This window comes from Arthrobacter terrae, from assembly GCF_015708085.1.
Classification (GTDB): Bacteria; Actinomycetota; Actinomycetes; order Actinomycetales; family Micrococcaceae; genus Arthrobacter_M; species Arthrobacter_M terrae.
Genome location: NZ_JADNYM010000028.1, coordinates 1 through 57671, shown reverse-complemented (window position 1 = coordinate 57671; position 57671 = coordinate 1). Strand labels below are relative to the sequence as shown.

The 57671-nt window shown below is 60.9% G+C and carries 49 protein-coding genes and 1 tRNA gene (1 of these 50 running past the window's edge); 27 read left to right on the top strand and 23 right to left on the bottom strand.

What is annotated here, in order from left to right; translation table 11 throughout:
* Both IV500_RS18390 and IV500_RS18385 read right to left on the bottom strand, forming a co-directional pair.
* Positions 1–867 carry the 5' portion of an ABC transporter ATP-binding protein gene (locus tag IV500_RS18390; RefSeq protein ID WP_196398283.1) on the bottom strand. It extends 807 nt beyond the left edge of the window, so 867 of the gene's 1674 nt are visible here — the first part of the coding sequence; the start codon lies at positions 865–867; its stop codon lies off the left edge, out of view.
* 235 nt (positions 868–1102) lie between these two features.
* Positions 1103–2818: an ABC transporter transmembrane domain-containing protein gene (locus tag IV500_RS18385; RefSeq protein ID WP_196398273.1), complete on the bottom strand. Its 1716-nt coding sequence runs from the start codon at positions 2816–2818 to the stop codon at positions 1103–1105.
* A gap of 352 nt (positions 2819–3170) precedes the next feature.
* Here IV500_RS18385 and IV500_RS18380 point away from each other — a divergent pair, with 352 nt between their 5' ends.
* The 4 genes from IV500_RS18380 (at position 3171) to IV500_RS18365 (ending at position 10954) form a co-directional block, all read left to right on the top strand.
* A complete protein-coding gene (locus IV500_RS18380; RefSeq protein ID WP_196398272.1) occupies positions 3171–4073 on the top strand; it encodes an SURF1 family protein in 903 nt (300 codons plus the stop codon).
* On the top strand, positions 4070–4546 hold the full coding sequence (locus IV500_RS18375) for a DUF3817 domain-containing protein (protein WP_196398271.1): 477 nt from the start codon (positions 4070–4072) through the stop codon (positions 4544–4546). The genes IV500_RS18380 and IV500_RS18375 overlap by 4 nt, the downstream gene beginning before the upstream one ends.
* 138 nt (positions 4547–4684) lie before the next feature.
* Positions 4685–6274 carry a glutamine-hydrolyzing GMP synthase gene (gene guaA, locus IV500_RS18370; protein WP_196398270.1) on the top strand — a complete coding sequence of 530 codons (1590 nt, stop codon included), beginning with the start codon at positions 4685–4687 and terminating at the stop codon, positions 6272–6274.
* A 213-nt stretch (positions 6275–6487) separates the two neighbouring features.
* Positions 6488–10954, top strand: coding sequence for an AAA family ATPase (locus tag IV500_RS18365; protein WP_196398269.1), 4467 nt, complete (start codon positions 6488–6490; stop codon positions 10952–10954).
* Here IV500_RS18365 and IV500_RS18360 read toward each other — a convergent pair.
* The 5 genes from IV500_RS18360 to IV500_RS18340 all read right to left on the bottom strand — a co-directional run bounded on the left by IV500_RS18360 (position 10923) and on the right by IV500_RS18340 (position 14173).
* Positions 10923–11588, bottom strand: coding sequence for an SAF domain-containing protein (locus IV500_RS18360; protein WP_230855157.1), 666 nt, complete (start codon positions 11586–11588; stop codon positions 10923–10925). The two genes, IV500_RS18365 and IV500_RS18360, sit on opposite strands and share 32 nt — an antisense overlap.
* A 345-nt stretch (positions 11589–11933) precedes the next feature.
* Positions 11934–12302 carry a serine protease inhibitor gene (locus tag IV500_RS18355; RefSeq protein ID WP_196398268.1) on the bottom strand — a complete coding sequence of 123 codons (369 nt, stop codon included), beginning with the start codon at positions 12300–12302 and terminating at the stop codon, positions 11934–11936.
* On the bottom strand, positions 12299–12877 hold the full coding sequence (locus tag IV500_RS18350) for a serine protease inhibitor (RefSeq protein ID WP_196398267.1): 579 nt from the start codon (positions 12875–12877) through the stop codon (positions 12299–12301). The genes IV500_RS18355 and IV500_RS18350 overlap by 4 nt, the downstream gene beginning before the upstream one ends.
* 179 nt (positions 12878–13056) lie before the next feature.
* Positions 13057–13434, bottom strand: a complete 378-nt coding sequence (locus tag IV500_RS18345) for an FmdB family zinc ribbon protein (protein ID WP_196398266.1) — start codon at positions 13432–13434, stop codon at positions 13057–13059.
* A gap of 91 nt (positions 13435–13525) precedes the next feature.
* A complete protein-coding gene (locus IV500_RS18340) occupies positions 13526–14173 on the bottom strand; it encodes a 5-formyltetrahydrofolate cyclo-ligase (RefSeq protein WP_196398265.1) in 648 nt (215 codons plus the stop codon).
* A gap of 70 nt (positions 14174–14243) precedes the next feature.
* Here IV500_RS18340 and galU point away from each other — a divergent pair, with 70 nt between their 5' ends.
* The 5 genes from galU (at position 14244) to IV500_RS18315 (ending at position 18219) form a co-directional block, all read left to right on the top strand.
* Positions 14244–15146: a UTP--glucose-1-phosphate uridylyltransferase GalU gene (galU, locus tag IV500_RS18335; RefSeq protein ID WP_196398264.1), complete on the top strand. Its 903-nt coding sequence runs from the start codon at positions 14244–14246 to the stop codon at positions 15144–15146.
* A gap of 4 nt (positions 15147–15150) precedes the next feature.
* Positions 15151–15774, top strand: a complete 624-nt coding sequence (locus IV500_RS18330; protein ID WP_196398263.1) for a GNAT family N-acetyltransferase — start codon at positions 15151–15153, stop codon at positions 15772–15774.
* A 146-nt stretch (positions 15775–15920) separates the two neighbouring features.
* A complete protein-coding gene (locus tag IV500_RS18325; protein ID WP_196398262.1) occupies positions 15921–17012 on the top strand; it encodes a hypothetical protein in 1092 nt (363 codons plus the stop codon).
* Positions 17013–17156: 144 nt separating this feature from the next.
* Positions 17157–17957 carry an SDR family oxidoreductase gene (locus IV500_RS18320; protein ID WP_196398261.1) on the top strand — a complete coding sequence of 267 codons (801 nt, stop codon included), beginning with the start codon at positions 17157–17159 and terminating at the stop codon, positions 17955–17957.
* A gap of 189 nt (positions 17958–18146) precedes the next feature.
* Positions 18147–18219, top strand: a tRNA-Ala gene (locus tag IV500_RS18315).
* 243 nt (positions 18220–18462) lie between these two features.
* On the opposite strand, the gene IV500_RS18310 is transcribed toward IV500_RS18315, so the two are convergent.
* From IV500_RS18310 to IV500_RS18295, 4 genes are all read right to left on the bottom strand, one after another.
* Positions 18463–19410 carry a tyrosine-type recombinase/integrase gene (locus IV500_RS18310; protein ID WP_196398260.1) on the bottom strand — a complete coding sequence of 316 codons (948 nt, stop codon included), beginning with the start codon at positions 19408–19410 and terminating at the stop codon, positions 18463–18465.
* A 218-nt stretch (positions 19411–19628) separates the two neighbouring features.
* Positions 19629–19856 (bottom strand): helix-turn-helix domain-containing protein, encoded by a 228-nt coding sequence (locus tag IV500_RS22330; RefSeq protein ID WP_196398259.1) that lies wholly within the window; start codon positions 19854–19856, stop codon positions 19629–19631.
* The gene (locus tag IV500_RS18300; RefSeq protein WP_196398258.1) at positions 19853–20095 is read right to left on the bottom strand and encodes a helix-turn-helix domain-containing protein; all 243 of its coding nucleotides are present in this window, start codon (positions 20093–20095) and stop codon (positions 19853–19855) included. Before IV500_RS18300 ends, IV500_RS22330 begins: the two co-directional genes overlap by 4 nt.
* Positions 20096–20219: 124 nt before the next feature.
* The gene (locus tag IV500_RS18295) at positions 20220–20489 is read right to left on the bottom strand and encodes a winged helix-turn-helix domain-containing protein (RefSeq protein WP_196398257.1); all 270 of its coding nucleotides are present in this window, start codon (positions 20487–20489) and stop codon (positions 20220–20222) included.
* A gap of 119 nt (positions 20490–20608) precedes the next feature.
* Here IV500_RS18295 and IV500_RS18290 point away from each other — a divergent pair, with 119 nt between their 5' ends.
* Complete coding sequence (locus IV500_RS18290) at positions 20609–21019, top strand: hypothetical protein (protein ID WP_196398256.1); 411 nt, start codon at positions 20609–20611, stop codon at positions 21017–21019.
* A 61-nt stretch (positions 21020–21080) separates the two neighbouring features.
* Entirely contained in the window at positions 21081–21530 is a 450-nt protein-coding gene (locus tag IV500_RS18285) for a hypothetical protein (RefSeq protein ID WP_196398255.1), read from the top strand.
* Here the strand turns inward: IV500_RS18285 and IV500_RS18280 are convergent.
* A complete protein-coding gene (locus IV500_RS18280) occupies positions 21478–21807 on the bottom strand; it encodes an ArsR/SmtB family transcription factor (protein WP_196398254.1) in 330 nt (109 codons plus the stop codon). The two genes, IV500_RS18285 and IV500_RS18280, sit on opposite strands and share 53 nt — an antisense overlap.
* A gap of 111 nt (positions 21808–21918) precedes the next feature.
* Here IV500_RS18280 and IV500_RS18275 point away from each other — a divergent pair, with 111 nt between their 5' ends.
* Entirely contained in the window at positions 21919–22980 is a 1062-nt protein-coding gene (locus IV500_RS18275) for a sigma factor (RefSeq protein WP_196398253.1), read from the top strand.
* Positions 22981–23779: 799 nt separating this feature from the next.
* The gene (locus IV500_RS21680; RefSeq protein ID WP_312875984.1) at positions 23780–24844 is read left to right on the top strand and encodes a C40 family peptidase; all 1065 of its coding nucleotides are present in this window, start codon (positions 23780–23782) and stop codon (positions 24842–24844) included.
* 321 nt (positions 24845–25165) lie between these two features.
* Here the strand turns inward: IV500_RS21680 and IV500_RS18265 are convergent, their stop codons facing one another.
* Complete coding sequence (locus IV500_RS18265; RefSeq protein WP_196398252.1) at positions 25166–26800, bottom strand: DUF262 domain-containing protein; 1635 nt, start codon at positions 26798–26800, stop codon at positions 25166–25168.
* 391 nt (positions 26801–27191) lie between these two features.
* On the opposite strand from IV500_RS18265, the gene IV500_RS18260 reads away from it, so the two are divergent.
* From IV500_RS18260 to IV500_RS18205, 12 genes are all read left to right on the top strand, one after another.
* Complete coding sequence (locus IV500_RS18260; protein ID WP_196398251.1) at positions 27192–27539, top strand: hypothetical protein; 348 nt, start codon at positions 27192–27194, stop codon at positions 27537–27539.
* A 9-nt stretch (positions 27540–27548) separates the two neighbouring features.
* Positions 27549–29102, top strand: coding sequence for a type IV secretion system protein (locus IV500_RS18255; protein ID WP_196398250.1), 1554 nt, complete (start codon positions 27549–27551; stop codon positions 29100–29102).
* Positions 29095–30561, top strand: coding sequence for an SCO6880 family protein (locus tag IV500_RS18250; RefSeq protein WP_196398249.1), 1467 nt, complete (start codon positions 29095–29097; stop codon positions 30559–30561). The genes IV500_RS18255 and IV500_RS18250 overlap by 8 nt, the downstream gene beginning before the upstream one ends.
* Complete coding sequence (locus IV500_RS18245; protein ID WP_196398248.1) at positions 30558–32018, top strand: putative type IV secretion/conjugal transfer ATPase; 1461 nt, start codon at positions 30558–30560, stop codon at positions 32016–32018. The genes IV500_RS18250 and IV500_RS18245 overlap by 4 nt, the downstream gene beginning before the upstream one ends.
* Positions 32018–33838 (top strand): type IV secretory system conjugative DNA transfer family protein, encoded by a 1821-nt coding sequence (locus IV500_RS18240; protein ID WP_196398247.1) that lies wholly within the window; start codon positions 32018–32020, stop codon positions 33836–33838. Before IV500_RS18245 ends, IV500_RS18240 begins: the two co-directional genes overlap by 1 nt.
* A 2-nt stretch (positions 33839–33840) precedes the next feature.
* The gene (locus IV500_RS18235) at positions 33841–34404 is read left to right on the top strand and encodes a hypothetical protein (protein WP_196398246.1); all 564 of its coding nucleotides are present in this window, start codon (positions 33841–33843) and stop codon (positions 34402–34404) included.
* A 15-nt stretch (positions 34405–34419) separates the two neighbouring features.
* Positions 34420–35598, top strand: a complete 1179-nt coding sequence (locus tag IV500_RS18230; protein WP_196398245.1) for an ArdC-like ssDNA-binding domain-containing protein — start codon at positions 34420–34422, stop codon at positions 35596–35598.
* 311 nt (positions 35599–35909) lie between these two features.
* On the top strand, positions 35910–36110 hold the full coding sequence (locus IV500_RS18225) for a helix-turn-helix domain-containing protein (protein WP_196398244.1): 201 nt from the start codon (positions 35910–35912) through the stop codon (positions 36108–36110).
* A gap of 4 nt (positions 36111–36114) precedes the next feature.
* On the top strand, positions 36115–39408 hold the full coding sequence (locus IV500_RS18220) for a helicase-related protein (RefSeq protein WP_196398243.1): 3294 nt from the start codon (positions 36115–36117) through the stop codon (positions 39406–39408).
* Positions 39401–40066, top strand: coding sequence for a DUF4391 domain-containing protein (locus IV500_RS18215; protein WP_196398242.1), 666 nt, complete (start codon positions 39401–39403; stop codon positions 40064–40066). The genes IV500_RS18220 and IV500_RS18215 overlap by 8 nt, the downstream gene beginning before the upstream one ends.
* 18 nt (positions 40067–40084) lie before the next feature.
* Positions 40085–41977 (top strand): site-specific DNA-methyltransferase, encoded by a 1893-nt coding sequence (locus IV500_RS18210; RefSeq protein WP_230855155.1) that lies wholly within the window; start codon positions 40085–40087, stop codon positions 41975–41977.
* A gap of 5 nt (positions 41978–41982) precedes the next feature.
* Positions 41983–45063 carry a type III restriction-modification system endonuclease gene (locus IV500_RS18205; RefSeq protein WP_196398240.1) on the top strand — a complete coding sequence of 1027 codons (3081 nt, stop codon included), beginning with the start codon at positions 41983–41985 and terminating at the stop codon, positions 45061–45063.
* 96 nt (positions 45064–45159) lie between these two features.
* Here IV500_RS18205 and IV500_RS18200 read toward each other — a convergent pair whose 3' ends face one another.
* The 5 genes from IV500_RS18200 to IV500_RS22325 form a co-directional block, all read right to left on the bottom strand.
* Positions 45160–45702 carry a hypothetical protein gene (locus IV500_RS18200; protein WP_196398239.1) on the bottom strand — a complete coding sequence of 181 codons (543 nt, stop codon included), beginning with the start codon at positions 45700–45702 and terminating at the stop codon, positions 45160–45162.
* Position 45703: 1 nt separating this feature from the next.
* On the bottom strand, positions 45704–49255 hold the full coding sequence (mobF, locus tag IV500_RS18195; protein ID WP_196398238.1) for a MobF family relaxase: 3552 nt from the start codon (positions 49253–49255) through the stop codon (positions 45704–45706).
* Positions 49252–49620 carry a hypothetical protein gene (locus tag IV500_RS18190; protein ID WP_196398237.1) on the bottom strand — a complete coding sequence of 123 codons (369 nt, stop codon included), beginning with the start codon at positions 49618–49620 and terminating at the stop codon, positions 49252–49254. The genes mobF and IV500_RS18190 overlap by 4 nt, the downstream gene beginning before the upstream one ends.
* Positions 49621–50094: 474 nt before the next feature.
* On the bottom strand, positions 50095–50331 hold the full coding sequence (locus tag IV500_RS18185) for a glutaredoxin domain-containing protein (protein ID WP_196398236.1): 237 nt from the start codon (positions 50329–50331) through the stop codon (positions 50095–50097).
* A gap of 62 nt (positions 50332–50393) precedes the next feature.
* Entirely contained in the window at positions 50394–50627 is a 234-nt protein-coding gene (locus IV500_RS22325) for a DUF4192 family protein (protein WP_376770227.1), read from the bottom strand.
* A gap of 538 nt (positions 50628–51165) precedes the next feature.
* On the opposite strand from IV500_RS22325, the gene IV500_RS21675 reads away from it, so the two are divergent.
* Both IV500_RS21675 and IV500_RS18170 read left to right on the top strand, forming a co-directional pair.
* Entirely contained in the window at positions 51166–51342 is a 177-nt protein-coding gene (locus IV500_RS21675; RefSeq protein ID WP_230855154.1) for a hypothetical protein, read from the top strand.
* 1088 nt (positions 51343–52430) lie between these two features.
* A complete protein-coding gene (locus IV500_RS18170; protein ID WP_196398234.1) occupies positions 52431–52574 on the top strand; it encodes a hypothetical protein in 144 nt (47 codons plus the stop codon).
* 181 nt (positions 52575–52755) lie between these two features.
* Here the strand turns inward: IV500_RS18170 and IV500_RS18165 are convergent, their stop codons facing one another.
* From IV500_RS18165 to IV500_RS18140, 5 genes are all read right to left on the bottom strand, one after another.
* Complete coding sequence (locus tag IV500_RS18165) at positions 52756–53730, bottom strand: RelA/SpoT-related domain-containing protein (protein WP_196398233.1); 975 nt, start codon at positions 53728–53730, stop codon at positions 52756–52758.
* Entirely contained in the window at positions 53727–54758 is a 1032-nt protein-coding gene (locus IV500_RS18160) for a nucleoid-associated protein (RefSeq protein ID WP_196398232.1), read from the bottom strand. The genes IV500_RS18165 and IV500_RS18160 overlap by 4 nt, the downstream gene beginning before the upstream one ends.
* Before the next feature lie 697 nt (positions 54759–55455).
* The gene (locus IV500_RS18150) at positions 55456–55899 is read right to left on the bottom strand and encodes a hypothetical protein (protein WP_196398230.1); all 444 of its coding nucleotides are present in this window, start codon (positions 55897–55899) and stop codon (positions 55456–55458) included.
* 33 nt (positions 55900–55932) lie between these two features.
* A complete protein-coding gene (locus IV500_RS18145; RefSeq protein WP_196398229.1) occupies positions 55933–56361 on the bottom strand; it encodes a hypothetical protein in 429 nt (142 codons plus the stop codon).
* Between the two features lie 10 nt (positions 56362–56371).
* A complete protein-coding gene (locus IV500_RS18140; RefSeq protein ID WP_196398228.1) occupies positions 56372–56917 on the bottom strand; it encodes a hypothetical protein in 546 nt (181 codons plus the stop codon).
* Positions 56918–57671 lie beyond the last annotated feature (754 nt).

Sequence of the window (57671 nt, the reverse complement as noted above, 5' to 3'; positions counted from 1 at the left end):
GACCTGGAGTTCGTCGAGCCACATGATCAGGGTGTTGACGGGGTCGATGAGCTGGAGAGCGTACAGGGCGACGGCGGCAACGACGCCCGGGGTCACGTTCCCTTGAGCAGCCAGCCAGCCGCCCCACAGCAGGACCACCGCCACGGGCAGGTAGAAGGCGAATTCGGTGGCCGGAAACAAGACACTGCGCAGCGAGAGTGTATAGCGCTCCGCCCGGAAACTGCCCAGCAGCGCATTATCAATGGACCGCCGGCGCAGGGGACCCAGGCTCAGTGCATCCACCGTACGGGCGCCCTCAATGGTTTCCGTAATAGCGCCATTGACCACGGAATAGCTTTCCCGCTCCGTCAGATACCCGGCGGCCGATCGTTTCAGGTACCAGCGCGTTACCGGAATCATCAGCGGAGCGCCGGCCAGCAGCGCGATCGCCGTGACAGGGGAGACTACGGCGGCGGCTGCCACAGTGAGGAGCACGGTGATGGCGGAAACCAGGATCTGCGGAACCGCAAAGCGGACCGCGAAGGAGACCGCCTCCACGTCATTAGTGGTGCGCGAGACCAAGTCGCCGGTGCCGGCCTTTTCCACCGTGGACAGCGGCAGGGCCGTGACCTGGTCCATGAACTCCTCGCGCAGCTGCGCAAAGACCTTTTCGCCGGCGATCATGGACGCTGCCATCGCCAGGCGCTGCAGGACCGCCTGCAGCACCACAAAGCCGGCCATCACCAGGGCGAGCATGCTGACGTAGCCAACTGTGGTCCCCGCGGCTACGCCGTCGACAATCAGTTTCAGCAAAACCGGGCCCGCCAGGCCAGCGATGGCAGCCAGCACGAACAGGGCCACCACCTTGATCAGCGCGGTGCGGTGCATTGAAAGCAGGCGCCGTGTTTCGGCCCGGACCTGGGGGGAATCGGAAACCGGGAGCTGACCGTTCTGCAGCGCCTCAGTGCCCGCTCCGGTCCGGGATCCAGTTCGGGCTCCGGTGCCCGCTCCGGAGCGGCCGCGGGAGCGCGCGCGGGTCTTCCGACCGGATTTGGTGCTGATTTCGGCCGTTGCGCCGGGAGAGTCCGGGGAGGTGGAGATATTAAGTTGTTCGGCCTCGGTGTCACTCACCGCGGATCACCACGTCCCTGTAGTCGGAGTTTTCCAGCAGTTCGCGGTGCGTGCCGGCGGCCGCCATTGTTTGGTCCCGCAGGAACACCACATGGTCCATGGCGCCGAGCATCAGCGGGCTGGCCGTCACCACGACGGTGGTGCGTCCCTGGCCACGCGCTGCTGCCAGCCGGACTGCGATCCGCGCCTCGGTATGGGCGTCCACAGCGCTGGTGGGCTCCACCAGCAGCAACGTCTGAGCCTCGGTCAAAAGGGCACGGGCCAGCGCCAGACGCTGGCGCTGGCCCCCGGAAAAGGACCGACCTCGTTCGGTGACCTGGTGGTCCAGCCCTTCCTCCACACCTTCCAGGATGTCCAGCGCACTGGCGGCATCCAGCGCGGCCAGCACATCGGCGTCGTCGTGCTTGTGCTGCGGATCCAACCCCTCGCGTAAGGTGCCGGTAAATAATTGCGGATCCGCCTCGCTGAAGACGATCCGCCGGCGCACCTGTTCCAACGGAACGCGGTGCAGCGCGCTCTGGCCCCACAGCACCGGCGTCGTGCTGAGAGTGTCATCATCGAAGCGGCCCAACCGCTCGGCCAGGGCCGCCGAATCGGCAGGATTCCCGGAGACGACGGCGGTCAGCAGGCCAGGAGCAATCTCCACCGATGACGCGGTGTCGTATAAGGAAGCGGCCGCTTGCGGGGCGGGCTCCGGATCCGTCGGCGTCCGCACCGCGGAGTCGGTGCCCAGGACATTGATGATCTTCCGTGCGCCCACCACGGCGCGGATGGCGGAGGAGACGGCCTGGGCCACGGAGCGGACCGGCGTCACCAGGAAAACGGCGAAACCATAAAGTGAGACCAGCTGCCCGGGCGAGATCTGGCCCGTGACTGCCAGCGAGGCACCCAACCACGTGAAGAGCACCGCAAAACCACCGGTGACCAGCAGCTGGGTGGCTTCCAGCGTGGCGAGTGAGCGGGCTACATCGTTGCCGGTCTGCCGGGTTGCCTGCGACCGTTTCTTGTAGCGGCCCACGAAGATGTGCTCCCCGCCGATCCCGCGCAGCACGCGCAGTCCGGCCACGGTGTCCGCGCCCACGGCGGTCATCTTGCCGGATTCCTCACGCTGCGCCCTCTGCCGGCTCTGCAGCGGGCGGATGATGAACAGCAGCATGGCGCAGCATGCCGGCACGCCCACCAGAACGGTGATCCCCAGGGTCAAGGAAATCTGCGCCACGAGGACTGTGACAACAATGTAGGACAAAACCGAACCGGTGAGCCTGGCGAAGGTGTCATAAATCTGCCCGATCCGGGTGGCGTCCGAGGCGGCCGTGGATACTACCTCTCCGGTGGAGAATTTCCGCGGCAGGGCATCCCCGCTGTAGGTGATCTTGTGGCCGACCAGCTGGATGGACCGAAACGCCGCCTGCAGCCAATTACTGACGGAGATACGGTGCCGAAGCACGGCGAAGACGGACTGGATCACGGCCAGCAGCAGCAGCACTCCCGTCCAGGCCAGCAGCGCAGCGAAATCCCCACCGAGAATTCCCTGGTCCAGGGCCTTGCCTAAAACCAGGGGAACCAGCGCCTGGCTGAGCATCCAGACCGAGCCGAAGACCATTCCGGCCGTCAGCGAGGCCCATTGCTGGCGGGCCAGCCACCACAGATAACGAAGTGGAGAGCGCACATCCGGGCCGGTCGCCACGGGGTAAGGGAATGTACGCACAAAGATTCAGCCTAAGCCGGGTTGTACGCCGCGCCGCGGAACAATGAAATTCGTAATCAAATCGTGATCTTGCGCACTTTTTGCCGACAGTCCGCGGTACACATCCGACCGGTGTCCGGTTCGTGTCCTCATGGTGGCGCCTTTGGGCCGGTATCCTCCGTCCGGTGCCGCGGACCGGTCAAACCTGCGCAGCGTCGGGAGCCGTCAGTGCGCATGGGCACCCCTGCGCGGACTTATCTGCCAACGCTGCGCAGATGTGACCGGTTTCAGGCCGCGCCGGTTCCTTGGCGACCCGGTGCGCACGAGGGCCGGGCATTGGGACTTCTACAGGCGGAAGAAGTACCTTTAAGGGGTGTTGAAAACCGCCCTGAAACCCCGCTGGATCGCCGCGCTCATCCTGGCGCTCGCCGTATCCGGGGTTTTTGTTCTGCTTAGCCAGTGGCAGTTTTCCCGCTCCACCGAGCGGACGGACGCTCCGCCGGTCGTGCTCGAAAGCACCAAACCTCTGCTCTCCGTGCTGGACCCGGGCGTGCCGATGCACGCCGATGCCGCAGATCAGCTGGTTACCGCGCAAGGTCACTTTGATGCGTCGCGGCAGGTGCTGGTGCAAAACCGGCTGCAGAGTGGGGCCAACGGTTACTGGGTTGTGACCGCCTTTATCGTCGACGGCGCCCCGGTCCTCAAGGGTGCCGGTGCGACGGCGGAAACCATCATTCCGGTGGCCCGAGGCTGGCTGAGCGATACCGCAGAAGCCAAGGCGCCGCCGTCGGGCCCGATCACTTTGGCCGGCCGGCTCATCCCTTCCGAGGCGCCCAACCCCAAGGCCAACGTTCCCGCCGGGCAGGTGGCTGCCCTGTCCACGGCGCAGCTGATCAACCTCTGGCAGGTCAGCAGCTACCCGGGCTTCATCATTTCCAACAGCGAGCTTGCCGCCGGTCAGGACGTCGGGGCACATGCGGTGGCCGGTGATCTCAAGGCCATCACGGTGACTGCCCAGCCGGATGTCTCGCCGATCAATTGGCTCAATATTTTCTACGCGGTCGAGTGGGTGGTTTTTGCCGGTTTTGCGGTGTTCCTGTGGTGGCGGCTGGTCTCGGATGCCTACCGTCGGACTATGGATCCCGAGGACGATGACGATTACGACGACGGCGGCGACGATTACGGCGGCGACGGCGGAGACCATACCGGCGACGACGACGGGACCCGAAACGAGGGCGGAACTTCCGTCCAACAATCCAGTGAGGTACATCAATGAGCGCTCCATCCAAGGCACCCAAACGACGGTTCGGCGGGACCGCCGCGCAGATCCGGTCCGCCCTCGGGCTGTATAAGACGCTGGCCTACCTGACGGGTTCGATGCTGCTCCTGCTGACCATCGAACTCGTGGTGCGCTACGGCTTCCACTCCGTGCTCATGGCCGGCGGAACGGATGCGGCGACAGGAGCCAGCCATGGCCTCGGCTTCGCCGCGGTGCAGGAAAACGGATTCAGCGTGATCGGCGGCTTTAATATCTCTACTGCCGTGCTGATTGTGCATGGCTGGATGTACGTGGTCTACCTCATTGCGGACTTCCGGCTCTGGTCCCTGATGCGCTGGCCGTTCCGCAAGTTCATCCTGATCGCCTTGGGCGGTGTCATCCCGTTCCTGTCCTTCTTCCTGGAGATCCGGATCCATAAACAGGTCGAGGCCGAACTGGCCGCCTTCCCCACCGCTTCCAAACGGTACTGACCGAACCGGCGCTTGGGCCGCTGCGGGCTTCCTGGGGTCGATGGCGCGCGTGGTCCTGACGGGGACCGCGGTGGGCCGGAAATTGTCCCGGCGCTCAGGCACGGGCGGGGTTGGGCTGCCTTGGGTTAAGATTGATGGGTGACTACCCCCGCTATCGCCCAGACTTCGCAGCAGCCCGTCCTCGTCGTCGACTACGGCGCCCAGTATGCCCAGCTGATTGCCCGCCGCGTCCGCGAGGCCAACGTCTATTCGGAAGTGGTGCCGCATACCCTGAGCACCGAGCAGCTGCTCGCGAAGAATCCGGTGGCCATCATCCTTTCCGGCGGTCCGTCCAGCGTCTATGCCGACGGCGCTCCCTCCGTTGGTGCGGATCTCTTCGAAACAGGCGTTCCGGTGTTGGGGATCTGCTACGGGTTCCAGGCTATGGCAGCTGCGCTGGGCGGGACCGTGGCACAGACCGGACTGCGGGAATACGGCGCAACGGATATTACGACGGTGGGGGACGGACGGTCCATTTTAGCCGGAACTCCGAACCACCAGAACGCCTGGATGAGCCATGGCGACAGCGTCCAGCAGGCCCCAGAAGGCTTCGAGGTCCTGGCCAGCACGGCCAGTGCGCCCGTGGCGGCCTTCGCAAACGAAGCAAAATCACTCTTCGGCGTGCAATGGCACCCGGAAGTCAAGCATTCGGACTTCGGTCAGCAGGTGCTGGAAAATTTCCTGTTCGACGGCGCCAAGCTGCAGCCCAACTGGACCACCGGGAACATTGTCGAGGAGCAGGTCCAGCGGATCCGCGACCAGATCGGCGGAGCCAGAGTGATTTGCGGCTTGTCCGGTGGGGTGGATTCGGCCGTCGCAGCAGCGCTGGTCCACCGCGCCGTCGGAGACCAGCTGAGGTGCGTCTTCGTTGATCACGGTCTGCTGCGCGAGGGTGAAGCCGAGCAGGTAGAGCGCGATTTTGTCGCTGCAACCGGCGTCAAACTCTATGTTGCGAAAGAAACCGACCGTTTCCTGGATGCGCTGGCCGGCGTATCCGACCCGGAAACCAAGCGCAAGATCATTGGCCGCGAATTCATCCGCGCGTTTGAAGAAGCCGAACGGGCACTGATCAGCGAGGCGGGCTCCGACGGCGAAGCGATCAAGTTCCTGGTGCAGGGAACCCTTTATCCGGACGTCGTCGAATCCGGGGGAGGCGAGGGAGCAGCCAACATTAAGAGTCATCACAACGTCGGTGGTCTCCCCGAGGACCTGCAGTTTGAGCTCGTGGAACCGTTGCGTGCGCTGTTCAAGGATGAGGTCCGCGCCGTGGGCGCCCAGCTGGGCCTGCCCGGCGAGATCGTGGGACGCCAGCCCTTCCCGGGCCCCGGTCTGGGAATCCGCATTGTCGGCGAGGTGACCCGCGAGCGGCTGGCTCTGTTGCGTAAGGCCGATGCCATCGCGCGCGCCGAGCTGACTTCGGCAGGTCTGGACAACGAAGTGTGGCAGATGCCCGTGGTACTGCTGGCGGACGTCCGCAGCGTCGGGGTCCAGGGCGACGGCCGAACCTACGGGCATCCCATTGTCCTCCGACCCGTCTCCAGTGAAGATGCGATGACGGCAGACTGGTCCAGACTCCCGTACGACCTGCTGGCCCGGATCTCCAACCGGATCACCAACGAGGTCGACGGCGTCAACAGGGTCGTGCTCGACGTCACCAGCAAGCCGCCGGGAACCATCGAGTGGGAATAGCGCCGGATCAGTGTGCCGTTGCCGTAATTTCCGCACAACAAGGGATAGCCTCAAAAGATGCCCGTATGGTCCAGATCGTCACGCTCTAACGCCGATAGATCGAACACCGATAGATCGAACACCGAAAGATCAAGCACCGATGGATCCAGCCCCGCGAGATCCAATCCTGTGAGATCCAGCCCCGTGAGATCCAATAGAGAGAAGAAGACACTAGTGTCCGAAAAAGTCAGCCATGGCGAGAGCTCCACTGAGCTCCGGACTTGGCTTGCCGGGCTGGGGTCCTACTCCGGCCCCGACACACTGCTGGGCTTTACCAAGGCTCCCGAGGGCTGCATTGATCTGACGCATGCCCACCCTTCCGGTCTGGCGCAGCTGCTGGCGGGGCGACGCACCAGGCTTTCCACCCTGATCCGTGACGCCAGTCAGTACGCCGTGGCCGTCCGCATAGCCGGTACGCTGCGGGCGAAAATCTTTGAGCTCGGCTCAGACCGGGGCATCGACGTGGGATATCTGGCGGCGGGAACGGCAAGCTGGACCAACGCCACACGCATCGATGGCGCCGGGAGTAACACCAGTGCAGCGGAACCGCACCACGTCTGCGCCCCCGTCCTGCTGACCGCCATTGTCCTGACCGCACGGCCGGGCCAGGACGACTATGAACTGCAGCTCACGGAACAAGCCCGGCTGAACCCTGCTCTGGTGCGCAGCCTGCGCCAGGTCCACGGCATTGAGTTGGAGCCGCTGTCCTTAGCCAGACTGGCCTACAGCACGGCACGGTTCAATCCGGCTCCCGTCTTGGAACGCCTGCGTGCGCTGGTGCAGCCGATTAAGGGCGCCGTCGTCGAGCATCACCTGCTGGTCTCCACCTTCGCCGACCTCGCCGAGAACCTGCACGACGCCGCGCTGCTATCGGGGAACCCGTTTATCGAAGCGCTGAGCTCCGCCGGCCACGATGACGGCGCTGGGGCGGTCCGCTCAGCCCTCCATGAGGCGGAAGGCCCGGGCGAATCGGATCGATTCCCGCCTCTGGACGCACGCGAACCGCACGAGGAACTGCTGGTGCTCGACGCGGATACCGGCCAGCAACAGGTGCTCGACATGATCCGCGCGGGGGACTCGCTGGTCGTCTCAGCCCCGCCGGGGACCGGCCAGACGCAGACCGCCATCAACGCCATAGCTGCTCTGGCTTTCGATGGCAAGACCGTGCTGGTGATCGGTGAGCGCCGTACTACGCTGAACGAACTGGCGCAGCGTTTCTCAGATCTGGGCCTGGCTGAACTGTTGCTGCAGCTCAGCGCTCAGACCGGTCCGCAACAACTCAAATCTGCGCTGGTCCGTGCGATTGTGCGCAATGAAAAAGCCGCGGAGCCGAAGCTGACTAATCTGCACCGGACGCTTACCGAGCACCGGCACCAGCTGATGGACCACGTAGCCTCGCTGCACGACGTCCGTCAACGCTGGGGTTGTTCCCCGTATCAGGCGATGCAGTCTCTGGCCGAGCTGACGTCGATCCATCCAGCGCCGTCCACCACTGTCCGGCTCAAGCGCAGCGTCCTGGACAGCATCGCAGACCGTGACGAACTGGCCGGCCGGCTGCGCCGCGCAGCCGAACTGGGCAGCTTCAGCAAATCGGCCACCAGCAGTGCCTGGCACGGCGCGCGGCTGGTGACCCGCAAGGAAACCGAAGAGGCCCATGCCCTGGCCAGCGGCCTGCTGGCTCAGCTGCCCGAATTTGCCCGCAAGATCAGTGAGATGACCGAGTTCTCCCAGATCCGCCAGGGCCACACCTTTATTGAGTGGGGCGAACAGCTGGAGTTGCTGGTGGCCGTGCGGGAGAGTCTGGATAAATTCACCCCGGATATCTTTGACCGCCCCGTCACTGACCTCATCTCCGCTACCGCCAGTTCCGGTTGGCGCCGCGAGCGGAATGTGGAAATGGCAGCGATGCAGCGTTCGCGTCTCCGGCGGGTGGCAAAGGAATATATCCGCCCCGGTGTGCACATCTCGGATCTGCATACCTCGCTGGTACTGGTGCAGGAACAACGGGCCGTGTGGGGGAATTACGCCACCACGGAGCGCCATCCCGCCGTCCCTTCCGGGCTTGCAGATCTTCGCGCCGCGCACACCGAGCTTGGCGGTGCTCTGCAACAGCTGGGCCTGGCCGTGGAGCGGACAGCCGCCGGCGGCGGGCTGGAAAGCACCGGCTTTGATGAACTGATCGCCCGCCTGCAGGCTTTGGTCGATGATAAGGAAACGCTGCAGACCCTGCCGGAGCGCACCCTGCTGCTGGAGAGCATGCGCGGACACGGACTCGGGGAGCTGCTGGACGATCTGGCGGACCGCGAGGTGGCACCGGCCGGGACACGCACCGAGCTGGAACTGGCGTGGTGGCAGTCGGCGCTCGAGGCCATGATTAGCGGCGATGACTATCTTGCCATGTCCGACGGCGACAATCTGCGCCGCGTGGAGGCCGAATTTCGTTTAGCCGACCAGGCACACGTCGTCAGCGGCAGCTCGAGGCTGCGGTGGCGGCTGGCCCAGAAATGGAACTCCACCGTCTCCGGCCGTAACCGTCAGGGCGAGCTGCTGCGTAACCTGCTCAAGGACGGGCGCGTGACCCTTGATGCTCTCGCGGCTCAGGCGCCGGACCTACTGGCCAACCTGCTGCCGGTGTGGGCAACGAGTCCCTTAATGCTTCCCTCTGTGGTTCCGGCAGGGCAGCGCTTTGACGCCGTCATCATCCTGGACGCCGAATCCACCTCGCTGCAGGCGGCACTGCCGTCCATTGCGCGTGCCCGGCAGGTGATCGCATTCGGTGACGAGCAGACAGCGGCTCCGCGGGCATTCTCCGTTGCGGTCGAAAAAGTCGCACCCGGTGAGGAAGACTCCCAACGGCCCGAAAGCATCTTCGGCGCCCTGGCTAATGTTCTCCCGGGACGCCGCCTGGGCGTTTCGTATCGCGCAGTGGATGAGGAGCTGGTCCTCCAGCTGAGCAAAGACTTCTACGATGGCCAGCTGGAAAGAATGCCGGACGGTCGCACCGTGACAGGGCTGGACAGATCACTGGTGGTTGACTATCTGCCCGACGGCACGGGCCTGCCCGGTACCGGTATTGACGGCGTTGAATCCGTGGTGGCCGAGGTAAACCGGGTTGTGGATCTGGTCTTTGAACATGCCCGCGTCCGTCCCCTCTCATCGCTCGCCGTCGTGACGGCGAGCGAACGGCACGCAGTCCGGGTGGCCCAGGCCATTCGGATGCAAATGCCGAACCACCCGCTGCTGTCCGAGTTCTTCGCCTCCAGCGCGGAATCCTTCCGGGTAGTCACGGTCAACAGGGCAGCGGGGCTGGTCCGCGACCATGTGATCTTCTCCCTCGGGTACGGACGGACTCCGCATGGGCGGGCGCTGCACAACTTCGGCCCGCTGTCGGCTTCCGACGGGCGCGCTAAGTTTGCGCTTGCCATGACCCGTGCCAGGGAGCATCTGCAGATCATCACCTGTTTCCGGCCTGAGGATCTGGACGAGGCTCGGCTGAGCCACGGGGCACGCGACTTCTACGAGCTGCTGGACCGCGAGTTGGCGGGTAATTCCCGACTGGGAACGACCGCCTCACGGGCCGCTGCCAGTGAGCAGGCGCTGGGCGAAGACGCGCTGGTGGCCGATCTGGCGGAGCGCCTGCGTGCCCGGGGAGCCCGGGTTTGGCATCACTACGACGGCGTCGTGGACATGGTTGCAGCATCGGACCCACTGCAGAACCTCGGCAAGCAGGACGACGAAATCCCGACCCCGGTGGCAGTGGAATCCGATGGAACGGCAAAGTACCAGGGGATGAGCGTCAGAGAGCGCAGCCGGCTGCGTCCGCAATTGCTGGAGCGGCTCGGATGGCGCTACATGCCACTGTGGACGATTGAGGTCTTCACCGACCCGTCACTGTGCGCGGATCTCATTGGCGGGTATCTGGGCCTTTCCCCGACGCTGAACGAGGGCGAGCTCTCGTCCCTGTTGGGGCCTGCTCCGGCGGCCAGGCCATCGGCGAGGGTCGCCATACCGGACGAGGACGGTTTCGGCGCCGGGGAGTCCGGTAAACAGGGATCGCCGGCCCAGGGACAAGAGGCAATGACCGGGTCACCGGAAAGAGTATCTTCGGATGCAGAATCGGCGGAGCTGGAGGTGCCGCAGAAGTCCGATGGCACTGCGTCGACCGGCACTGCGTCGACCGGCAGTGCATCGGCCGGCAGTTTAGCGGCCGGAAGTGCGTCGGCCGGAACTCTTTCGACCGGTGTGATTGGGCCGTCAGCCGGCCGATCCGCCGATACGCCGGAAAGCAATGATGAAGCGGAGCCGGTTGTCGCCGCGGGATCGGGCCAGAACACGGACGTTGTGGGCCTGGAATTAGGAACGCAGATGGGAAGGCAGGCGGGAACGCAGATGGGAACGCAGATGGGATCAGCGTCCGAGAAGGACAACGGCTTCGCGCCGGGATCAGCGTCCGAAAAGGACAACGACTCCGCGACGGAACCGCAGGCACGCGCTGAAGCGGCAGAACCAGCACCATCAAAGGAAGCGGAACCGTTGCTGCCCACTGTCGCCGCCAAGGACGACCCACGTGCCTGGGGAGATAAGACAGAAGAGGGGCACGACGACTGGCTCAAGGAACAGCGCCCTCCCCACTGGGGGTAGCGGCACTGGGCTGTTCGGCTGAGGTAACCAGGACCAGGAAGACCTTGCCGCGGGCCGAGGCTCCGGCCAGTTTGAGAGCCTGATTGCCGGTGGCCGCAACGACTACTAGTCCCCCAGCCTCTTTGCCGGGAAGCAGATCTTGGCTCAGGCCGACGTCGGGTGGCTTCCAAAGAACCGGGACCGCTTCGGCCAGCATCTGGTTGTCCGCCACGTCGTCCAAACCTGTGCTGGTGCTCAGGACTACGTTGACCAGCTGTCCAGGGTGAATCAGGGCGACCGTGGCTGCATCGGCAAGGCGAATGGGCACCGCCTGGCTGCCGATAGGCGTCCCCACCAGCAATCCCGACCCCAAAAGCGCAGCATCCGTAAGAACCTGCCCCTGTCGCAGCGGTCCGGCGAGCTGCCGACCCGCTACGGAATCCTGCGTGCGCAATGCGGCTGCCGGCACCGCGTCCTGCGGTAGCCGCTGCAGGGCCACATCTGTTGCGCCGAGCATCGTCCCGCTGGCCAGATCCCTGGCTGCTACGACAATCACCGTGGTGTCCTCAGGAGCGGGTGTCAGCTGCCCGACAGCCACCGCCGTTGCTGCGCAGAGAAGCAGCGCAGCAATGAAGCGCCGTCGCCGCCGAACCATTCGCATTATTCGATGGAGCCATGAGGGTCGGGAGGCAGCGCCCGGGTAACTTCCGGGATACGTCGGTGACGTTCGTTGGCCGGGAATCTTCATGTCCCGAACCTACGGCCGCGGGACCGGATGCTGGGTGCGAAAACTCATTATGTGTAGAAGCTCCGGGAAAACCAGCCTGTGGAGGATGTGCGACTACGACCGGGCTCATCTGAATGAGGGAACAGCAGCGCTAAACCATTTCACAAAATATCCACGGAGCCGATGGATCGTGATGAGTTTCCGGCTCTCCCGCTGCCTGCGGACTCGGTGTGATTGAGGCGGCAAACTACTGCGCGGCTATCCGGCTGACGGTTAGTTCTGTTTCGAGCCCGCGCTGGGCCCCAGCAGCGGCGCCAGCGCACGCCATCGGGCAATCTCGCACCCGTCCGTGAGCTGGAAGCGACAATTGACCTGGCGGCCCTTGAATTGTCCGCTGACAATAGCCACTTGCGGGCCACCATACTGCTCAGTGCAGCGCTGAGGACGGCCGCGGCGAGGGAAGAAGATGCCCTCACCGTGGAGCTCCAGGGCGGTCAGGGCTGCGGCTGCATCCATGACAGTCGACTCCGGAGTGGGGATCCCGCTGTCCGCTATGAGGCGCAAGACAGCGTCATCTGCGCCGGGGTACGGCGTAATCCTGATGGTGAGGTCGATCCGGTTTTCCTCAGCTGTGACAATCATGCTGAGCCGCCGGCTCCGCCGAAGAGATCTTTGGCCGCGTCCCATGCGGCTATTGCGCAGCCGTTAGTGCGGGAAAATGATGCGCTGACGGTCTTCTGGTCCAGCATGCCGGTAACGGTGGCCTGCTGTGGTCCGCCATACTGCTGGGTGCACGCTTGGCCCGCATTACGGGCGGGGGATTCAAGAAGCGTGGGGTTGTTCTTGATCAGTGCACAGGCTGCCTCGGCGCTGGGGAGCTGGCTTCCGGGAGCGGGAACACCATTCGTGCAGGACAATGTGTAATGTACCGCAGGCACGCTGTCCGATGGCCTGACCGTGATGGCCAAATCTGCGTTGCCGGCGCCTGGAATTACGCCCGGGGAAGAGGCGGCGGCAGGGGGAGCTGAAGGCTGCGGGGTGGTTGCGCCTGGGCGGCCAGAAGTTCCGGACCCCGGGTCCGCAGAGGCAGCGGCCGTAGAGGAGAACACCGGGGAGGTGCCGGAAGAGGTGCCTGCTGCGTCCGTGTCCGCCGCACACGCAGCGAGTCCGCCACACATCAAGACGGCCAGCACTGCTTGGGTTACGAGCTTGCGCATCCGGGGGCCTCCTCGTCTTTCTCTAACCCTACTCCGTCACATGTTGGCTGCCAGGGCCGGTGCGGACGAGGGGAGCAGCCGCAGAGGTGCGGCTGCACGAGGACCTAAGCGAGGGAAGTGCAGCTGCGGGTGGGGCGGCCGGCGGGAACAGAGTGAGGAGACGGGCCCGGGGAAATTCCCTATGCAGCGGTGGAGCTTCCGCCGGAACTTCCCGAGCCGCTCGATGCGCCAACACCGGCAGGGGTCTTGGCAGCAGAATCCTTAGAAACAGAGCCTGCAGAGGAGGATTCCTTGGCCGGTTCCTTGCTGGATCCGTCCTTGCTGGAACCGTCCTTGCCCGAACCATTCTTAGCAGCAGCCGGGAAGCCGCCGCCCTTGCTGTCCCGGGAATCCGTGCGGTAGAAACCCGGTCCCTTGAAGACGACGCCTACGGAATTGAACTTCTTGCGCAGCGCCCCCTGGCACTCGGGGCAGATCGACAGGGAATTGTCAGTGAATGACTGAACGATGTCGAAGTTGTGGCCGCAGTCCTTGCAAGCGTAAGCGTAGGTTGGCACTGATTCTCCTTCTAAAAACACGGGACAGAGCCATCGCTAAACCCGAATACGTTAGCAGTCTATGGCCCTGAGTGCCAATTCTAACACTTCCTTACATGTGGTCGGCCGCCGTTGAGACGTAACGGACCGGAGTCAGGACGCCATCCACTGGTGCATCCCACGGCTCGCGCCCGATTACACCGGCAGGCAGCAGCTCGTGATCGTAGACCATGGCAGCGGTCGGCGGACGCTCACCGGCCGGCCCCAGCGAGGCGAGGAACCTGTCGTAGTACCCGCCGCCGTGGCCGAGCCGGATTCCGTGCACGTCCGCTGCCAGGGCGGGCAGCAGAATCCCCGCCGCTTCCTTCATGAAAGCTGCCGGCAGCCGTTCCCCCACGGGTTCATCCACCGGAGCCAGGGCGCTGCGAAGCATCGGAATACTTGGCTGCCAGTGAACCCAGCTAAGCCTGAAGCCGACCTCACAGACCGGCACATAGACCTGGTAGCCGGCGTCCGTCAGTGCACAGAGGACGCCGTCCGTTGGAGGTTCCGTGCCGCTGGAGAGGTACGCGCCAATCCGAAGGGCAGCAGGAAGGAGAGTAGCCCCGGCCCCGGGCGGTCCGCAGACGTGTCGCCGGAGAAAAGTTGCCCACTGGAGGGCCTGCTCGACGAAATGGTCGCCGGCGTCGGATCTGCCGTCGTCGCCCATTGCCTGCCGCTGCGCGCGCAACAGCGCCCGCAGTTCGCTCTTTTCCGACATTGTTTCCCCTTTTACAGCAACTGTTGCACCGCTGCGACCAAATTTCATTATCCTCAAGTAGCCTAGGACAATGACTTCTGCACCCCGAGTTCGCAAGGCCGTAATTCCCGTTGCCGGATTGGGCACGCGATTCCTCCCGGCCACCAAGGCCATGCCCAAAGAAATGCTCCCCGTCGTGGACAAGCCCGCCATCCAATACGTCGTCCAGGAAGCCGTCAGTGCCGGCCTTGTCGATGTCCTGATGATCACCGGGCGGAACAAGCGTGCGCTCGAAGACCATTTTGACCGGGTGCCCGACGTTGAGCGCACGTTGAAGGCAAAGGGCGACGACGACCGGCTCGCGGCCGTGCAGCTCGCCACCAAGCTCGGCGAAATCCACTACGTCCGGCAGGGCGATCCGAAGGGACTCGGCCACGCCGTCCTGCGCGCCAAGACGCACGTCGGGAACGAACCGTTCGCCGTCCTGCTCGGGGATGACCTCATTGACGAGCGCGATGAACTGCTCACCACCATGATGGACGTGCAGGCGAAAACCGGCGGCTCCGTCATTGCGCTGATCGAAGTGGAGCCCGAGCAGATCTCCGCTTACGGTTGCGCCGACATGGAGGCCATTGACGGCGAAGATTACGTCCGTGTACACCGGCTCGTGGAGAAGCCGAGCCCGGAGGAAGCGCCCTCCAACCTGGCCATGATCGGCCGGTATGTGCTGCATCCGGCCATCTTCGAGGTCCTCGAAAAAACGCCGCCGGGGCGCGGCGGGGAAATCCAGCTCACCGACGCGCTGCAGACCATGGCGACCCGGGAGGGCGACGGCGGCGGAGTTTACGGAGTCGTCTTCCGCGGCCGCCGCTATGACACCGGTGACAAGCTCAGCTACCTCAAGGCAGTAGTAACGCTCGCGTGCGAGCGGGACGACTTGGGCCCCGAATTGCGGCAGTGGCTCGGTGGATTCACGGCACAGCTGCCGGCCTAGGCGCATGTGGGGGGATTCCGGCTGGCCGGTGACGCTGGAATGCGGCGACATCATCCTGCGACCGGTGAGGTATCGGGACAAGAAAATCTGGAGCGAGGTGCGCCGGCGGAACTTCGCCTGGCTGGCCCCGTGGGAAGCCAGCAGCCCCGCTGCCGGCGTGCACCCGCCCACCTTCGCAGGGATGGTCCGGGCCCTGAACGAGCAGGCCAGAGCTGCCACCGCCCTGCCGTTCATGATCACGGAACGTCAGAGCGGGCATGCGGCACCGCAGCTGATCGGGCAGCTGACGGTGTCCTCGATTTCCTGGGGATCGGCGATGATGGCGACGCTGGGCTATTGGGTGGATCAGGACCGCGCCGGCCGCGGCGTTGCCCCAACCGCCGTCGCGATGGCCACCGATCACTGCTTCCGTAATCTGGGCCTGCACCGGATGGAGATTAACATCCGGCCGGAAAATGGTCCCAGTCTGCGGGTAGTGCAGAAACTCGGTTTCCGCGACGAGGGACTTCGGCCGCGGTACCTGCACATCAACGGACAGTGGACGGATCACCGCAGCTTCGCCCTCACTACGGAGGAAGTCCCGGAGGGGCTGCTGCCACGCTGGCTGCGGGAGCACCGCGGGGCTTAGCGGCATGCGGTGGGACTTTTCGCATAGCGTCGGCGGGGACCGGTGTCGTAGCGGCATGCGGGATAAACCCATCCAATTGAAGAGCGCCCCGCGACACGCCCTGAGCGAATGCCCGGTCCGGCACGATTCCCCCTTAAAGTTGAACCGTGGACGCACCCCTCAATACCTCAGTGATCCTACTCGTCGCTGTTACCCTATGGCTGGTGTGGGTTGCTCCATATGTGCTGCGCCGACAGAAGCCAATCCCGCTGGCGGACAGTCCGGCCGCGGTCCCGGAGGCGCTCGTCATTGACGCTTCTCCGGCCCCTCGCCCAGACGTTTTCATGGCCATGGAAACTCAGCCGACGCAGGAGACACAGATGGACACGACGAAGAATCATGACCTCCGGAATGGTGCCGTGATGTCCGATGCCGGCAAAACCGGTGCCAGCGCAGCCCGCGTCGTGTCGCGGCCGGCCCCGCTGAAAATCCGCTACGGCCGTACCGCGCTGGCACTGCTCGGCGTACTCGCACTGCTGGCTACCGTCATTGGCGGCGGACTCAGCCTACTGGGCCTGGCCTCGGGTCTGCTCCCCGCCGCTGCCGCAGTTATCTTCGTCGGGTCACTGGCACTGCTGCGCAGCCTTGCCGTGCGCGACCGCAAACGTAAAGTCGAGGCCGCCTTCCGAGCTGCCATGGGTTCCTCCAGTGCGCCGATCCGCAGCACTGGCACCGTACCTGCCGCCGGCCGGCCCGCCGCCGGCCGTGCCGCCGTCGCCGTCTTCAACTCCGCCGATTTTGACGCGGCCGACGCCGCAAAGCAGAACCAGGAAGCGGCGGCCAGGAAACCGCTGACCGCCGCCGAGCTTCGCCGGGCGGCCCTGGAAGTTGCCGCCCGCGGTGCCGCCGATGCCGAGATCGCACACACCCGCACCGTCGCCGAGCCCGAACCCTGGCAGCCGGTGGAACTTCCCAAGCCCGCTTACGTCCAAGCCGCGCGTGCGGACCGCGCTGCACCCGCGCCGCTGGAACTCCCCGCCGCGCCCAAGGCCGCAGAAAAGACGTCCATCAAGGCCACCGAAGCGGCAGCCGCAGCCAGCAGCCCATCATCAGGTACCGCGCCGGTGGGCAACGCCGGGGCCGGGACCGCCGCGACCGGGACCACCGCGGAAGACGCCGGTGCCGCCGTCGTGCCCGATACCAAGCCCTCGCATGGCCTGACCAATCTCGACGACGTCCTCCAGCGCCGCCGCGCCTGACGCGAGCCTGATCCTCGCAACAGTCGGGCGTGACTCGCATCTTAGCCAGTCTTTAGGCGCGCTTTCGCGGCGCTGGCGGACCAGAATACCAGGCCGGGCCGGCCTGGTATTCCCTTGACCCGCGGAGCCGGATAGTCTGCTCAAATGGCAACAATTGCGGTGGCCGGCGGTACCGGAAGGGCCGGACGAATGGTGGTGGCCGAGGCACTTCGACGCGGCTTAGAGGTTCGCTCCATCAGCCGGCACCGCCCCTCGCCCGACAGCCCCAAGAGCATTTCGGACGCAGAGTACGTCACCGCCGACATATCCTCCGGCCAAGGGCTCTGCGAGGCACTGGCCGGCGCGGACCTGCTGATCGAAACCCTGGACGCCAAATCCGGTGCAGCGCTCAAAGTCCTCCCCGCCACCAGCGGCCGCCTGCTCCGTACAGCCGCCGCAGCAGGAATCCACCGGGCCGTTCTGCTGAGCATCGCCAACGCCGGGCAGGCCGATTACGGCTACTACAAGGTCCAGGCTGCCCGCGCCCGGCAATACCAACGCGCAGCCCTGCCCACCGCCGTCGTGGCCGCCACCCAGTTCCACGACCTCGTCGCGGGCATCTTCAGCTCCGGCGCTCGCTACGGGCTCATCCCCGTCATCCGCGGCGTCTCATTCCAGCCGATCGCCACCGCAGATGTAGCCCGTGCCCTGGTCGACGCCGCCATGGAGAGTGCTCCCGGCAGTGCAGAGCTGCACGGCACCCGCATCATCGGCGGCCCCGAAGTCCTCACCATGCGCCAGCTCGTCGGGCAATGGAAAACCGCCACCGGCCGCAAAGGCATGACCACGCCGTTGCCCCTGCCCGGCAGCCTGGGCCGCTTCCTCCGCCAAGGCGGCAACCTGGTACCCGAGCACGCCGCCGGCACCATCACCTTCAGCCAATGGCTCGAGTCCCGGGCGGACTGAGCGAGCTGGCGGTTATGGGCTGGGCTTCCAGCTGCCGTCGCAGCTGCCGGCGCTGCGCGACGTCGGTGGCCCCTTCCGGGAGCCTGTCGCCACCTCAGCGTCGGCGCATCGATGGCTACGCTTGCAGCTGCGTTTGGAAAGTCCGGGGGAGGGGCGATATTGTAAAGAGGTCGATGGCATTGCCGTCGCGGGGCTATGGCGCAGTTGGTAGCGCGCTTCGTTCGCATCGAAGAGGTCAGGAGTTCGAATCTCCTTAGCTCCACGACAAAAGCTCTCTGACCAGCGGAAACGCTGGGTTGGAGGGCCTTTTGTTTGGGCGAAATGGGGCTTAGCCGACGTTTACCCGACGAATTGAACGCAAACTAACGTGAATTTAGACTACTGTCGGCCTCGTCGAAGAAGGGCTTTTGCGCATGGAGTGGCCGAGTCGAAATGCGGAACCGCGGCGTCCGATCTTCTTCTGAAGATTCGGCTACGGCCCGTGGCTGGCTGGGCTGAGTAGCAACTAGTCCTGGCCGAATTGTTCAAGGGCATCCGTGACGTCAGGTGTTTCGGCCGCCTTGGCGATGTAGTGCTTCTCCGTTATGGCCGGTCCGGAATGGCCAAGTTGGGCGGCAGCCTGCTTGGAACTGTACTCACGATCGATGAGCGTTGCGACCGACTTACGGAACACGTGCGGCGTCACCCATTCGAAGCCAGACCCCGATCGAGCGTCGCGCCACTGTCGACGAAAATTGTGGGGGCTGCGAACGGTGCCCGATGAGGAGGGGAAAAGCATGTCCTCAGGCTTGGGATGCTCCAAGTGTTGTTTGCGGAGGAGCGTCTTGGTGGCAAAAGGTGGCAGCTTGACGGTCCGGAAGCCGGCCTTGGTCTTGGGATGGTCTTGTCGATAGGTGCCGCGGCCTTTTTCCATGACCACGGTCCCTGAGATGATGATGGTTGGGGGCGTTGCTTTGAGGTCGAGATCCTGCCAGCGGATCGCCAGGACTTCGCCGATGCGTGCACCCGTTGCCAGAAAGATGTCGAGTACGTCGACAAGGTCGGATGCCCGTGGGCGGCCCTGGTGGTCGGGGTCGTCCTGCCATTTGCGAATGATGGTTCTGAGCTTTTTGACGTCGCTTGGTGATAGGGCGCGGACAACCTTCGTGCTTATCTTGATCGCGCCGACATCGCGGATGGGATTGCTGCGCAGGGCATCCTGCCGAACGGCGAGTCCCAGGACGCCGGTGAGCACGATCTTGGCATGTCGGGCGGTCGTGGCGTGGTCCAGTGCGACATTTTTCAGGAACCGGTCCAACCGACCCGTGGTTATTTCGTTGAGGCGCAAACCAGCTAAGGCTGGGGCGATGGCGCGATTGTAGGTGTCCTTATATCCGTCGATGGTGCGTCGTCCAGCGCGGCCGTTGTTTTCGATTTCGTCGAACCACAGGGCGCTGAGTTCGGACAGCCGCATGCTGGGAGTTATGCCAGATTCCACGTGGGCTTGACGGTCTTTCAGTATGGTTATGAGCGCACGTTCGGCGCCGGCGCCTGTATCGCCCCATGCTTCAACTGCCCGCGTTATGCCATCTGTGTCTCTGTAGCGGGCGGTGGCATGCCACCGACCACTACGGACCTTTTGGCGGCGAATACGTCCCCAGGAGCCGAGGGGCAAGGGCGGGCGCGGGGACATTATGCCTCCAAATGCTCAGCTATCCAGGCCTCGAAGTCACTCCGGACGACGCGGACGTGCCTGCCGACCTTGTGGGCGCGGGGACCCTGATGGTTGACCCGCCACTGGTAAAGGGTCTGTTCCGGGATGTGAAGGATGTTGCAAATGTCCCGTGGTGATAGCCATTCTTGGGCAGCCGGGCTGGGCGTGCGATTGAGAGCTCTGTTCGCTAGCAGTTTGCTGTTCAATGGTTTGAAGAGCCGGCGGAGGGGGCGGCTTCAACGTGGGACTGGAGCCACTCGTCGAAGTCATGCCGGTCAATGCGCAGATGACGGCCAAAGCGGTAGGCGCGCGGCCCAATTCCCTTGACTCGCCACTGGTAGAAGGTTTGCAACGGAATCTGCAGTTCATTGCAGATTTCGGTGGGGGAGAGCCACTGACTGGGCGCCAAGTCGGTTCGGCCGTCGTGCTCGGTGTAGATGGTCATCACGGTGCCTTCCTCGGTCTTGCCAACGCTCGGGCGCCGACAAGCTGGATTCGATACCTAACCATGGCTGGAAATGGCTTTTACTACGTGACCACAACGAAGAAGAGGTCTTCGTCCTATTAGCTCACAGCCACGGAGCAAAGAAGTGGCGCACCTGTGCCAGTTCATCGAATACCTGGGGCGGGTCGACTGCATATGCTGGGCGGAAATCTGCGGAAGGGGTGTCCGTGATGCCGACAATGCCGGCCTTCGAGAGGAGGCCAAGTGCCCTCGTAACCGTGACCGCATTGAGCGACAGCGCCGTGGATATCTCGCGGGCGGTGGCAGGGCCGCCGGTGATCAGCATGTGCACGATTCGGCCGCGTGTCAGATTCATCAATACTGAGGGTTCCATGGAAAACGCTCCCTGGCGGCGTGCGAGACGCTTTTTGGATCTGTCTATTTTAGAAGGTACTCCCACTTAGTCATGGTGTAAATCCTGCCCATCGACATGACTGTGGATAACTGGACGTGGTGATGGGCCACCCCGACAGGATCCAGCGGGAGGCGAAGTCCGTGTACGAACATCCGCAAATTGAGGCATTTTTGCAGGCTGCGGCAAGCATGCGCGACAACAGGTACTGGGCGAGAAACCGGCAGGAGCAGCTCGCGTTTCTTGGTGTACTCCGGGACGTCATGACCGAAGTTTGTTTTCATCTTGACCACAACCTGGTCCTGGACCCGACAGGGCTGACGGCGTTTGCGACCGTAGCCGGAATCCAGAGTGGCGTGCCGTGGTTGGACGCCAGTGCAGAATCGGCGCTTCTGCCATGTATCGATGACGCGATCCAACGATACCTTGCGGCGCTGGAGACCACGGACAATACTGGAGGAGACCCGGAGGCGTGGCCAAGCATTATTGGCCAGCCGGCCCCGCCATCGTGAGGAGTCCGTCGTGAGTGCTGGAGGGGGCACTACATCTAACGCGCCGTCGCCTCAACTGGTCATGAGCAGGCGCATTAACCTGCTCTTGGACGCTGCCGCAGAGAAACGCGGCGACACTGTGCTCTTCCCGGAGATTAAAGCTGAGCTAGCAGCGCGAGGCGTGGGCATGTCGCGGGCCCGATGGTTTTACCTGAAGGACGGCACAGGCCCGTTGGTCAAGAATAAAAAAGTTTTGACGGCTATTTGTGGCATGTTCGACGTAGATCCGTCATATCTATTGGACTTGGACTCAGCCGAACTTCCCGAGAGCATCCAGGCCAGGCTTGAATTCGTCAAAGCCCTGCGGGCTGCCCGCGTTCAGGCTTTCGCTGCACGTACTTTGGGCGACGTATCGCCGGAGACCCTAAACGCCATCACTGAGTTTCTGCGTCCCGACATAGCGGCAGCTGGTGACGGCGCTACTGGTTCGGTGCCGTCAAGTACTGCAGATGGGCTTCCAAAAGAACCCTAATTCGGTCCGGGTTGACTGAATATCTAGGTGCGCGACCGTGCCGACGCCCCGGCTCAACATCTGCACTGACAATTCCGGCATCTTCGAGAAGCACCAAGTGCTTGGCAACGCTGGCCTCGCTGGCCTCCACGTTGGCCACGATTTCGCCGCGTGGCTCCGGGCCGTGTTCGAGCAGGTGGCGGATGATTTCATTGCGCGTGCGGTTGCCAAAGGTGGCGACTGCCAGCTCGACTTCGTCTGACCATTCGGTGGCTGCTGGTTGCGTGCTTCGGGGCATGTCTTCATTCTGCCCCATAGTTGTCAACAGGGTAAAAATAACCCTTGACAATATATTCCTGATACTTGGACACTATAAATATTACTTTCTGAAGAGGGCTGTCCGCGATCGTTGACCACGCCCAGCCCGCTGTGTCCGGCCACCTGCCGGAACGATCTTGCCGCTACCAATGGCGTCCCCAAGATCTGCCGCGTAACGTCCAACGGCGTCGCGCTCGATATTCAGGCAACACACGAAGCGGTGATCATCATGGGTCCTTGGACCAGCGAAGTTCTTGAAACACCTGACACCATCACTGTTGATCAGTCCCTCACCCGTTCACCCGAGCACGACATTCCTGTCGACCAGCTGATGCGGGCTGTCGAGGGCGTTCGTCCCTATGTGAAGATTCATCTTGGCAAGTTTGGGTTCTGTGACGATGTGGACGACGTGTTGCAGGACATTCGCTTTGCCGCGTGGCAGGGTACTGTGCGCGGCACCTACCGAGCCGTTCCTGGGGTGAAGTTTGATGCTTGGGTCCAGGGGATTGCCTGCAACTTGTGCGCACATCATGTCCGACGCAGCATCGCCACGTCGGTGCTACCGCTGGACGAGCAGTATGAATCCGGCGTCAACAGCCTGACGGACATCCACATGATGCGTCTTGATGAGCAATCAATCAACCACGTCTGGGCCACGGAGGTTTTGCAGTTTGTTAAAACGCATGTACCTGAACGCACTTGGGAACTCGCCCTGACCAGTCTTTCCGGTCGGAAGACTGAACCACTCACTGCGCCGGCCATCGGCGCATCAGCCCGCACGTGCTGGCACGCCATCTTCGTGGTGCGCCAGATGGCACTGACTGTGAGCCACGCCCTGGATGTCGATCCGCAGCAGATTGTTGACCTCGCAACCTTGCGAACCTCTACTGTTGCTACACTTCCGAACCCTCTGCTCCAGCTCATTGCCGGCGACGTCGTTCTGCCTGCTGTGCTGGGCAACGCCCGAGCCGCCGCCGTCGCCGGTGTCGCCGAAAAGGCTGGCGTCAGCGTGCGCTACGTCAAGGTGCAAGTCGGGTTGGTACGCAGCCTTGTGATGGCCGCCGAGGAAATTCTCCGCGCTGGCACCGGGATTGAAGATTCCGTCATCGAAACGCCTGTTGCCTCGACAGTACACTCCCTGTCCAAGGCCTGATCAGCACAGGACGATGAGGTGGAACCATGAACGTGGGGTGGTTGACACGCAGAGGCAAGCCAAGCCGACGTCGGGCATGGATCCTGCTGCTGGTGACTGTTCTTGCTGTTGCCGGGATAGCAGTGGTGCTGTCGCTTCAGATGCCAGGGGCGGCTCCCGAAACGACTGGCAAGGCTCCGTCGAGTACCCCCCTGGCTTCACATTCACCCGCTGCACCCACTGCAGTGGCGCAGGCTCCGGCAACAAGCACGCCATCGGAGCCGCCGGAAGTTTCAGCTGATGAACCGTCCACCCTGGACTTTCGCCAATTGGCCACAACGGCTGCCCGCACCATCTACACATGGGACACGCGCAGGGCCACCTACTCGCAAACTTATGGAAGGATTCGCGCCTGGTGGCATGTACTGCCTGATAGCTCAAACCCGTTGACAGTCTTCGCCGAGCAATTCGAAGCCACGGGGACCAATGCCGCAGCATATGCGTCCCTCACCGGGGCTCATGGATACCGCACAGCCAAAACCGTGAATTCGGCGTGCGACGCGCAATTGGCTCAATTTGTCCAGCATCCCCCACCTTGGGTTGGCCTGCATCTCTGCACGGTGACTTTGGCCGTGACGGAGCACGCAACGTCAGGCACGAACAGTTATACGGCGCCCATAAGCGTGGTCGTGAACTGCCCACCGGCCGCCACAGCTCCCGCTAATAGGTGTGAGATGGTGGCGTTCTACGCGTCACCAGACCGAATCGTGTACTGATGCCGGCCCCCGCGCTCCTTCTGGGAGTGATCAAGAAGAGGGCAGTGCTGCGACTTATCGGGGCGGTGGGCAGCGCGCTGGTGCTTTGTTGTGTCATGGCCTTCTGCGGGTCCATCGCTTTGGTGGCTTTCGCCTCTCAGGGAACGACGACGACATGTGTGGGAGTCGCCACCGGTGCGAGTGCTACGGTATCCATAGCGATACTCGGCCAAGCGCCGGCTATGTTGAGCGCTTCACAAGCGACTGTGGCGGAGTCCTACGTTTACGTCGGCCGAGCCCGGGCAGTCCCACATGATGGCATCGTGATCGCCCTGATGATGGCGCTCCAAGAATCCGGGCTGCAGATGCTGGCTAACACCTCTGTGCCTGAGTCCCTGAATCTTCCTCACGACGGCCTTGGCAGTGACCACGATTCCGTTGGCAGCGCTCAGCAGCGCCCATCGGCGGGGTGGGGAAGCGTCGCGGAGCTTATGCAGCCGGCCTACAACGCCGAAGCATTCTATGGCGGGCCACAGGGTCCCAACCGTGGATCCCCTCGGGGGCTTTTAGATGTACCAGGGTGGCGGCAGATGGACAACGGCGCCGCAGCACAAGCTGTACAAGGATCCGCGTTTCCGGAGCGATACGCCAAATGGCAGCCCGAAGCCGAAGCGATCCTTGCGGGGCTCGGAGCATCGACGACGCCTCCTGCCTGCGATCCCGACAAATCAGGACCCGCGCAACCCTCGGTACCCTCCGATTTGAGCCAGCTCCGACGTGAAGTCCTCGCCTATGCCCAGGAAGGAGTCGGCGGTGCATATGTCTGGGGTGGAACGGCATTCAAAGCTTGGGACTGCTCCGGTTACGTCCGATGGGTCTACGGTCAGGCCGGCGTCCAGTTACCTCGAACAGAACAGTGGACGGCGGGGACACTCACCACCGTCCCGCAGCCGGGTGATCTCGTTGTACAGAATCCCGATGGTCCCAACCACTGGGGCCACGTCGGCATCTACGCCGGCAACGGCATGATGTACAGCGCATTGAACCCTGTTGTGGGGACATTGCTGCATCCAGTCGCGTGGAATGGAGGCACAGCCTACTTCTACCTAGGCTTGCCACCTGGCAAATAGGAGGTCGTTGGTGACGCTCGTTAGTTGATATCGGGAAGATAAGTCGTGGGGAGATCGGCGCATTGTGGCGGTGTTCTGTGTTCGCTTGGTGGCGCTTATCACTCAACCGGGCTTTGAGTCGTCTTACATGGCATAGGTTTCGAGACACTTAAGTTATGAGACCCGACTTAGAGCTGCAGCGCGGATTGGAGTGTCTTCTTTCCAACTCCGACTCCAAGCACATACTCGCGGTCGGAAGCGATAACATACGCGACTACCCAGAATTTTCGCTGACCGGTCGCTGACCTCAACAGAGCGTTCCGCGCGTTTCCTCAACTGACATTACGCCATGGGCCATGACCTACAGGCGAGTTCAGACAGGAGTACAGTACGGTCCGAAACGCTGGCCGCGTTCCAATCCTGCTTGGCCGCCAGATCCTTCGTAAGGACGTACTGCGACTGCTCGTAAAGCTCGCGTTTGTTTATGAATGGTTTACTTCCGGCTTGATGATTCAGCTTCTTTTCTAGAAGTGCGAGATTGCCGATTTGGTTGATCACGCTCGGGTCAGCAGTAGAATTTTGAACAGATTGCGGCAGTATGTGTTCGATAGTGACGTTCCTGGAGTACCACTCCAACGCCCGCTCGGGGCGGCCTGCTTTCTCATCGCTAGCCTTTTCGAGCATGGCAAGGAGGTACTTCGCTCGCGATACAGAAATATCACCGTAGGTAGTGAAAGCCAGTATGAACTCGGAATCCGGCGGAATAATACGCCCGAGCAAGTCTCTGGCTCCAGTCTGGTTCGTGACTGTCTTATCGCTAATTCGAGCCGCAGTTTCACCGAATGCATCTTCGGCGACACCGCCGCCAAGCCTCCCAGCGAATTGTGCCCTGACCGACCACTTCGCAACTTTTACGAGAAGTTTTGCTGCGTCCACCTTCTTCCATGTTTGAAATGCCGCGATTAGCACCGGAAAGCTGGCTTCAAAACCGAAGCGCCGGTACGCGTAGAGGGCATCCCGTACATCCACGTTTACGTCAGCCCAAAACGGGCTTTCTGGTTCGCGAAGCGCGCCATACACCGCTTGAGCTTTAATGAGACCTTGTATGTATTTCTTGACGCGCACAGAGCTGCCATTTACATCGGTTTGAATTGATCGGTAAAGTTTTCGACTCGACGTCGGTCCCTTTCGAGACACGTACTCATATCGCAAGAACTTGACCAGATCGTCCGGCTTTTCAAAGTTCGATTCAAGTGATGTCCACTGGCTTTCAACGAAGTTGAAGTAGTGCTTTGAGGCGCTAAAGAGATAGTTCTTCAGCAAGTCTGCTGTTGTTAGATCTGCCCCCCGATCGTTAAGCGTTTCAAAAATTACGTATGCCTCGGGTAAGTCGCTCGCCACGGCCACAAGCACCTGTACTTGCTGTTCGACCTGAGTCGAAACTTCCAACAGCTTTCGGTAGTCCTTGGCCTGGGGGGCCAGCTTCTTTAAATGAGCTGCACATGCGTGATAGCAAGCTTTGAGGGGGTTGTCACTCGGCAAGTCGTCGGCGCGCTCTTCAAGGAGCGCGTCGTATGCGAACTGATCTTTTGGGCTCAATATTAGACGCTCGACGTCATCATCGACGGAAAGAACATAGCCCCGAAGAAAACGTTCGTTGATCGCGTCCGCCTGCTTCTTTTTGCCATAGCCGCGCAGTCTGTCGCGTATAGCGATCAGGAGAATCGCAGTAGTGGCAAGGCGCTGCTGCCCATCTACGATCTGGCGCCGACCACCGGAATCCGACGAGACTGCAAACACGACGGTGCCCATGAAGTACGAGACCTTTTTCACCCGGGCTTGATCGAGATCGCTCAGGTACTCGTCAACGTTGCTCTCATCCCAAGAAAAGCTGCGCTGAAACCGCGGAACTTCTAGGAGGTGATCCGCAAGCAAGTGTCCAAGCTGATCATGATCGAATTCGGTAGTCTCTGCCACGGGACCTCTCTCTGTCTATGACATCATCTCGCATTTATCAATCCTGCTGTTTCCGACGCTCCGGCGCGATGGATTCGTCTTGCATGCTATGGATACAAGACGTCGTACCGAACGAGCGAGGTCGACGACGGTAGTGCTCCAATTTTTCGAGGAGTGGCGTGTTCGCCCGCGGCCGGCGATTCCCATAACTATGTCTCGAAACCTTCCGGCTGAATCGCTGTATCCACCGTTGGTTGCGAGACACATAGGAGGAGCCCGTGATGAAAGCTGATCGGATATGCACGCGTTTCGAAGCGGCAGTTGTCCACCGACCGGCAGCGGGCGGACCTGGCAGAGGGCGGGTAACTGTACTTGTTGATGTTCAGTCATGTAGTTTTCTCTCCCCGCCGCCATGAAGCAAGTGAACAAAACGTCCACGCATGTGGGCAACCAGCGATTGGAGTTCACGATGTTGTATCTGGCCGCGGTAGATCCCGGGATCACCCCAAACACCAACTTTCCGTTTCTTGAGTCGCTCAAGCAGATTGGGGGCGGTATCCTCGTCGGGGCGTTCATAGTGATCGCCATCGTGGCGATCATTGGCGCCGCCATGCTGCTGGCTGGCAAGCTCAGCCAGTCCTCTCGTCTGGCTTCCGGCGGCGGGATGATCCTGCTTTGGACGGGGCCGGTGGCCGCGATCCTAGGTGGCATCAATGGCTACATCCTGTGGTCACAGAGCGCATTTAACCTCGGGTTCTAGGCTCCGCTCATGCTACCGATGGTCAAATGTGACCTGGGAGGCTGGTGGCCGCCCGGCTGCGGCATCGTCTCCCAAGCCAACGATAACTTCGCCTCGTCCGTCACGTCCTACATTGCCGGCATCCTCGAGAACATGGCGTCATGGATGTGGTCGTTCATCTCCGGTGCTTTCGGTGTCTCAGACATTGACGCATCGGAGTGGGGCATTGTCAACGGCCTAACGAACTGGTGGGTTGTCGTCATGATGACACCACTGGTGGTGGTCATGATCGTCCAGATGCTCGCGGGGCTGGTCAGCCAACAATCGCGGCGCATAGGCCGTGCACTGCTCGGCGGAGCTTTCGCCATTCCGCTGGTCTACCTGGCCACAAGCCTCATGAGCAAGCTCTCCAGCTTCACTGACTCAGCGTCCACGGCTCTCCTGGCCACGCTAGGTAAAGATCCCTTTGTCGTGTTCATGAGACTGTTCGGCTTCCAAAAAGCCGAGGCTGGTTCAGGCCGTGAATGGGACGTCGTTTCGCTCAGCTCTGGAACAGCGGACGGCCCGACCGGTGCAGTGGTCGTCACGGCCATCGCGGTCCTCGTCGTGTGGATATTGTCGTTCATCCTCATGTGCTCGATGATTTTTCGTTCGTTCGCGCTGCTTGTCCTGGCAGCCGTGGCGCCGGTGGCTCTCATGCTCCTGCCGTGGGAGAGAACCAAGTCTTGGAGCAGAGTGTGGTGTGAGACGGTCATTGCGCTGTTGATTGCGAAGCCGCTCGCTGCGACTGTCCTGGCAGTTGCAGTCAAACTGTTTGCGAATTCGACGTCGTTCAGCGGGCTTGCGTCTGGCGCCGTCGGGATGGTCCTGGCCTGCGGGGCGCCATTGATGGCCCTCAAGCTAGTCAGTTTTGCTGGCGGTGAAATTGCCGGGGCTGCCCAAATGGCGGGCGGTGGCCATGTGGCTAGCCGCGCTGGAAGCTTCACGGGCCGTCAGCTTGGCCGCCAGTTTGGTGGCAAATTACACATGCCGGGTGTAGGCAGTAAAGGGCCGACGCCTGTGGCGTCTAAGCACTCGGCGACACCTCTGCGCCCGAATACCTCCATGCACCCTGGCGCCAGCAAAGCCTGGATCGATAACCCGACCCAGGCTGCGGGACCAACTGCATCGAGTCCCAAAGCCCAAGGCCCGGCTTCCGGAGGCTCGCAGGGGCCCGGGCCCGCCACGTCAACAGCCTGGCCAATGCCACCGGGGCCGGCGGCCAAAGGTGGACAGGTGGACCCCCCTGTAAATGACCACCAGCCATCGGCAGCACCTGGCCGATCGGACCCGACTCCGGCGGCGCCCACGACCTCCCGCTACCCACATAGGAGCCATGGCTCGCAAAACAGGACCACAAGTCCACAAAACGCGAGTACGTTCGGGCCTGCATCGAAGCCAGTGACCCGCCCAAGCTTCGAGTCTGATGCGGTACCCAGGAATCAACCACCCCGCCAGGTGCCAGTCAACCCTGCAAGCCCGGTGGACCCGTCCGGGCACCTGCCAAAGAACCCGCCCACCAATGGAGATGGTCACCATGACTGACGACACCCACATTCTGCAACCTGTCCGCTTCCCGCGCCACGAACGGCACGGCCTGTTCATGGGGCTGCAGTGGTACCAGCTTTCGTTGGTCGCTCTGGGAATGCTAGTCGCTGCACTCGCATCCGCAACAGGCGGGCCCCTTGCCTTCATTCTGACAGGGCCGGTTTGGGTGGGTTTGCTGCTGTTTGGTGTCCTGCACTACGCGCGGATCCCATACCCGGTGTGGGCCTTGACGGCATCGGTGTTTTTCCTGCGCTCGGTGTTGAACGAGACTCGATACCTGGCACGGCCGGAGCAGCCGCAAAAAGTCGGCACCATGGCATTGCCGGGAGGGCTGGGCAGCCTGGAACTGTTCAAAACAACAAACGGTGAAGGGTTCATTCTGGACCGGAGCGGGAACGAAGCCATGGTCTCGCTCCGCTGCACCACGACGTCGTTTGCCCTGATGGACAGCGACGACAAGGCGTACGCCGTTCAATCCTGGTCTCGGGTTCAAGCGGCCATGGCAAGTCGACCAGCCGTCGCGCGCATTGCGATTCAGGACTACACCGTGCCATACCCGTCGAGCGCCCTGCGGGCCTACTACGAGCGTGCCGTGCCACCGGAGCGCATCGCAGACGCACAGTGGGGCGACCTGTCCTACCTTGATTTGATCGCTGCAGCTGGATCGTCCATGAGCCACGAGATCATCATGACGATCGTCCTGGATACGGCCAAGGCGCGCCACCGGATCAAGGATGCCGGGGGAGCGATGGCTGGCCTGGAACATGTTCTGCGTTCCGAGGCGGAGGCTTTCAGTACCGGGCTGAAAACTCATGGTGTGACGGTAACCGAATGGCTGTCAGACACCGCCATAACCGCAGTGCTCCGTGGCTCCTTTGACCCTGCCGCCGTGGCGAAGTGGGCGGCAGCAACCGGAGGCGGCAAAGGCAGTACTCCGGTGTCGCCGGGCCCGATGGCCACCGACGAACATTGGACGTACCTACGCACTGATTCCGGCTTCCATCAAACGTTTTGGGTCGCGGAGTGGCCTCGTCAGCAGGTCTATCCAGGGTTCCTGCAACCGCTGATCTATGTGGGGGAGTTCCGGCACACCATCTCCCAAGTCATCCGCACAGTGCCCACTGACCAGGCATTGCGGGACATCCGTTCGGCGCAGGAGGCCCATGACACCCGCCGCCGAATCAACGCCCGCCTGGACCGTCCACTGACCCGCGAACAGCGGGCCGAAGAGGAGGAAGTCGCCGAGCGCGAGGAGGAGATCATCGCCGGTCATGGGGATGTCCGCCCCGCAGCCTATGTAACTATCACCGCGGATACTCTCGATGAGCTGTCCCGCTGCAGGCAGGAACTTGAATCGGCTGCCGCAGGGGCGTTTGTCGAGTTGCGGCTCATGGCCGGGCAGCAGTGGCCGGCGTTCATCGCCGGGGCGCTGCCCTTGGGAAGGGGATTGAAATGAACAAGCACGTTGCCGCAGTCAGCATCGCCCCAGCCGGGGAGACTCACAACCAGCGGCAGGAACGCCTGCGGCGCGAGCGTTCCCTGGCCACCGCACCGAGGCTGTCATTACGTGAGCTGCGGGCACAGCAGGCAGCGGAAACCGGAGGCAGCGCATCAGCTGGGGACTGGGGTAAACGGGAAGGGGCCACACTCTGGGGCCCGCACAGGGTGCACCCAGCCCCGCACCGGGCCTCTACCCTGACCATGGCGGCAGCGTACCCGTTCCTCACCGAGTCCGGGCTCGGCTCGGAAGGAACCTACATCGGCACCGACCTGTTTGGCTCCGGAGCGTTCTGCTATGACCCGTGGGTCATGTACGACAAAGGCTTCATCAGTGGCCCGTCCATCGTTGTCATCGGCACCGTGGGCACCGGAAAGTCCATGTGCGGCAAATCGCTGGTCACCCGCTCCATCACCCTCGGACGCAAAGCAGCCGTGGCCTCGGATCCGAAAGGAGAATGGGTTCCCGTAGCCAACGCCATCCCTGGCGGCAAGGTCATCTCCGTAGGGCCCGGGCGGGCAACCCGGGTCAACCCGCTCGATGCCGGCCCCCGCTCCAGCGAGCTGTCCGATGCTCAGTGGCTGGCAGTGGTGCGGCAGCGACGCCGCTACCTGCTCGTGGCCTTAGTTTCGCTTATGCGTCCGGGGGTCCCGCTGAGCCCGGTGGAGCATACGGCGCTGGACATGGCGTTGACGGATGCCGTTGCCGCCAACAGTACCCCGACGCTGCCCATAGTGCTGGAGTACCTGCTCAACCCCACCCCAGCGACGGCCGCACTCGTCGGACCGAAAGGTGGGACCGGCGTCGGACATTCACTGCGGAGAACAGTCTCAGGTGACCTGGAGGGCATGTTTGATGCACCCTCAACCGTGGCTTTCGACGCCGATGCCCCAATTATGGTCATGGACACCTCGGCCCTGATTGGAGCCTCGGAACAAGCGCTGTCTTTGGCAGCTGCCTGTGGTGCGACGTGGCTCGAAGCTGCCGTAACGAATCCCGACGGGGCCAAGCGGATCGTGGTCTATGACGAAGGATGGCGGATGCTCGCTGATCCCTACATGCTCGCAAAAATGAGTGAGCAATGGCGTTTGGCCCGTAGCTACGGCATTTCAAATCTGCTCATTATGCACAAGATTGCCGACCTCAACGAGATTGGCGACAGCACCAGCGGGCTTCGGCAAAAGGCTCTCGGTCTCCTCACTGAAGCGGACACTCGGGTCATCTACAGGCAAAAGCACGACGCAATGCGCCTGACAAAAGAAGCACTGGGGCTGACCGAAGCCGAGTGCGTGCACGTCGAGAAGCTGCCCAAGGGCGTAGGCCTGTGGAAGGTCGGCAACAGGTCCTTCATCGTGGCGAACCAGGTCACCACCGACGAGCTCGCAGTCTTCGGCACCGACGAGAGAATGCTCTAATGCCGCGGCGCTTCGACGATGGCAACCCCATGGTCTCCATCGGGCTAATCTCCACGTCCATATACATCGTCCTGAACCTCCTCATCCAGGGCGCAGCCCACATTGCCTATTCATCACAATGCGGAGCTTCTGCCCCATGGGACTTCAGCCCCGCCGTCCTGCCCGGACTCATCAGCGGACGGATGCAATGGATCCTGCACGCACAGGGCACCTGCACCATAGGCACCGGTCAGATCTGGCTCATCATCGCGCCGGTACTCTTGGTTCTGGCTGTCGCAGCGCTCGCAGGCATGCTCGGCGTGCGCACGTGGCGGCAATCCGGCGCCTGGCTGCGGCAGGACATCCTGAGCCGCGACGGCGTCGCACGACGGGCAGAAATTACCCGAGAGTTCGGTGCTAAGGCTGCGCTGAAGCGAGGCCGCTATACCCGCCCCGGTGCGAAGGATCCGAAAGTGGAGGAAGTCTCCTGGACCATCGGAAAATCCCGCGGTGTCACAGTCCACGTCTCCACCGAAGAATCCCTCGTTATCCAAGGAGCACCCCGCTCCGGCAAAGGCCTGTACGTCATCATCAACGCCATCCTCGACGCACCCGGCGCCGTCGTTACCACCTCCACCCGTGCCGACAACCTCGTCGTCACCATGAAAGCCCGCGCCACCAACGGCCGCCCCGTCACCGTCTTCGACCCGCAAGGAATGTCCGGCCTGCCCTCAACACTGCGCTGGTCACCCGTGCGTGGTTGCCAAGACCCCGACGTCGCCACACGCCGGGCACTCGTCATCTCAGCCGACGCCGCCCTCAAAGGCGAGAATGCCGCGTGGCAAAAGCGCTCGCAGATAGTGCTGCAATGCCTGCTGCACGCGGCCGCTCTGTCGGGTGAGGGCGTTTCATCGTTTCGCCGCTGGGCATCAAACCCAGTGCTGGCCAGGGAAGCCCTCAACATTCTCGGACGGCCCGAAGCTGCACTGGGGTGGCAGGCAGACCTAATGGGCATCATCGACGACGACCCCCGTAACACCTCCAACTCCTGGATCGGCGTGACAGCTGCCGCTGCCCCGCTCTCCTCACCCAAGGTCCTTGCCGCGCTGGACCCGAAAGGCACCAGCGAGCAATTCGACCCCAAAGTCTTCATTGAACAACGTGGCACCTTGTACTTGATAGGAACGAAGAGCGGTGCAGCTGCCGCAGGTCCCTACCTGTCCGCGCTGATCGATGACATTGACTACGCGGCCAGGGAGATGGCGTTCGTCTGTGCTGGTGGCCGGCTCGACCCTCCACTGTCGCTCGTCCTCGACGAGATCGCCAATCTATCCCCGTGGCCAGGCCTGCCAGTGGCACTTTCAGACGGCGGCGGCATCGGCATCTCCACCCTTGTGGTTCTGCAGTCACTGTCCCAGGCCCGGTCCGGTTGGTCCATGGACGAGGCCGCCACCATCTGGGACGCGGCCATCATCAAGGTTATCTTCGGCGGCGGCTCGGACGAACGGGACCTCCGAGCACTCGCTGGCCTGATTGGTGAGCGGACATTGACGTTTAACACCCGTTCATGGTCCGCACAAGGCCGCCAGGACGGCGAGCAAATCAGGGAATCACCGGTAATCCCGCTCCATGAAATCCGCCGCCTTCCCGCCGGGACTGCCATCATGCTCGGCCGCCGCAGCCGCCCCATTCTTCTAGACCTGCGCGAATGGCACAAACGCAAAGATGCAGCGCAATTGGGCCGGTCTAAGGAGCAAACAGAGCTGGAACTGCTCACCGGCCACCTCAAACGACAAACGGACCAGCAAGTGGCCACCGCGGCAGAAAAACAGGAGTCATAGCCATGGACGAGAACGAATCCTTTGAATACGACGTCGAAAACGGTGCCGAAGACAATTTCGCGGCCCTACTCTTCGGCTCAACGCGCGGCCTGCGGTCCGAGCGGGTACCCATGACGTACCGGTGGCGTGACATGGATCCACGCACGGCAAAGGCCGTCTGGAACCACCTCGGCAGCTGGGTCCGCTGGTTCGTGGAAACCTACCACCTGCCCACCTCCGTGATCTCCGACTGCTGGTGGCGGCACTCGGACATCGTCGCCGAACTGTATGCGCTCCAACGTGCAGAGCAGGCTTCCTACATGGAGGACGACGGCGGCTACGGCCCCTTGGGGTTTCACGAACGCCTCGAACACAGCATCGCCCGCTTGAGGGATCAAACCAGGACAGCAGGATGCGTCAGCCTGCAACAGCACCGCGAGCCACCGGTCCGCCGGTTGCCGGACGAAGGTCCAGCTATGACGGGGAACGTGATTGATCTTTCGGGTTCACGACCGGACCGGTCAGAACAGCATGAGTCGGACACTCCGGGTGATGGCAATTCGGGCAACGCCGATCCTGGGCAGTAACGGAGGAAGGGTGCAATGAAATCCGTACCATTACCGTCACGGCTAACTGCCGTTGACACAAGCGGGGGAGCGCCGCCAGCTTCCCACCCAGGACCCGAGCAACGCGTCGCGGAACTCACAGAGGGGCTCTACACGCTGCTCGCTGACGCCGTCGACCACCCGAATCAGTGGCATCGGCTCCTCGACGCCTCGGCAACCATGTGGCGGTACTCCGGCGGCAACGTCGCGTTGCTCTTGATGCAAATGGCCCAACGCGGACCTGTTCAGCCTTCGCTCGTTGCCGGGTACAAGGAGTGGGATCGGCACGGACGCTATGTGCTCAAAGGCGAACATGCCCTATATGTCATCGCGCCACGAACAGCCCGAATCACCAACGATGAGGAAACGGGACGCGGCACGGCGACGGGCGAACGGGTGCCGGCTGAGCCAGGTGATGGGACGAACCGGTCCCGCATTGTTGGATGGCGAGGACAGGCAGTGTTCGATGTATCGCAAACTGAAGGTGAGCCGCTGCTCGTTCCGGCTCCGGGCCAGCCTGAGGTACCACTCCAAGCTGATTCATACACTCAGCTGTGGGGACCTCTCACAGCTGTCGCCAGAAGTGCCCACTACAACCTCGTTGTCTCGGAGACGCAGGCCGGACTGGCTGACGGCTATACAGACCACGTTCGTCGATTGATCAGCGTCGGGTCCTGGCTGGACGCCGGGGAGCGCGTTGCAACACTGGCGCACGAACTTGCTCACGCATCTCTACACCTTCCTGGAGACGCTGTCGGCGCCCTCTATGGCAGCAGCTCCGAACACCGAGGCCTGGCCGAGATTGAGGCAGAATCTGTAGCCTACGTCGTCTTGCGGGCTCACGGGATTGACCGAGGTGCGCAGTCCGCTGCCTACTTGGCAGGCTGGGCTGACGCAGTGATTGAAGCCGAAGCTGACTCAATACTCCGCTGCACTCGCGAAAGGAAGCCGATGTCGCGAGTGGATATTGCGAGGTCAGTTCTCGGTAGAGTGACGTCTGTGGCCAAAACGATTCTGGAGACTACAAATCCTCCGGGATTCGGTGGCCGGTTTGCTGCTGTGGGCCCAAAAAATAGTCATGAGTTCACGCCTAGTTATAATTTGGTCTCGGTTCTGGATGACCGTCCCCAAGCCCAAGTACCGCTTCAAGGGTGGGGCCCGACCTCGGCCGGCTGAAGTCGTTGAGGAAAGGGATACGCTGCAGCAAGAAGGAGAAGACCTTCTTGTGGTTCTCCGCCACCCAGCTGGGAATGCATCCTTTCACAAAGTTTGCATGGCAGGAATAGCTACATGGCCTGTGCGACGGGGGCGGCATGGGATAGCCCGGGGCGAGGAATTTTGTTGTACCGTGATGAACTTCGTGAATCCCTCCAACATATTGGACCGTAGAATCCGCTTGAACCGGGACATCCCCATACAAACCCGTTTTCCTCCGCTATCATGAGGACGGTCGGCCCGCTACCGGACCCACTACGCGAGGAGACGACTTGACTGAGCCATGGCTGTCTGCTGACGACATTGCCGCCCATCTCGGCGTCACCAAGGACACCGTCTACACCTGGATCGCTGAGAAGGGCATGCCCGCCCACAAGATCGGTCGACTGTGGAAGTTCCAGGCCAGCGAGGTTGACGACTGGGTTCGGGGCGGCGGCGCAGCCGGAAATGCGGCTGACGGGGCGGAGGGATAACAGCTTGCGCATCATCAATAACGTCACAGATCTCCTTGGAGATGATCTCAAGACCGAGATTACCCCGGATTCCAAAGTCCGTATCGCTGCATCGACGTTCTCGATCTTCGCGTTCGAGGCGCTCCGTAAGGAGTTGGAGCAGGTTTCTGAGCTGGAGTTCATCTTCACGACGCCAGCGTTCGTTACGGAGAAGATGATGGACAAGCTCCGCAAGGAGCGCCGCGAGTTCTTCATCCCAGGTGGGCACGCCGAATCGAGCCTGTCTGGGTCGGAGTTTGAGATTAGGTTGCGTAACCAACTCACCCAGCGCGCAGTTGCGAAAGAATGTGCCGACTGGGTACGTCGCAAGGTCACGTTCCGCTCGAACGCAACCAGCAACCCAATGCAGCAGTTCGCAGTCGTTGGGGACAGCGCCGCTTACACATCCCTGCAAGGCTTCACCACTGCCGACCTTGGCTACGAGCGGGGCAACGCTGTGTCGAACATGGTGCAACGCGTTGACGAGGCGCCGATGACGTCCCAGTACCTCCAGCTCTTTGACCAAATCTGGGACAATCACGATCAGCTCGACGACGTCACTCAAACGGTCCATGATCACATTGCCAGTGTGTATGCGGAGAATTCCCCAGCGCGCATCTACTTCCTAGTTCTGTACAACCTGTTTGCGGAGTTTCTTGACGACATCAACGAAGACGTCCTGCCGAACGATCGCACGGGCTACCAAGACACAAAGGTCTGGCAGAGCCTCTACAATTTCCAGCGCGATGCGGCAACCGGGATCATCAACAAGTTGGAGACCTATAACGGCTGTATTCTCGCCGACAGCGTCGGTCTGGGTAAGACTTTCACGGCATTGGCAGTGATCAAGTACTACGAATTACGCAACAAATCGGTGCTCGTGCTAGCTCCGAAAAAGCTCTCCGAGAACTGGACAAACTACAACGCGAATCTCACGACAAACATTTTTGCCTCTGACCGGTTCAACTATGACGTCCTCGCCCACACCGACCTCTCACGCACACGCGGCGAGTCGCTCGGCCTGAGGCTGGATCGGATCAACTGGGGCAACTACGACCTGGTCGTCATCGATGAGTCGCACAATTTTCGTAACGCTGACTACGCCGAGGAGAAAGAATCTCGCTACCAGCGGCTCATGCGGAAGGTCATCCGAGAAGGCGTGAAGACCAAGGTGCTGATGCTCTCGGCAACCCCGGTAAACAACCGCTTCAACGACCTGAAGAACCAGCTCCAACTCGCCTACGAAGGGGAGTCGGAGAACCTCGCCCAGCATCTGAACCTCTCTACCACCGTAGAGAAAGTCTTCAGCGATGCGCAGCGAGTCTTCAATGAGTGGTCCAAACTCGACACTCAAGATCGCACCACAGACCGTATCCTCAAGATGCTCGACTTCGACTTCTTCGAACTACTCGACGCGGTGACGATCGCCCGTTCACGCAAGCACATCCAGGCGTTCTACGACACCACCGAGATCGGTGCCTTTCCCGAACGCCTCCCACCGCTCTCGATCCGCGCACCGCTCACCGACCTAGCGCATGTGCCGGGCTTCAACGACATCTTCGAGCAACTCCAAGCGCTTACCCTCGCCGTCTACACTCCGATGGCCTACGTATTTCCAAGCCGGATGAGTAAGTACGAGGATCTGTATAACGTCACAACGGGCAATGCCCGCTCCAACCTTGGCCAAGCCGGGCGCGAGCAAGGCCTGAAGAAGCTCATGACGGTGAACCTTCTCAAACGACTGGAGAGTTCAGTCGAAGCGTTCCGCCTGACCGTAAGCAGAATCGAGGAATCAGTGGACCGCACCCTGCGGCGCCTCCATTCTCACGCAGGAACTCTCACCAACCTGAGCGTCGACCTCACCGGGCTTGACTTTGATCTCGATGACGAGGACGACGCGAACATCGAGGCCATTTCGTTCGGGGAGAAGATCAAGATCGACCTCGACGACCTCGACATCGAGTCCTGGGAGCGGGACCTATGGAACGACCGCGAGACCCTGCGAGAACTGCTTGACGAGATGCGCGAGGTCACGCCGGCCCACGACCTGAAGCTGCAGAAAATCAAACAACTCATCACCGAAAAGGTCGCAGATCCGATCAACCCTGGCAACCGCAAAGTGCTGGTCTTCTCGGCGTTCGCCGACACCGCGAACTACCTCTACCGTGAGCTTGCCCCGGTGCTCACCAAAGTCGGGCTGGAGGCGGCCGTCATCACCGGCGGCAGCCATGGCGCCAAGGCCACTCTCGGCACCGGATTCGACTTCCAGCAGGTCATGGCCATGTTTTCGCCCAAATCGAAGCAACGGCACCTCACCATGCCTGGTGAGACGCGCGAACTGGATATCCTCATTGGCACTGATGTCATAAGCGAGGGGCAAAACCTCCAGGACTGCGACTTTCTGATCAACTACGACATCCACTGGAACCCGGTCCGGATCATCCAGCGGTTTGGGCGTATCGACCGCATCGGCTCCACGAACGCTCAGATACAGCTGGTCAACTTCTGGCCCGACATTTCCCTCGACGAGTACATCAACCTCAAAGAGCGGGTCGAGAGTCGCATGGTGATCGCTGACGTGGCCGGTACTGCCGATGACAACGTCCTCACCCTGGAAAACTCCGATGCAGCGTTCCGCAAAGAACAGCTCCGTAAGCTTCAGGACGAAGTCATTGAGCTCGAAGACGTCCGCACCGGTGTCTCGATCACTGACCTCGGGCTCAACGACTTCCGGATGGATCTGCTCGGCTACATCAAAGACAACGGAGATCTCGCTGGCGTACCCAAGGGCCTGCACGCCGTCGTTCCTGCGGACCCTGCGAAGGGTCTGAAGCCGGGCGTGATCTTTGCGCTGCACAGCGTGAACGCAGACGATGCTCAGCTCACCGAGAAGAGCGGCAACCGTGGCAACCGGCTCCATCCGCATTATCTTGTCTACCTGGACGACGAGGGCAACGTCATCGCCGACCACACCGAGGCTAAGCACCTTCTCGACCTGCTCCGCGCTGGATGCCGCCCCTACGACGAACCTATCCCCGAGGTCGTGCACGCGTTCAACACAGCTACAGGTGACGGTGCGCAGATGAACGAGTACTCCGAGCTTCTGACGGATGCTATCCATTCGATGATTGACGTCACAGAAGAACGCGACATCGACAGCCTCTTCACCGGAGGCCAAACCACCGCCCTGACCCAGACCATTGCAGGCCTCGACGACTTCGAGCTGATCGCATTCGTCGCCATTGTGGACCCCTCCACGGGGATTGGGATCAATGGTTAATCTGCTGTACAAATGGCCTGTCGCAGCGAAGTTCGGCAGTCGTGTGCCCAAGGAGAAATTCTACGAGCACGGCAATGTCAGCACCGCAGTGCGTGAGAAGTTTGTGTCTGAGGTCCAGCGCATCACCTGGGCCTACAAGCTTGCCGAATCCACCATCAACCTTCCCGGCAGCACGAGTGTGCCCGAGATCCAGGTCTTTCTTATCGACACCAAGGTCGGCGACGTCGCCGACCAGGTGCTGGCTGCGATCGATAAGGCCATCCAGTACCCAATCATCTTCGAGATCACCCGAGCAACGGCTGGCGAAGCGCAAATCCGTATGGCCGCGGCGCACAAGCAGCTCGGTTTGGGCGCCCCGAAGATCAGCGCCTACTACTCGACCAGTTGGCTCCCCGCTGATGTAGAACGGCAGACGCTCCCGACCGCGATAAGTCTACCCACCCTCTACGCGGCGATCTTGGATCCGTTAACGCCGGTGAAGGCACGGCCCGGCGAGGAGATGTCAGAGGTTGCCGACAGGCTGGCAACCGTGCGAAAACTCGAACGCGAGATAACCACCCTGGAGCGCAAGCTCCGCACCGAGCCACAGCTCAACCGCAAGATTGAGCTGCGCCGCTCCCTTAAGACTCGACAACAAGAACGCGAACAGCAGAGGTAACCCGTGGAGAAACTACGAATGACGTCGCCCGATCTGACCGATGCCAACATCGACAAGCTGGCCGAACTGTTCCCGACCGTCATGACTGAGTCCGTCGACGCTGACGGTAACGTCAAGATGGCCGTCGACTTCGATCTGTTGCGCCAGGAACTCTCCGATCACGTCGTAGAAGGGCCTCAGGAGAGGTACCAACTCGACTGGCCGGGAAAGCGGGCCGCGGCATTCGCCGCGAACGCGCCGATCGCCAAGACGCTGCGTCCCGTCCGGGAAGAGTCGGTGGATTTTGACATCACAAAGAACCTCTTCATCGAAGGTGACAACCTCGACGCTCTCAAACTGCTCCAGGAGTCTTACCTCGGCAAGGTCAAGCTGATATACATTGATCCGCCGTACAACACTGGGAACGACTTTGTCTACGATGACGACTTCGCCGAAAGCACGCTGGAGTATCTTAGGAAGTCCGGGCAGGCGGATGAAACTGGCACCAAACTGGTTGCCAATACAGAGGCGAACGGTCGATTTCATAGCGACTGGCTCAGCATGATTTATCCGCGGTTGCGGCTTGCGCGAGATCTGCTCGCTAGTGACGGAGTAATCATGATCAGCATCGATGATAACGAGGTTGCAAATCTCCGCAAGGTTGCGGACGAAGTCTTTGGCGCCGGGAATTTTGAAGCTTCATTCGTGTGGCAACGCAAGCAATCCCCACAGCGCGATGCAACGAACATTTCAGCGACTCACGACCACATTCTCGTCTACTCGAAGCGCCACCCGTCCGACAGGCAGGATGCGTCCGGATGGCTCGCGCGGATACTCCCAATGGGTGACGAGCAACTTGACCGTTACAAGAATCCTGACAATGATCCGCGGGGATTCTGGTCGTCGAGTGACTGCACGATCAACAAGACCGCTAAGGAACGACCCAATCTTTACTACCCCGTCCGTAATCCGAGTACGGGTGAAGATGTTTATCCTTCGCAGAACAGGACCTGGATCTTCGGCCGTTCTTCCATGGAACGCCTGATTTCAGAGAATCGGCTGTGGTGGGGGGAACGTGGTGCAAACTTCCCGAGGGTGAAGGGCTTCTTATCCGAGAACCAGCAAGGAGTTCGCCCCCAGACGCTTTTGTTGCGCACACTTGTCGGTGACAACCAAGCAGCAACACGCGAGGTCAATGCGCTTTTTCCCGAGGGGAACGTTTTCGACACACCGAAACCGACGTCGCTGATCAAACACCTCTGTTTTGTGGCAAACGTACGTGCCGACGACATCGTTATGGACTTCTTTGCAGGCTCGGGCACCACCGCCGACGCTGTTATGCAACTGAATGCCGAAGATGGCGAGGCCCGGCGATTCGTGCTTGTGCAACTTGCTGAGGAGTACAACGAAAATTCATTGGCCCATGGGCTCGGTTTTGTCACGATCGCTGCAACCGCTCGGGAACGGGTGCGGCGCGCCGGAATCGGGATCCTCGCGAAGGCCGGTCTACACGGACAGGATCTGGACTGTGGCTTCCGTACTCTTCGGGTCGATACGTCGAACATGGTTGATGTTCTTCGTACTCCAGATGCGACTGATCAGCTGGCACTAGACCAACTTGAGGGGAGCGTGAAGCCTGGCCGCTCGGGTGAAGATTTGCTCTTTCAGGTGCTCCTCGACTGGGGGCTTGAAGTGACGATGCCCATCGTCGTCGAACAGATCAATAATCGTGAGGTGTTCATCGTTGAGGGCGGCGCATTGATCGCTTGCTTCGATGAGACGTTGCCTCCCGAGCTCGTCCACGAGATTGCGAAGCGCGAGCCACTCCGTGCTGTGTTCCGCAATTCAGGCTTCGCGTCGGATGACGCGCGGATAAACGCGGAGCAAGTCTTCCGCGAGGTTTCTCCGGCGACTGACGTGAAGGCGATCTGATCGGGATGAAACTACAGTTCAAAGTCCAGCAGTACCAGACCCATGCTGTCGACTCGGTTGTCGAAGTATTCGAGGGGCAGCCTAAGCATGACGGCATCTCGTATCGAATCGACCCTGGCAAGGTGACGCCTGCCTCGAACCCGACGCTGTTCGAGACGAACGATGCACCCGACTCTGGGCTTCGGAACGCTGACATCGCGCTCTCCTCTACTCAGCTGCTGGAGAACGTTCATAAGGTCCAGCGGTCGCGCAACCTGCCGCTATCGCCGACGCTTATCGACAGCAAGGCGGCCCCTGGGACTCCGAACCTGGACGTTGAAATGGAGACGGGAACCGGAAAGACCTACGTCTACATCAAGACAATCTTGGAGCTTCACAAGCGGTATGGCTGGTCGAAGTACATCATCGTCGTGCCCTCGGTTGCGATCCGTGAGGGTATCAAGAAGTCGTTTGACGTCACTTCCGAGCATTTCCAGCAGCTTTACGGGACCAAGCCGCGATCGTTCATCTACAAGTCTTCGCAGCTGCACGAGATCGAGCGCTTCAGCTCCGACGCTGGAGTGCAGGTAATGATCATCAACATCCAGGCATTCAACGCGATTGGCAAGGATAACCGTCGCATCTACGACGTGCTCGACGACTTCCAGTCGCGGCGTCCAATTGACGTGATCGCAGCGAACCGACCCATCGTGATCATTGATGAGCCGCAAAAGATTGGTGCTGCGAAGTCCCTCGATGCGCTTTCGCGCTTCCACGGCCTGATGATGTTGCGGTACTCGGCAACGCACAAGGTGGAGCACACGAAGGTACACCGCCTCGACGCCTTGGACGCCTACAACCAGAAGCTGGTCAAGAAGATCGCGGTGCGCGGCATCACGGTGAAGGGCTTGGCCGGATCCACCGTTTACCTGTATCTGGACGCGATCGAGATCGCCAAGGGCGCGAAGCCGCGTGCCCGGGTCGAAATCGAAGTACAGACCAAAACTGGCATCAAACGTCAGGTCAAGCGCCTCGACGTAGGTACGAACCTGCACGATGTGTCGAACGGAATTGAGGCCTACAAGGGCTTGTTCATCACCGAGATCGACGCGAACCGTGACGTAATCGAGCTGAGTAACGGCGACGTCGTCATCGCTGGACAACTCGCCGACCGCGACGTCGCCGAGGACACGAAGCGGCGCATCCAAATTCGTGAGGTCATCCGTGCGCATCTAGATAAGGAGCGTGAGCTGTTTCGTCAGGGCGTCAAGGTGCTATCACTATTCTTCATCGACGAGGTTGCCAAATACCGCGACTACAGCCGTGAAGACACCCTCGGTGACTACGCCCGAACATTCGAGGAGGAGTTCGCTGCGATCCGCGACGAGGTGCTCGGCGAACTCGCGATCGACGACGCGACCGAGGCGTTTCAGCAGTACTTGTTACGCGACGAGGTTCGACGGGTGCACGAGGGATACTTCTCGATCGACAAGAAATCCAAGCATCAAGTCGACGGCAATGTCTCCGGCCGCGGCGATGACAAAGGCCAGTCCAACGATATCGATGCGTACGACCTGATCCTGAAGGACAAAGAGCGACTGCTCTCATTCGCCGAGCCGGTGCGGTTCATCTTCTCCCACTCCGCACTGCGTGAGGGCTGGGATAATCCCAACGTGTTCGTCATGGGCATGCTCAAGAAGAGCGATAACACCGTCTCCCGTCGTCAAGAGATCGGCCGCGGCTTACGCCTCGCCGTCGACCAGCGCGGCGAACGGATGGACAATCCCGCCACTGTGCACGACATCAACGAACTGACGGTGGTCACTGACGAGTCATACACCGACTTCGTTGCCGGACTGCAGAAGGAGATATCGGAGTCCTTAGCTGCCCGGCCACGCAAAGCTACCCCAGAGTATTTTGTTGGCAAGACCGTCGAGGATGTTACGACCGGGACCATTCACACGATCTCGCAAGACGAGGCAAAGCAACTCCAGTACTGGCTAACGGTTAACGCCTTTATTGACTACGAGCAGCACCTCACCGACAAGTGGCACGGTCGGGCCGAGTTGCCAGAGATGCCCGAGCTGCCAGCCTCATTGCAGCCGTATTTTTACCAGGTTGCCGAACTAGTTGACGCTCTACACGTCGCGGCGCCGGACATCACCGACGACCGCAAGCCGAAGAGGATCCCGCTCAACCAGGCGAACTTCGCCAAGAAGGAGTTCCAAGCGCTCTGGGGTCGGATCAATCACAAGGCGGTCTACCAAGTCGAGTTCGACTCGGCCGAACTGATCCACAAGTCCGTCGACCACCTCGATAAGCACCTCAACGTCGCCGCGATGCAGTACGTCGTCCAAGCAGGGCAGCAGCGCGATAAGTTGGAGGCTGATGACCTCGCGAGCGGCTCGGGGTTCGCGGTTTCGACCACGCAGACTCACACCGAGACCGTGAGTGCGGGATCGCAGGTGAAGTACGACTTGCTTGGTGAGATCGCTGAGAAGACCCAGCTCACCCGTCGCACGGTTGCCGCTATCCTCCGCGGTATTGCACCCGGCACGTTCGGTAAGTTCCGTCTCAACCCTGAGCAGTTCATTACCGAGGCGGCGCGGCTGATCAACGAGCAGAAGGCGACCGTCATCGTTGAGCATTTGACCTACGATGCGCTGGAGGACCGGTTCGACTCGGCGATCTTCACTGAGAATCAAACGGCACAGGACTTCAGTAAGGCGGGTGCCAAGCTCAAGAAGCACGTCTACGACTTCGTAGTGACCGACTCGAAGATCGAGCGCGCGTTCGTCACCGAGCTGGACACAAGTACGGAGGTCGCTGTTTACGCGAAGCTCCCGCGCGGATTCTTCATCCCGACTCCGGTAGGTGATTACAACCCCGACTGGGCGATCGCGTTCACAGAGGGCAGCGTCAAGCACGTCTACTTCGTTGCCGAGACCAAGGGCTCCCTCTCGACGCTCCAGCTCAAGGGCGTCGAGGACGCCAAGATCGAGTGTGCCCGCAAGTTCTTCGCGTCTATTAGTGAGAAGAACGGCCAAGATGTCACCTACGACGTCGTTACCGACTACACCGAGCTGATGCAGCTCGTGACCGCGTAAGGGAGACCTCAAGAAACTCGGCGGATACAAACCCGACCGAGCAGTCTTGCGCATTTCGGACCGAGGTGAGTTTCCTCCCGCGGTTACGGCACCGCACTAAACCCGTATCGGTGCTATCGCCAGACAAGCGTGAGACCTGAGGTAATAAGTTGGGGGCCATGGCGCACCGACCTGAATTTGCGTCGGGTCGGGGCGGATGAGTAGGACGGACTCTGGCCAGATGGCAAACGTTCCGTTCTCGATCCAGCCCGGCTGAACGTAGCCGAACTTGTTCCAGCGGATGGTTGCCCAAGAGCCAGTCGGTTGGATTTCTTCGAAACTGAGGACGGTGATCTCAGCGGTGGCTTCGTGTTCACCTTTGATCCGGGTTAGGTATTCCCACTGCCTGTTAGCAAATTGCTGCCACTGTCGCCGGCCCTGAACCCGCCGGGCCCAGCACCAGAAAACCAAGCCTGCCGCCAAGAGCGCGACGCCGAACGCGATCCAAACACTCTGGAATCCAGGCCACGTCATCAGGATTACGGCGACTACATACAGCAGAACCATGCTGATAATGACGGTCACCGCGACGAGGAGGCCGCCGCTGAGCTGCGGCTTGATCATCGGGTTATTGTCCATCACGGCCTCCTCCGACTTCATTCTAAATATCCCATCCGACGTTGGTAAGGGCGGCGGCGACAGAAACCTTCGCGGTGGCGGGTTTATTGCTGGCTGATGCGGTGTTATGCATCCGGGCAAGTTCAGTTTCGAGTTGTCGCCGGTCGTTGGAGCGTTCCCATTCGTAATCCGCCGGGGGTGGCCCCAATGGTTCCGGATCCTCCGCGATGAGCCAGCGGTCTCTATATATGGCGATACGTTCCACCAATGTGTTTCGGTCAATCGCTGTGACGCCGTCGGGGAGCGAGTCTATTAGCCGCCTTGTCCATGGATCGGTGCCCGCCATCACCTTCACTTTCAGATCCTGGACTCTGGCGGCGGCGAGGCTGCGCACCTGGACAATCATGTCCGAGACATCCGGCCGGCTACAGCTGAGCTCCTCATGCAGCCAATCGTCGTTGCCAGCCGCCGTGCTGCCACCGACCAGGCGGAGTCGTGCATGCAGAACGGCCATGACGTCGTTGGCGTCGACGGGGCGTTGAATGGTGTGCTCCAGCGTTGCTGCCGCCGCACGTGGCTGGGCAGCTGTTGCCCGTCGCCAAGCGGCGACACCCGCGCCCCAAGACGGCGAACATTCCAGACTGCTTGCAATGTCTGGCCGGACGCGCTCGACGGCGGCACGCAGGTCACCGGCCGCGGCGATCTGCGCGAGACAGTCATACTCAACGGCGAGGCGGTGCAGGGAATGAGCGTTCCCCTGTTCCTCATTGCCGACCTCGTGGGCGGTCCGCTCGGCACCTTGCGCCAACAGGACCTCACCGATGATGTCCAACCAGGTCGCTTCGGGCGCTTTGTGCAACTCATCATCGTGGCAGGGACCGGATTCGCAGACGTAGGCGCTGTTGCTGTCCTGCCCGCGCGTCATGCCCACATAGAACAGCTCACGTGTCAGGCAACCCTGTGTCAGCAGCGTGTGGCTGGTGTCGACTGTGATGCCCTGGGAACGATGCGCCGTCGTCGCATATCCGAGCTCGGTTGCCTCCATGAGGTACTCGCTGCTCAGCCGGATGCTCTGGCCAGTATCGAGCCGGCGGCCCAAGGCTGATCCATCGTTGCCCGGCTTGGCCGTGATCTTAACGAGGGTGCCATTGCGGATGAAATCGCCGGAATCATCCGTGAGCCGTCGGTCGTTCTTGCGGGCAATGACGGTGTCACCCATGCCGGCGCCGAGCCCGTCGCTCAGACGCACCATCCGCCCAGCATCAACCCTGCCCTGGTCTACCAGCTCGGCATGGGCACGTTCGTTGAGGACCGTGACGGTCTCGTTGTCCGGCGCAATGAGAATGGACGAAACCCCGGCCTGGATGTCCGAAGCCCACCGCTCATATGCCTGATCGATCATCTCCAGGTATTCACCGTGGTGAAAACGCCCATGCGATGCGTACGCCTGGATCGCCTTGACATCACCCACGCGCAGCAGGAGTGACGCAGGCCCTTCCCACGCATTGCTGAACCGCCGCACACTGGTCAATTGAACCGCCTTGCCCTGCCGGTCCAACCAGCCCAGGATCCCACCGGCATCGATTGCATCCAGCTGCGCAGGATCCCCCACCAGCACCATCTTGGCGCCCGCGTCGCGCGCCTGATGCACCAGGGCCGCCAACTGAACGGTCGAAACCATCGACGCCTCATCCACGATCACGAGCTGATCGCGCCGAAATGACCACTGCTCCTGCTGCATGGCTAAAGCAGCCATCCGCTGTGTCGTTCTGGCGCGCTGCCACGACGAGGATGGATCAGCAGTCTCTAAATCCTGAAACTGTTCCGCCCGGTGGGCCGCACCTTGGCCCACCGTTTCATACAACCATTTGGCCACATTCTCAGCCGCCAAGCCCAAGTTCCTGCCGAGCACCTCGGCGCTCGCGGCCGCCGGGGCAAGTCCGACGACGCTGCCCGCACCGTAGACCTGTTCCCAGCCGTCGCGGATGGCGGCCATGGTGGTGGTCTTGCCTGACCCCGCGGGACCGACGACGGCGTCAAGGAACCTGCCGCTGGAAAGCACCTCGTGTGCTGCGACGCTTTGATCTGGGGCCAACGCTGCCCGGCCCCGGCTGTTGTGGTTTTGGGCGAGGAACGTGTCGGTGAGGTCGGGCGCGATGGCGGGTCCGCCGTCGTCGTTCCTGGTGTCCATGACCAGCTGCTCGTCGGCGAGGATGCCGACGTCGGTGTACAGGCGGGTGCCATGGAATTCGAAGACGGCGTGGCCGGCGAAGACGAGGTCATCGCCGGCGTTGAGCGGGACGTTGTAGCGGTAGGCGTTGAGCGCGACGCACTGGGACTCACCGGCTGTGGTGACGGCGTCAATCAAGTGGCGGCGGTCGGCGGGGGAGGCGCATCGGATTTCGGCGCAGATACGCTCCGCCTCGGCCAGGAGGTTCCACCGGTTCCAAGTGGCTCGACGATGAGCCACTGCCAACCGTGCAGCGGCGGCAGCGGCGGTGACCCACGGTTCGGTGAGGTCTGCGGCGGTGACGGGGCGTTCATGTGAGCGGTTGATGGTGTAGCGGATGACCTGGGCGGGCTCAAAGCCGAGCCGCTGGGCACGGGACCGCCAGTCGGAGGCAAGGTCGCTGAGCGGTCGTGGCTCCTTGCCCTTGGCTTGTCTGGTGGACAGTGTGGCCTGCTGGCGCAGCTTGACGACCATGGTGGGGGAAGGCGCCCGGCCGTGTTCCTGCGTCCACGCCTGGACCAGCCGGTCTTTCTCCTCGTCGATGCGCCTGGTCCGGTTGGAGAATTCATGAATTAGGGCGTCATCGACACCTACGAGCTCATGGCGCGGGTTACGCACGCGGTTGATGGGCGGACGAAAGCCCGGGACCGCGCCCAGCCGTTCCTGCAACCGGTCAAAGAGCAGGCCGTTGTAGTGTTCACTGGCCGCCACTGTGGCCTTGTAGAGCGTCCGTGAATCCACGGTGGACCAGGCGCCGTCCGTAGCCCGCTGCACCCTGTTAGCGATGACGACATGCGTGTGCAGTTGTGGATCGCGGGCACGGGATTCCCAATGGTCAAACGCGGCGGCGACTGCGCCTTTTGTGGCAACGTGGGCGACACCGCCGCGACCGGTGCGGGTGTGGATGGCAGATTCCTCGAGCCATTCAAGGACCTGGTTTACAGCGTCATGGTGGGCCGCGAGAACCTGCTGCTGAACGTCATGTGGAGCCAGCGCCCACAAGACAGAAACGGATTTGGGGACGCTGAAGGTCAGGTCGAATCCGGCAACGGCGACGCGTTGGATTTCCTCGCCGTTGTGGTGGGCGAGGGTGGTTTCGCCATGATGTCGGCCCAACGGCTGGTGCGTGTCGGGGTGGTTTGCGTCGGTGAAGACAGCGCTGGCGTCGTCACTGGTTACGAGGTCGAGCCTTGAGCGGCTGATGCCTGCAAGACCGCTGCCGAGCCAGCGGCCCGGGGGAGTGCCGGCCTTCATGTAGTAGCCGGTGGCATCGCCTGGGGTGAGGGGGACGTCGTCGTGCATGGTGGTTTTCAGCAGGTACTTGACGCCGCTGTGCGCGGTCAGCCGGGCGATGGAGACGGTCATCGTGATTTTGCCGGGATTTTCGTGTTCCAGCTGCGACGGCGGAAAATCTCCGCGGTGGGACGGTCGAGGGGGATGCTGAGATGGTTGGTGAGCTGGAGCATGCGGACGGCGATATGCATCAGATCCTGCAGGTCTGCCTTTCGGTCCTTCAGGATTCGCGAGACCTCTAGCTTCAGCTCCACCGTTTCAGCCTTGGTTTCTGCGAGTTGACCACACAGGTCCAGACCCTGGGCGCTCATAAGCTGCAGCTGGGACCGTTGTTCGTCGATGACTTTGTCCTTGGCAAGGATGGTTTCATGGGACTTGGACAGGACCGCGGCTGTTCCAGATTGCAGGCTGTGCCGGTATTGCTTTTCGGCCGTCAACAGGCGTGCGTTCCCACTGGCGCGTTCGACGGCGACCAGCGTTTGGGTGGCTACGCGTGCTGTGGTTCGTCGCGTGTAGCGTCGGCGCCGTTCGCGGGCACGTCCGGAACATTTGGTTGAACAGTACAGCTGTGTGGACCGCCGTGGTTCAAATGGGGCTTGGCATTCTGCGCACTTTTGCATGGACATACCGATTCATGGCTGCGTGAGAGGGCTGCCCCATGACTGCCCGTGGGGCTTCCCGCCACGGGCAGGACCTTGGGTGCCAGACGTGTGAAGGATTTTTGAAGGACTTTTGAAGGACTTTTGGTTGCGGCAGCAGCACGGTAATGAGGGGCAAATTGGCTGAGGGAAGTGTCTGTGGTGACATCTGGCTGCCGTGATTGCAAGGGGGAATAGTCGGGGGGTGGTGGTGGCCCAGGGGAGTGCCGCATGAGGTTTTCATACGGCACTGGATCTCCTATTTTGGGGTGATTATTGGATGGCGAGTCGGAGTCGTTCGATTTGGGTGGGGTTGAATCCTGACCAGTGATGGTGACCGCTGACGACGACGATGTGGGCTTGCGAGTAACCAAGGTCTTGGACGTACTCGAGGGCGGCTGCGTTGGTGGTCAGATCGATGACGCTGTAATGGATGCCGGCATGGTCCAGGGCCAGGCAGGTGAACTTGCATTGCTGGCAGCCTGGCTTGCTGTAGACCGTGATCTTCATTCTCCTCGCCTCGCTATCCGCTTCGCGCTCTGCTTCTTCTAGTACTGAATCGCAGATGTTTGCTAGTGGTGGTTTCGGTACGCGGTGTCTTTGTGTTGTGCCCAGTCGGAAACTGCGCCAGCGCCGAGTAGCTGGTCGAGCATGCTGGCCAGGTGGTAGTCCGGATCAAACGTGAGGGCGACTTGCATGTAATTCGCGGCTGCTGTTCCGCGGCCCTTCCACCAGCAGATGTGCCCGAGCATCGTCAAGGGTGCTGCGGCGTGGGTGGGGGTGGCGATGGTGAATAGTTGCCGCAGCAGTTATTCGGAGCTGTCGGTCCGGTTCCATCGCGCGCCTTTGTCCGTGGCGCCAAAGAGGGTGGCTCCCATGGGTTCGTCGATGTCGGCATGTCGGCCAGAATCTGGTCTCTGAGCCCGAGGTGCTGGAGCCCGGCAAAGACCTCTGTCAACTGATCGTGGTGGGCTCGGTGCTGTGGTCGATGAGCTCTATCCACAACCGATAGGCCGAGCTGAGGCACTGGGCCGGGTGGGTGGCCATGTCCCGCATGGCTGACTCGACGGCGTCGCGGTCCTCGTGGGTGGCGGTCCGGGGATGGCGGGTGTGTCATTCTGTTCGATGAGGCTGCCTTGGTAGATCAGTTCGGTGTTGAGGGTGCAGGGCCGCCAGTGGCGTCTCCTTGCCGCAGAGAGTGGGGTCGGCGCCGTCGTACGGGGCAAAGGATGTGGGCCCGACGATCCATATGCAATGGACGAGCAACCCGGCGGCTGAGAACTGGCGCCTGAGTCCTTGGACCATGGCAGCGAAAGGCTTGCTCATGCCCTTGCCCCAGATCTGGTGAGTAAAGAGGGCGATGAGGACGGCGGAGGCGCCGTGGTCGATGCCGAAGCAGTTGGCAAGACGTTCGGTGTAGGTCTCGAAGAAGTCCGTGGTTCCCGGGGAGCACACACGGAGCGTGGGGCCGAGTGCGTTCCCGTCGAGGGCGCGCAGACGAGGCTTTCCTGTGGCCAGTAGCCGAAGCCGTGGCCCATGTAGCTGATGGCGTCGGCCGGGCTGCTGATTCTGATCGGTTCCTTTATCTTGCTCCTCTTTGGAGGAGTGGCCGGCACGCAGCGCCCTGGTTGCGTGGAGGGCCCGCCCAGCGATGATGGGGCTCCAGAAGGCACCACGTGGTTTGCATCGCTGCCACAGGTCGATCGTCGGGGGCAGGAGTTTGGCCTGACCGCTGGAAGACTAACGGCGCAACAAGAGCGAATTCCTGTTTCCGTCTTCATACATTTCACGGGGCTGACGTGGCTTAACGACATGATCGAACGTCCAGAGTTAAACGGCTGAGCAGCGAGTGCCCGATGAAAGTAGTGCACAGTGAAAGAACAGCAAGTGATTGCCGGTGGCGTGACATCTAATCTGCAATCCGTGGGACTCGTCTGTGGTGCGCTGCTCGTCCGCGCGGCCGAAGCCGCACCATTCGAAAGGCAGTTCAGGTGAGAGGCTGAGATGGGTTCAAATCTCACCGTCACCGCGGATTAGAAAGGCTCTGCTTCCCTTGTAAACAAAGGGAAGCAGAGCCTTTTGCTTTGCCCCGGATGAGTCCCGCGGTAACACAGCGGTAACGGAATGTTCACGACTATTGGCCCGCGACGGCGTGGAGTCTTCTGACGAGGCAGCCTCACACACCTCGGGCCCCTACAATGGAGACGGATTCCGTGCAGACTGACAGCAGACGTTGGATTTGGGGAAGTCGTGGGGAAGTTTGGGCTGTCAGCTTCAGAAACTGGCTCGCAGATAGGCGCGAACGCGATGGAGGTCAATCGCCTTTTGAGGGATCAGGGATTCCTCTGCGGGCAACCAGGTGCGTACGGCCTCACATCCAAGGGCGAGGCTTGCGGAGTCCAGCGATCTCACGACAATGGGTAGGGCGGGTCCGCGCTAGGGGCGTGGGAGAGGACTCATTTCGACCCCAGTATTATCGACGTTCTTGATTCCTCACCAGAAATGCTTTCGAAGGTGCGCGCTGACATCAACGCAGACAAGCAAGCACAGCAGGGCGCAAGGAAGATTGCGCAGGCCGAAGCAGATGAAAACTTCCTGCATTCCAGGCCATGAAGGAAAGTGAAGGGGCCCAGACCCCGGACCCAACTGACTGGCAAATGGTACTGTTCCTCGCCGCCGGCGGTCTGGCGGTAAGCGTCACCACCGCCGGCGCGCGCAAAGGCGTCGTGTGGTACGAACGCAACAAGGCGTAGCAGGCGGTTCAGACAGCGCCGGGCTCGAACGTCGTTGACCGGCGTCGACGCTGGGTTCCGTGGACGGCAATGAGCTTGAGCAGAGACCTAGATGCGCCAAGGGACCAGATGGGCCAACTGTTCTGACCAGAGATCAGGCATGCGCCCGAGCCGTCCGGCGGTGTCCTTGAATACGCGTAGGTTAATTGACCTTCAGTTCATCCGCCATGTTGTTCACGAGCTGCTCAAAATCTGTATTTTCCACGGTGCTGGCAAGCAGTCTCGGCTTTCGAGCCAGATCAGCTACGAGCAGCACCTCGGGTTGCATGTAGAGCCAGTCGTACTTTTCGACGTAGTTTTCAGCCCCGTTTTTATGTTCGCTCATAACTTGGCGAAGATGCGCTCCATCCTCCGCCAAGAGGTCTCGGAGCTTGTCGACGAGCGCAAGTTGATCTTTCTCGTTATAGGCGCTCAGGAGTGTCTCGAAAAGGCCCTCCGGTCGCGCCGACGGCGTGTAGGACTTGGTGAAATCAGTGAAGAGCTCCTTCATTCGGTTGAACAGGCCAGCTGGAGTGTCCGATTCGTACGCGTTTACATCCTTGATCAACGAGTCCACCTCCGCATCGAACAGCTCGGTCAACACGATCAGACGTAGCACCCGACGCCGCAAGTTTTCGGGGAGCTTTGTCGCGTTCTTGTACCTTAGCCGGTGGTCTACCATATACCATGCGTCGCTGGCTACGGTTCTTACCTGGACTTCTACCTTAAGCCCGTTTCCGGCAGCATCACAGATCTCCGGATCGCATAAGTCGAATTGGTCTGAACTATATTCCAACTTTTCTGGTGCCGAACGGCGCGAGTCCAGGCTGCAGGCGATCCCCTTGCAACGCGCCAGATCTTTGAGCTTCGTCGTGAAGGTTTCTGCACCCGCCAGCGTTGGGAAGACGACCTTGAGTGCAACCAGGTCTCCGAAGGCGTCCCAGGATCGCGGCGAGGCTGGCCCATCCTTGTAAGCCTTGACGAGCAAGCTCTGGAGCTCCTTGACCCTGCCGTCCACGAGGACGTTTCGGTCAATTGGCCGGGCGAGGTTCTCCAGGTTTTTCTTCCAAGCCTTGAGAGCCGCTTCCAGATGAGGTTTTTCTGCTTCATGGCGTTCTGATAGAACGTTGACACTCACTGCTGGCTGCTCTTTGGGAGGGCGCCGAAGGTCATCTGCTTAACGTCGCCGCTCAGCTTGATTACCGTGTCGCCGTTGTCAGACTTGGACACGGAGATATTCCCGGACGCGAAGGCCTCGCTACTCGCAACGACGGTGAAACCGTGGCCGACTATTCGAACGCCTGAGCCCCCACCCGCAATCAACTTGAAGTTCTTACGGATGACTCCATCGCCAACCGAATCCGGTATGGCGGCCAAGAAGTCGTCCCGGTCCTGAGGTTCGAGGAAATCATCGGCAAAGACACTTGGCTGGAAATCTTCGGCTGGAGCGTGCATGTACGCCGATAGCGCGCCCGCGTAGCGCGAGGCTTTGACTGGATCGCTTAGTTGTTCATTAAAGTGCTTGATCGCGGACTCCATGAAAACTTTGGTTTGAAGTTCTGCCTTATCAGCAAGCTGGCATCCGAGAAAGCCGGCGAGAAAGAAGTCCGCGTACATCACGCCATTCTGTTGATCAACCATTTGGCCAATTACTGTTCCGTCGTCTGCCAGATCCATCACTGCGACCTTATAGATCTTGGAATTCTGACCAACGATCAATTCGTTCAGATGTTCAAGGTCCAGACGGCCGGAACCCTCGTCCCGGCGCAGGCGCATACCCTCTTGATGCTCCGCCTTCATCAGCAGCACCGCGTTGCGGCCGTCCTTGACCACGCGAGCTACCACCAGAATCCCGGACGGACTATTGGAGGTCTGGCTCCTGTAAAGCACTTTTGCGATTTCTTGCGAACTTTGAACAAAACAATCTTCGGTGTCGTTGATGATTTTAGCGACCAGTGCCGGCGTCTTAGATGACGCCGCTTCGTCCCACTTAATGTCTCTGGGGTGCTTCAGGGCAAACTTGACCATGTTATCGATGATGAATCTACGAGTTTCCACCTGCAAAGGGGTGAGCTCAGTACTCAGAGTCACGTCGGTGTCATTCTTCGTAGAGTGCGCCCCCTTAGGCACTTCATGAACGATCGCTTTAGAAATGGTGATGGCCACAGATAACTCCTGGTCAGGAAGGGAGGACGACTAACTGAACTTATCAGTTGTGTGCCAACGCAACGCGGCAATTCGATGGTATCCCGCCAAGGCCCAACCAGTTCTCAAGCCGAGATTCACGCCTCCTGACCCCCAGGATCCAGCAGGGCATCAGCACGACCGCACCACCGCCCGCACAGGCTGGAAGTGGAATTATGCACGTCAGGGTTTCTTTTGAAGTGGTTTGCGTGGTCGCTTCCAATTCAAAGAGACCCTGACGTCTCTCCTGGCGAACTTGTCTTCCAATGCCATAGCGGGGGTGAAGCTCTGGTGTTGTCATTTTCGCTTCCGGCATCATGGCCTGGACCCAGATGGTCGCGTTCAACGGCCACGAAAGCCAGGCGCCATGCACCGAAGAACTCCGGGTAGAGCTGTTTGGCATCGGAGGCAAGATCACTCGGAGTGCGCGTCGAATGACCACGCACCTATCCCCGGCCCCGGAAACGACGTTGCTGATCTAAGGCATAATTCGGCTCGAAGCACGGAGCCACCATAGGCGTGGTCAAGCCGACTCACGACTCAACCAGAAGAAGTGCAACCGCCGCACTGATCGGCGTGGAACAGGCCGCTGACAACTGCCCTTTGTCAGCGGTTTTTGTCACATTCATGCACCGACCGATCCTGGGAATCACGGTTCACGAAAAATTCAGGCAATTTTTTACGGTGCTTCAAGTTGTGGATTTAACCAAAAAACGTAAAATAGGAAGCCGTAGACTACCATAGTAAAAACAAAACCAGGGCTAACAATGGTCCACGTGAAGTCGTCATACTTTCCGACTCGATCCAGCCATGAAAGGGAAGTATAGGTCGCAGCAACTGCCCCGACGGAACCTATCCCGAGTAGGAAGGAGTTATGGGAATCAGGCTTCATAACGGCCAACAAAATCGGAAAAACCGCTGCAATCGATACGCTTGCTTGTACGATATCAATTTTCGCTGCCGCCCGTTTGGATGTTTTTTTGGGTGTGAGGTTAGGTGCGAAAACAACCTTTATGCTCCTCTCGGACTCCCAATAGCGCACCTGATCCTCAATGTATCTCAAGAATGAGAGAGGCGCTGCGGACGTTGTAATTTGAGCGGCGAACGCAATGAGGATCATCATCAAAACGGTCCACATATGACACAATACTTTCTACTAGCCCCAGATTGCATCCTGGTCTTTAGGCCACGTAATCTCGCTGTTGCACTCATCTACAAACGTATCAGATCCTCTTACTGACGCCGTTGCCTTAATCCCGATCTTACTAGGTGTTGATTTGCTATAGTTTTCCAAGTAACTCTTGACGGGAGCGGAGTCTCTTTCTGCCTTTATTGTAGCTCCCGTAATTTCCCAGGTTTTAGGATTCGGGAAGGATGTAGTACCCCGGTTCTGAACGACATACACAAAATTTTCGTGAGCTTGAATCGTCGAGCAGATGGAGTGAACTTCCACTACCCCTTCGTACCGGTTGATGACGACCATTGACTGCACGGCGCTGCTGCCCGGCGAGCCGATCACTGTTGTGCGAAGCCTTAGGCCATCAATGCCGCCAAAATGTCCGACTACAGGGGTGGCTGTACGCATAAGTCGACTTCTAGCTGATGTCAAGATTCTGCCCTTCAGTCGTGGCGTCCCTTCGTCGCAACTGCCTTACTTTGCTGGTCACTAATGTTGGATTTTTGTGGATTTCAGCTGTGGCAGTTGAACTCAGAACACTTGCGAAGCCCCTGAATACTTTAGGGTCCGCTAGTAGACCGATCTCTGCGGTCTTCTTGACTGCTGATTTTATCCTGAGTTCAGGCCGAGCCCACCGGAGCCTACTGAAACCGGAGTCCAAAACGACGGAAACTATGCGATCCGGTTCCTCACGGGCAAAAATTTTGATGTCCTCTGTTGTCCCGTCTGTTTCCCATCGGGAACCGTCGAGCTCCTCAACAACGATATGGCCAGAAGTTTCTGCATCCCTTTTCCCTAACAGGTCAGAAAGTGCTTCAAATGTCTGACTAGCAGATAGCTGGGACGTCCATACCGCTCCTACCCGTTCTTTCTCACTTTCGACCCTTAAGTACTCGTCCGCATTAACGATTACGGATTCACCGGCACCAAAGTTATTGCTGAAATTTTCGTATCGCATAGTCATGCCAAGCCCCCGATTCGTAAGCCTGAAGCGTCCCATAGGTACCTCAACGGGCAGAAAGGTGAAGGTGAGAAGGTGCTGGATGCTCCGCGCCTTCCCGAGAAGCTCAGGTCGGTCAGCCGCAATGACGCAGCCGCTCCCCCTTTTTTTGAGGCCCAAGTCTCGGCGCAGATTTTCTGGGAGTCGGAGGTACCAATGAGGCTTCGATTTCGCACGAAGATGATACTCCCTCCAAAACTGTGAATCCGAGTGTTCCTCGTAAATCCGCTGATGAGCGGCGAACAAAAACGCGCGTCAAACCCGTGAAGAGCCTCCAAGGCGATTGACCGCTGGCCCAAATCGGCTGGAAGTGCCATTTCAAGGAGTCTTCGACCGTGTTCCTGCAATTGCCTACCGCCCCTAAACGTGAGATTTCGGACCCGAAAACAGTGTTTTCCATCCGAGGGCCCCACCGGCACCTGGTCATGAACAGACTGCCCGTTCTGCGGTACCACCGCCACCTGGTCGCGCGGCGGAGCGGGTTTGCGGTTCGCGGTCGTGCGCGAAACACCCGTCAGGGCGGCAGCTTCCCGTGCGGGGATCTTCAGTTCCAGCATCCCTCGGTAGGTAGCCATCAGCGTTTCCCGGACCGGGGCTCGTCCGGTATATCATGTGAGGCGTTCTCTAAGAACGCCTGCAGTTTTCCCATCAGCTCCAGGGCTGCCTCGGTCTTCTCCAACCGGCCCTGTGTCACCTCTAACTGGCGGCGCAAACGCGC

Bases quoted from the DNA above. Each gene is read 5' to 3' on its own strand.
- IV500_RS18150 (WP_196398230.1), bottom strand. From the start codon at position 55,899: ATGATGATCCTCATTGCGTTCGCCGCTCAAATTACAACGTCCGCAGCG.
- IV500_RS18350 (WP_196398267.1), bottom strand. From the start codon at position 12,877: ATGCGCAAGCTCGTAACCCAAGCAGTGCTGGCCGTCTTGATGTGTGGC.
- mobF (WP_196398238.1), bottom strand. From the start codon at position 49,255: ATGACCGTCTCCATCGCCCGGCTGACCGCGCACAGCGGCGTCAAGTAC.
- IV500_RS18355 (WP_196398268.1), bottom strand. From the start codon at position 12,302: ATGATTGTCACAGCTGAGGAAAACCGGATCGACCTCACCATCAGGATT.
- IV500_RS18310 (WP_196398260.1), bottom strand. From the start codon at position 19,410: ATGCGGCTGTCCGAACTCAGCGCCCTGTGGTTCGACGAAATCGAAAAC.
- IV500_RS18295 (WP_196398257.1), bottom strand. From the start codon at position 20,489: ATGGAACCCTCAGTATTGATGAATCTGACACGCGGCCGAATCGTGCAC.
- IV500_RS18280 (WP_196398254.1), bottom strand. From the start codon at position 21,807: ATGCCCCGAAGCACGCAACCAGCAGCCACCGAATGGTCAGACGAAGTC.
- IV500_RS18340 (WP_196398265.1), bottom strand. From the start codon at position 14,173: ATGTCGGAAAAGAGCGAACTGCGGGCGCTGTTGCGCGCGCAGCGGCAG.
- IV500_RS18375 (WP_196398271.1), top strand. From the start codon at position 4,070: ATGAGCGCTCCATCCAAGGCACCCAAACGACGGTTCGGCGGGACCGCC.
- IV500_RS18300 (WP_196398258.1), bottom strand. From the start codon at position 20,095: ATGACCATCTACACCGAGCACGACGGCCGAACCGACTTGGCGCCCAGT.
- IV500_RS18235 (WP_196398246.1), top strand. From the start codon at position 33,841: ATGGACGAGAACGAATCCTTTGAATACGACGTCGAAAACGGTGCCGAA.
- IV500_RS18245 (WP_196398248.1), top strand. From the start codon at position 30,558: ATGAACAAGCACGTTGCCGCAGTCAGCATCGCCCCAGCCGGGGAGACT.
- galU (WP_196398264.1), top strand. From the start codon at position 14,244: ATGACTTCTGCACCCCGAGTTCGCAAGGCCGTAATTCCCGTTGCCGGA.
- IV500_RS18200 (WP_196398239.1), bottom strand. From the start codon at position 45,702: ATGAAGTCGGAGGAGGCCGTGATGGACAATAACCCGATGATCAAGCCG.
- IV500_RS18210 (WP_230855155.1), top strand. From the start codon at position 40,085: ATGACGTCGCCCGATCTGACCGATGCCAACATCGACAAGCTGGCCGAA.
- IV500_RS18250 (WP_196398249.1), top strand. From the start codon at position 29,095: ATGACTGACGACACCCACATTCTGCAACCTGTCCGCTTCCCGCGCCAC.
- IV500_RS18140 (WP_196398228.1), bottom strand. From the start codon at position 56,917: ATGACTATGCGATACGAAAATTTCAGCAATAACTTTGGTGCCGGTGAA.
- IV500_RS18170 (WP_196398234.1), top strand. From the start codon at position 52,431: ATGAAGGAAAGTGAAGGGGCCCAGACCCCGGACCCAACTGACTGGCAA.
- IV500_RS18185 (WP_196398236.1), bottom strand. From the start codon at position 50,331: ATGAAGATCACGGTCTACAGCAAGCCAGGCTGCCAGCAATGCAAGTTC.
- IV500_RS18240 (WP_196398247.1), top strand. From the start codon at position 32,018: ATGCCGCGGCGCTTCGACGATGGCAACCCCATGGTCTCCATCGGGCTA.
- IV500_RS18145 (WP_196398229.1), bottom strand. From the start codon at position 56,361: ATGCGTACAGCCACCCCTGTAGTCGGACATTTTGGCGGCATTGATGGC.
- IV500_RS18255 (WP_196398250.1), top strand. From the start codon at position 27,549: ATGCTACCGATGGTCAAATGTGACCTGGGAGGCTGGTGGCCGCCCGGC.
- IV500_RS18330 (WP_196398263.1), top strand. From the start codon at position 15,151: ATGTGGGGGGATTCCGGCTGGCCGGTGACGCTGGAATGCGGCGACATC.
- IV500_RS18215 (WP_196398242.1), top strand. From the start codon at position 39,401: ATGGTTAATCTGCTGTACAAATGGCCTGTCGCAGCGAAGTTCGGCAGT.
- IV500_RS18205 (WP_196398240.1), top strand. From the start codon at position 41,983: ATGAAACTACAGTTCAAAGTCCAGCAGTACCAGACCCATGCTGTCGAC.
- IV500_RS18360 (WP_230855157.1), bottom strand. From the start codon at position 11,588: ATGGTTCGGCGGCGACGGCGCTTCATTGCTGCGCTGCTTCTCTGCGCA.
- IV500_RS18285 (WP_196398255.1), top strand. From the start codon at position 21,081: ATGAGCAGGCGCATTAACCTGCTCTTGGACGCTGCCGCAGAGAAACGC.
- IV500_RS18230 (WP_196398245.1), top strand. From the start codon at position 34,420: ATGAAATCCGTACCATTACCGTCACGGCTAACTGCCGTTGACACAAGC.
- IV500_RS18260 (WP_196398251.1), top strand. From the start codon at position 27,192: ATGAAGCAAGTGAACAAAACGTCCACGCATGTGGGCAACCAGCGATTG.
- IV500_RS18320 (WP_196398261.1), top strand. From the start codon at position 17,157: ATGGCAACAATTGCGGTGGCCGGCGGTACCGGAAGGGCCGGACGAATG.